The organism is Roseobacter sp. YIN89 (genome assembly GCF_057219365.1).
Genome location: NZ_JBXVVD010000001.1, coordinates 170578 through 226756 on the forward strand (window position 1 = coordinate 170578; position 56179 = coordinate 226756).

At 56.4% G+C, this 56179-nt stretch carries 56 protein-coding genes, 1 tRNA gene and 2 riboswitches (2 of these 59 running past the window's edge); of the genes, 24 read left to right on the plus strand and 33 right to left on the minus strand.

Annotation, left to right across the window (positions count from 1 at the left end; translation table 11 throughout):
* The 6 genes from AC2D8V_RS00805 to AC2D8V_RS00830 form a co-directional block, all read left to right on the plus strand.
* Positions 1–97 carry the final stretch of a glycosyltransferase family 4 protein gene (locus AC2D8V_RS00805; RefSeq protein ID WP_484731610.1) on the plus strand. Its footprint begins 1157 nt before the window's first position, so 97 of the gene's 1254 nt are visible here — the last part of the coding sequence; its start codon lies off the left edge, out of view; its stop codon occupies positions 95–97.
* Positions 94–960, plus strand: a complete 867-nt coding sequence (locus AC2D8V_RS00810) for an NAD-dependent epimerase/dehydratase family protein (RefSeq protein WP_484731611.1) — start codon at positions 94–96, stop codon at positions 958–960. Before AC2D8V_RS00805 ends, AC2D8V_RS00810 begins: the two co-directional genes overlap by 4 nt.
* Entirely contained in the window at positions 957–1607 is a 651-nt protein-coding gene (locus AC2D8V_RS00815; RefSeq protein WP_484731612.1) for a sugar transferase, read from the plus strand. Before AC2D8V_RS00810 ends, AC2D8V_RS00815 begins: the two co-directional genes overlap by 4 nt.
* Positions 1608–1768: 161 nt before the next feature.
* The gene (locus AC2D8V_RS00820) at positions 1769–3664 is read left to right on the plus strand and encodes a polysaccharide biosynthesis protein (RefSeq protein ID WP_484731613.1); all 1896 of its coding nucleotides are present in this window, start codon (positions 1769–1771) and stop codon (positions 3662–3664) included.
* 45 nt (positions 3665–3709) lie between these two features.
* Positions 3710–4570 (plus strand): SDR family oxidoreductase, encoded by an 861-nt coding sequence (locus AC2D8V_RS00825; RefSeq protein ID WP_484731614.1) that lies wholly within the window; start codon positions 3710–3712, stop codon positions 4568–4570.
* A gap of 190 nt (positions 4571–4760) precedes the next feature.
* Entirely contained in the window at positions 4761–5381 is a 621-nt protein-coding gene (locus tag AC2D8V_RS00830; RefSeq protein WP_484731615.1) for a YitT family protein, read from the plus strand.
* Positions 5382–5531: 150 nt separating this feature from the next.
* Here the strand turns inward: AC2D8V_RS00830 and dxs are convergent, their stop codons facing one another.
* The 5 genes from dxs to AC2D8V_RS00855 form a co-directional block, all read right to left on the minus strand.
* Positions 5532–7460 (minus strand): 1-deoxy-D-xylulose-5-phosphate synthase, encoded by a 1929-nt coding sequence (gene dxs, locus AC2D8V_RS00835; protein WP_484731616.1) that lies wholly within the window; start codon positions 7458–7460, stop codon positions 5532–5534.
* Between the two features lie 12 nt (positions 7461–7472).
* A complete protein-coding gene (locus AC2D8V_RS00840) occupies positions 7473–8342 on the minus strand; it encodes a polyprenyl synthetase family protein (protein ID WP_484731617.1) in 870 nt (289 codons plus the stop codon).
* Positions 8343–8348: 6 nt separating this feature from the next.
* Positions 8349–8591, minus strand: a complete 243-nt coding sequence (locus AC2D8V_RS00845) for an exodeoxyribonuclease VII small subunit (RefSeq protein WP_484731618.1) — start codon at positions 8589–8591, stop codon at positions 8349–8351.
* A 148-nt stretch (positions 8592–8739) separates the two neighbouring features.
* Positions 8740–9759, minus strand: a complete 1020-nt coding sequence (locus AC2D8V_RS00850) for an NAD-dependent epimerase/dehydratase family protein (protein ID WP_484731619.1) — start codon at positions 9757–9759, stop codon at positions 8740–8742.
* Between the two features lie 112 nt (positions 9760–9871).
* Positions 9872–10777, minus strand: coding sequence for a LysR family transcriptional regulator (locus tag AC2D8V_RS00855; protein ID WP_484732637.1), 906 nt, complete (start codon positions 10775–10777; stop codon positions 9872–9874).
* A 114-nt stretch (positions 10778–10891) separates the two neighbouring features.
* On the opposite strand from AC2D8V_RS00855, the gene AC2D8V_RS00860 reads away from it, so the two are divergent.
* The 3 genes from AC2D8V_RS00860 to AC2D8V_RS00870 are packed head-to-tail and all read left to right on the plus strand — an operon-like array spanning position 10892 to position 13452.
* On the plus strand, positions 10892–11668 hold the full coding sequence (locus tag AC2D8V_RS00860) for a CmcJ/NvfI family oxidoreductase (RefSeq protein ID WP_484731621.1): 777 nt from the start codon (positions 10892–10894) through the stop codon (positions 11666–11668).
* A 13-nt stretch (positions 11669–11681) separates the two neighbouring features.
* On the plus strand, positions 11682–12650 hold the full coding sequence (locus tag AC2D8V_RS00865; protein WP_484731622.1) for an LLM class oxidoreductase: 969 nt from the start codon (positions 11682–11684) through the stop codon (positions 12648–12650).
* Between the two features lie 13 nt (positions 12651–12663).
* Entirely contained in the window at positions 12664–13452 is a 789-nt protein-coding gene (locus AC2D8V_RS00870) for an SDR family NAD(P)-dependent oxidoreductase (RefSeq protein WP_484731623.1), read from the plus strand.
* 80 nt (positions 13453–13532) lie between these two features.
* On the opposite strand, the gene AC2D8V_RS00875 is transcribed toward AC2D8V_RS00870, so the two are convergent.
* Positions 13533–14234 (minus strand): response regulator, encoded by a 702-nt coding sequence (locus tag AC2D8V_RS00875; protein WP_484731624.1) that lies wholly within the window; start codon positions 14232–14234, stop codon positions 13533–13535.
* A complete protein-coding gene (locus tag AC2D8V_RS00880; protein WP_484731625.1) occupies positions 14231–14743 on the minus strand; it encodes a MarR family winged helix-turn-helix transcriptional regulator in 513 nt (170 codons plus the stop codon). The genes AC2D8V_RS00875 and AC2D8V_RS00880 overlap by 4 nt, the downstream gene beginning before the upstream one ends.
* A gap of 174 nt (positions 14744–14917) precedes the next feature.
* Between AC2D8V_RS00880 and AC2D8V_RS00885 the strand changes: the two genes are divergently transcribed.
* Positions 14918–15787 carry a branched-chain amino acid aminotransferase gene (locus AC2D8V_RS00885; protein WP_484731626.1) on the plus strand — a complete coding sequence of 290 codons (870 nt, stop codon included), beginning with the start codon at positions 14918–14920 and terminating at the stop codon, positions 15785–15787.
* On the opposite strand, the gene AC2D8V_RS00890 is transcribed toward AC2D8V_RS00885, so the two are convergent.
* From AC2D8V_RS00890 to AC2D8V_RS00900, 3 genes are read right to left on the minus strand one after another with little or no spacing between them, the layout of a single operon-like run.
* Positions 15784–16791, minus strand: a complete 1008-nt coding sequence (locus AC2D8V_RS00890) for a phosphatase domain-containing protein (RefSeq protein WP_484731627.1) — start codon at positions 16789–16791, stop codon at positions 15784–15786. The genes AC2D8V_RS00885 and AC2D8V_RS00890 overlap by 4 nt on opposite strands.
* Positions 16792–16842: 51 nt before the next feature.
* Positions 16843–17442, minus strand: a complete 600-nt coding sequence (gene cobO, locus AC2D8V_RS00895) for a cob(I)yrinic acid a,c-diamide adenosyltransferase (protein ID WP_484731628.1) — start codon at positions 17440–17442, stop codon at positions 16843–16845.
* A gap of 16 nt (positions 17443–17458) precedes the next feature.
* The gene (locus AC2D8V_RS00900) at positions 17459–18433 is read right to left on the minus strand and encodes a DMT family transporter (RefSeq protein WP_484731629.1); all 975 of its coding nucleotides are present in this window, start codon (positions 18431–18433) and stop codon (positions 17459–17461) included.
* A 101-nt stretch (positions 18434–18534) separates the two neighbouring features.
* Between AC2D8V_RS00900 and AC2D8V_RS00905 the strand changes: the two genes are divergently transcribed.
* A complete protein-coding gene (locus tag AC2D8V_RS00905) occupies positions 18535–19128 on the plus strand; it encodes a TetR/AcrR family transcriptional regulator (protein WP_484731630.1) in 594 nt (197 codons plus the stop codon).
* Here AC2D8V_RS00905 and aroC read toward each other — a convergent pair whose 3' ends face one another.
* A complete protein-coding gene (gene aroC, locus AC2D8V_RS00910; RefSeq protein ID WP_484731631.1) occupies positions 19129–20229 on the minus strand; it encodes a chorismate synthase in 1101 nt (366 codons plus the stop codon).
* Positions 20230–20324: 95 nt separating this feature from the next.
* Positions 20325–20426, plus strand: a riboswitch (TPP riboswitch).
* Between the two features lie 36 nt (positions 20427–20462).
* Between aroC and AC2D8V_RS00915 the strand changes: the two genes are divergently transcribed.
* From AC2D8V_RS00915 to AC2D8V_RS00925, 3 genes are read left to right on the plus strand one after another with little or no spacing between them, the layout of a single operon-like run.
* Positions 20463–21443, plus strand: coding sequence for a thiamine ABC transporter substrate-binding protein (locus AC2D8V_RS00915; protein ID WP_484731632.1), 981 nt, complete (start codon positions 20463–20465; stop codon positions 21441–21443).
* A complete protein-coding gene (locus AC2D8V_RS00920) occupies positions 21419–22975 on the plus strand; it encodes a thiamine/thiamine pyrophosphate ABC transporter permease ThiP (protein WP_484731633.1) in 1557 nt (518 codons plus the stop codon). The genes AC2D8V_RS00915 and AC2D8V_RS00920 overlap by 25 nt, the downstream gene beginning before the upstream one ends.
* A complete protein-coding gene (locus AC2D8V_RS00925; RefSeq protein ID WP_484731634.1) occupies positions 22962–23654 on the plus strand; it encodes a thiamine ABC transporter ATP-binding protein in 693 nt (230 codons plus the stop codon). The genes AC2D8V_RS00920 and AC2D8V_RS00925 overlap by 14 nt, the downstream gene beginning before the upstream one ends.
* On the opposite strand, the gene AC2D8V_RS00930 is transcribed toward AC2D8V_RS00925, so the two are convergent.
* Positions 23651–24097, minus strand: coding sequence for a 6,7-dimethyl-8-ribityllumazine synthase (locus tag AC2D8V_RS00930; RefSeq protein ID WP_484731635.1), 447 nt, complete (start codon positions 24095–24097; stop codon positions 23651–23653). The genes AC2D8V_RS00925 and AC2D8V_RS00930 overlap by 4 nt on opposite strands.
* Positions 24098–24174: 77 nt before the next feature.
* A riboswitch (FMN riboswitch) is annotated at positions 24175–24320 on the minus strand.
* Between the two features lie 64 nt (positions 24321–24384).
* On the opposite strand from AC2D8V_RS00930, the gene AC2D8V_RS00935 reads away from it, so the two are divergent.
* From AC2D8V_RS00935 to AC2D8V_RS00955, 5 genes are all read left to right on the plus strand, one after another.
* On the plus strand, positions 24385–25014 hold the full coding sequence (locus AC2D8V_RS00935; protein ID WP_484731636.1) for an FMN-binding negative transcriptional regulator: 630 nt from the start codon (positions 24385–24387) through the stop codon (positions 25012–25014).
* A 46-nt stretch (positions 25015–25060) separates the two neighbouring features.
* On the plus strand, positions 25061–25672 hold the full coding sequence (locus tag AC2D8V_RS00940) for a glutathione S-transferase (protein ID WP_484731637.1): 612 nt from the start codon (positions 25061–25063) through the stop codon (positions 25670–25672).
* Positions 25673–25871: 199 nt separating this feature from the next.
* Positions 25872–26432, plus strand: coding sequence for a ubiquinol-cytochrome c reductase iron-sulfur subunit (gene petA / locus AC2D8V_RS00945; protein ID WP_484731638.1), 561 nt, complete (start codon positions 25872–25874; stop codon positions 26430–26432).
* Between the two features lie 11 nt (positions 26433–26443).
* Positions 26444–27787: a cytochrome b gene (petB, locus tag AC2D8V_RS00950; RefSeq protein WP_484731639.1), complete on the plus strand. Its 1344-nt coding sequence runs from the start codon at positions 26444–26446 to the stop codon at positions 27785–27787.
* Between the two features lie 13 nt (positions 27788–27800).
* Positions 27801–28589: a cytochrome c1 gene (locus AC2D8V_RS00955; RefSeq protein WP_484731640.1), complete on the plus strand. Its 789-nt coding sequence runs from the start codon at positions 27801–27803 to the stop codon at positions 28587–28589.
* 397 nt (positions 28590–28986) lie between these two features.
* On the opposite strand, the gene AC2D8V_RS00960 is transcribed toward AC2D8V_RS00955, so the two are convergent.
* The 4 genes from AC2D8V_RS00960 to dapF form a co-directional block, all read right to left on the minus strand.
* A complete protein-coding gene (locus AC2D8V_RS00960; protein WP_484731641.1) occupies positions 28987–29145 on the minus strand; it encodes a hypothetical protein in 159 nt (52 codons plus the stop codon).
* A gap of 121 nt (positions 29146–29266) precedes the next feature.
* Positions 29267–29941, minus strand: a complete 675-nt coding sequence (locus AC2D8V_RS00965; RefSeq protein ID WP_484731642.1) for a Crp/Fnr family transcriptional regulator — start codon at positions 29939–29941, stop codon at positions 29267–29269.
* A gap of 86 nt (positions 29942–30027) precedes the next feature.
* Positions 30028–31290 (minus strand): tRNA (N(6)-L-threonylcarbamoyladenosine(37)-C(2))-methylthiotransferase MtaB, encoded by a 1263-nt coding sequence (gene mtaB, locus AC2D8V_RS00970; RefSeq protein ID WP_484731643.1) that lies wholly within the window; start codon positions 31288–31290, stop codon positions 30028–30030.
* Positions 31287–32120: a diaminopimelate epimerase gene (gene dapF / locus AC2D8V_RS00975; RefSeq protein WP_484731644.1), complete on the minus strand. Its 834-nt coding sequence runs from the start codon at positions 32118–32120 to the stop codon at positions 31287–31289. Before dapF ends, mtaB begins: the two co-directional genes overlap by 4 nt.
* Before the next feature lie 106 nt (positions 32121–32226).
* On the opposite strand from dapF, the gene AC2D8V_RS00980 reads away from it, so the two are divergent.
* Positions 32227–32302 (plus strand) — tRNA-Lys (locus AC2D8V_RS00980).
* 149 nt (positions 32303–32451) lie between these two features.
* On the opposite strand, the gene AC2D8V_RS00985 is transcribed toward AC2D8V_RS00980, so the two are convergent.
* The 3 genes from AC2D8V_RS00985 to AC2D8V_RS00995 all read right to left on the minus strand — a co-directional run bounded on the left by AC2D8V_RS00985 (position 32452) and on the right by AC2D8V_RS00995 (position 34110).
* On the minus strand, positions 32452–32598 hold the full coding sequence (locus AC2D8V_RS00985; RefSeq protein WP_484731645.1) for a hypothetical protein: 147 nt from the start codon (positions 32596–32598) through the stop codon (positions 32452–32454).
* Between the two features lie 109 nt (positions 32599–32707).
* A complete protein-coding gene (locus AC2D8V_RS00990; RefSeq protein ID WP_484731646.1) occupies positions 32708–33250 on the minus strand; it encodes a hypothetical protein in 543 nt (180 codons plus the stop codon).
* A gap of 440 nt (positions 33251–33690) precedes the next feature.
* Positions 33691–34110, minus strand: coding sequence for a YHS domain-containing (seleno)protein (locus AC2D8V_RS00995; protein WP_484731647.1), 420 nt, complete (start codon positions 34108–34110; stop codon positions 33691–33693).
* Positions 34111–34230: 120 nt separating this feature from the next.
* On the opposite strand from AC2D8V_RS00995, the gene AC2D8V_RS01000 reads away from it, so the two are divergent.
* Positions 34231–36105, plus strand: a complete 1875-nt coding sequence (locus AC2D8V_RS01000; RefSeq protein WP_484731648.1) for an adenylate/guanylate cyclase domain-containing protein — start codon at positions 34231–34233, stop codon at positions 36103–36105.
* A 255-nt stretch (positions 36106–36360) separates the two neighbouring features.
* Here the strand turns inward: AC2D8V_RS01000 and AC2D8V_RS01005 are convergent, their stop codons facing one another.
* From AC2D8V_RS01005 to AC2D8V_RS01025, 5 genes are all read right to left on the minus strand, one after another.
* On the minus strand, positions 36361–36756 hold the full coding sequence (locus AC2D8V_RS01005) for a nuclear transport factor 2 family protein (RefSeq protein WP_484731649.1): 396 nt from the start codon (positions 36754–36756) through the stop codon (positions 36361–36363).
* A gap of 289 nt (positions 36757–37045) precedes the next feature.
* On the minus strand, positions 37046–38788 hold the full coding sequence (locus AC2D8V_RS01010; RefSeq protein WP_484731650.1) for an adenylate/guanylate cyclase domain-containing protein: 1743 nt from the start codon (positions 38786–38788) through the stop codon (positions 37046–37048).
* Between the two features lie 460 nt (positions 38789–39248).
* Entirely contained in the window at positions 39249–39980 is a 732-nt protein-coding gene (locus tag AC2D8V_RS01015; protein WP_484731651.1) for a mechanosensitive ion channel family protein, read from the minus strand.
* A 333-nt stretch (positions 39981–40313) separates the two neighbouring features.
* Entirely contained in the window at positions 40314–41585 is a 1272-nt protein-coding gene (locus AC2D8V_RS01020) for an alpha/beta hydrolase (protein ID WP_484731652.1), read from the minus strand.
* Between the two features lie 23 nt (positions 41586–41608).
* Positions 41609–42412, minus strand: coding sequence for a hypothetical protein (locus AC2D8V_RS01025; protein WP_484731653.1), 804 nt, complete (start codon positions 42410–42412; stop codon positions 41609–41611).
* 322 nt (positions 42413–42734) lie between these two features.
* On the opposite strand from AC2D8V_RS01025, the gene AC2D8V_RS01030 reads away from it, so the two are divergent.
* The gene (locus tag AC2D8V_RS01030; protein ID WP_484731654.1) at positions 42735–43307 is read left to right on the plus strand and encodes a TetR/AcrR family transcriptional regulator; all 573 of its coding nucleotides are present in this window, start codon (positions 42735–42737) and stop codon (positions 43305–43307) included.
* Positions 43308–43358: 51 nt separating this feature from the next.
* On the opposite strand, the gene AC2D8V_RS01035 is transcribed toward AC2D8V_RS01030, so the two are convergent.
* The 9 genes from AC2D8V_RS01035 to AC2D8V_RS01075 form a co-directional block, all read right to left on the minus strand.
* On the minus strand, positions 43359–44666 hold the full coding sequence (locus tag AC2D8V_RS01035) for a HupE/UreJ family protein (RefSeq protein WP_484731655.1): 1308 nt from the start codon (positions 44664–44666) through the stop codon (positions 43359–43361).
* Positions 44659–46395, minus strand: coding sequence for a hypothetical protein (locus AC2D8V_RS01040; protein ID WP_484731656.1), 1737 nt, complete (start codon positions 46393–46395; stop codon positions 44659–44661). Before AC2D8V_RS01040 ends, AC2D8V_RS01035 begins: the two co-directional genes overlap by 8 nt.
* 134 nt (positions 46396–46529) lie before the next feature.
* Entirely contained in the window at positions 46530–47813 is a 1284-nt protein-coding gene (gene gntH / locus AC2D8V_RS01045; protein WP_484731657.1) for a guanitoxin biosynthesis MBL fold metallo-hydrolase GntH, read from the minus strand.
* Positions 47814–48413: 600 nt separating this feature from the next.
* Positions 48414–49718: a DUF3631 domain-containing protein gene (locus AC2D8V_RS01050; protein ID WP_484731658.1), complete on the minus strand. Its 1305-nt coding sequence runs from the start codon at positions 49716–49718 to the stop codon at positions 48414–48416.
* Positions 49715–50107, minus strand: coding sequence for a hypothetical protein (locus tag AC2D8V_RS01055; RefSeq protein ID WP_484731659.1), 393 nt, complete (start codon positions 50105–50107; stop codon positions 49715–49717). Before AC2D8V_RS01055 ends, AC2D8V_RS01050 begins: the two co-directional genes overlap by 4 nt.
* Complete coding sequence (locus AC2D8V_RS01060; protein WP_484731660.1) at positions 50107–50310, minus strand: hypothetical protein; 204 nt, start codon at positions 50308–50310, stop codon at positions 50107–50109. Before AC2D8V_RS01060 ends, AC2D8V_RS01055 begins: the two co-directional genes overlap by 1 nt.
* Positions 50311–50485: 175 nt before the next feature.
* Positions 50486–50686, minus strand: coding sequence for a MerR family transcriptional regulator (locus AC2D8V_RS01065; protein WP_484731661.1), 201 nt, complete (start codon positions 50684–50686; stop codon positions 50486–50488).
* 95 nt (positions 50687–50781) lie between these two features.
* A complete protein-coding gene (locus tag AC2D8V_RS01070) occupies positions 50782–51894 on the minus strand; it encodes a hypothetical protein (RefSeq protein ID WP_484731662.1) in 1113 nt (370 codons plus the stop codon).
* Positions 51895–52107: 213 nt separating this feature from the next.
* Positions 52108–53280, minus strand: a complete 1173-nt coding sequence (locus AC2D8V_RS01075) for a tyrosine-type recombinase/integrase (RefSeq protein ID WP_484731663.1) — start codon at positions 53278–53280, stop codon at positions 52108–52110.
* 645 nt (positions 53281–53925) lie between these two features.
* Here AC2D8V_RS01075 and AC2D8V_RS01080 point away from each other — a divergent pair.
* Complete coding sequence (locus tag AC2D8V_RS01080) at positions 53926–55764, plus strand: DUF3604 domain-containing protein (RefSeq protein ID WP_484731664.1); 1839 nt, start codon at positions 53926–53928, stop codon at positions 55762–55764.
* A 398-nt stretch (positions 55765–56162) separates the two neighbouring features.
* On the plus strand, positions 56163–56179 hold the 5' end (the start) of the coding sequence (locus AC2D8V_RS01085; RefSeq protein ID WP_484731665.1) for an adenylate/guanylate cyclase domain-containing protein. Its footprint extends 1210 nt past the window's final position; 17 of the gene's 1227 nt are visible here — the first part of the coding sequence; the start codon lies at positions 56163–56165; the stop codon falls past the right edge of the window.

Consider the following 56179-nt stretch of genomic DNA (forward strand, 5'->3'; position numbering starts at 1 on the left):
CGAAAAGCATGACTTCCTGACAAAGTGTCTGCCGGAGCACATGCGGCGTATCAACTCGCTGGTGCCTGCTTCGCGTCAGATGGAAATACCTGGATGACGACCGCGCACCGCCCCGTGCTCGTATTGGGCGCATCGGGGCGTCTGGGGCATTTACTGCGTGCTGTTTGGCCGTCTGAAAGACCTGTCCGATGGCATGCGCGTCGCGGGACACCTGATAAGGTCAGCACCTGCGATATACTCAGTGACAGTGACGCGCTGCAGGCCTTGATGAACGGGGTGGGGGCCGTCGTTTGTCTGGCCGGGGTCACTGAGACCGCGGCCAAACGAACCGGCGCCTCCTATCAGGATAATTCGCGGCTTGCGGTTGCCTGTGTTCAGGCGGCTCAGAACACCGGATGCCCGCGTGTCCTGCTGATGTCATCTGCCGCTGTCTATGGGCGCGCTGCTGGCATAGTTGATGAAAAAAGCCCCACCAACGCCGTCTCGCCTTATGGCCAGTCAAAACTGGATATGGAGGCTGCGGCGTACCGCGCTGCCAAGGGCGGGGGCACGGAAGTAAGCTGTCTGCGGCTGGGCAACGTGGCCGGTGCGGATGCCGCCCTCGGCGGCTGGTCGCCCGGCGCAGAAATGGACAGTTTCCATTTCGGTCTGACACCACAGCGCAGCTACATCGGTATTGAAAGCCTTGCGCGTATCCTTATTGCGCTGGCCGATGCTGAAAGCGTGCCACAAGTCTTAAACGTCGCCGCCCCTGACATGGTAGCAATGGGTGAACTGCTGGATGCGGCCGGCTTGGCGTGGGCGTCGCGCCCCGCACCGTCCACCGCAATCGCGCAAGTCCATCTTGACGTTGCCATGCTGGAAAAGCTCTACCGGTTCGCGCCAACGGAAACGACACCTGATGCGATGGTCGCGCAATGGCGCAAGGCTGTGGCCGGATGCACTGCGGTGTCGTTATGACGTGGCGCAAGCGCATCTTCGATCTGTTTTTTACCAGCTTGCTGGTGGTGATCCTCGGGCCGGTGATTATCTGGCTGTTGTTTTATGTTTGGCGCAAGCAGGGCAGACCGATCTTTTACGCGGCTGAACGTATGAAGACCCCGCAAAAGTCGTTCCGGTTGTGGAAGTTGCGAACGATGACGGTTGTTGATGGTGACAGTGGCGTGACCGGCGGGCACAAAAACAGCCGCGTCACAGAGACAGGAGCATGGCTGCGCGCGCGCAGGCTGGATGAATTTCCGCAGCTTTGGAATCTGCTCAAAGGCGATCTGTCATTTGTGGGCCCGCGCCCGCCGTTGCGGGAATATGTGGAAAGGTACCCCGAACTTTATGCCGAGGTGCTCAAGTCGAGGCCGGGTGTCACCGGCCTTGCCACAATACGCTTCCACCAACATGAAGACAGGCTGCTTGCGCGTTGTTCAACAGCCGAGGAGGCCGATGCGATTTACACACAGGTTTGTATTCCCCGGAAAGCCAAACTTGATTTGATCTATCAGCGCCATCAAAGTACGTGCTACGATTTCGAACTTGTATTTGAGACTATTGGCAATCTGTTTCAGGGCAGAACGCGCCCAAAAAGGCGTCATAAGTCAAAGGACATGCCGTGATCGGCGAAACTTGGTGCGTTAGCACGCATAACGTGTAGACAGATAATTCATTGTTATGGCACCCTCCACGTCATAACGGGTCATTTAGCAGACCGGCCTGTGGGACGACAGCGACCAACACATGCCGCAACAAAAAGGAATAAGTTCGGACACATGAACCTATGCTGAACATCATCCAGACCATGTCGCGGTGGCAAAAGCGTGCGGTGCTTCTAGCGTTGCACGCTGGGCTTGTGCCACTGGCGCTGCTTGCTTCGGTGATCGTTTTCGATATCTCTGCGCTGCAAAGCGGCATGGTGGCGCTGATTGCGTTGATGACGCCCGCATTGATGATGTTAAGCGCTGTCCTGTCCTATCTGATGGGGCTCACCAGTGTGCCGCTGGCTGAGTCAGAGCATACGGACGTTGCACCAACAGCGCTGGTCGCGGTTGGGCTTACAGGTGCCTCGGCTGTCTTGTCCTCTCTGGTTGCCGCATCCGCACCGACCGGCCTGCACGTAGTCTTCGGTCTGACCTATTTTCTGCTATCCTTGCTGGCCCGATTGGCACTTTTGCGGATGGTCACATACCTTTATCAGCACTCGGCAGACCGTATCCGTGTTTTGATCTACGGCGCGGGCTCCACCGGAGCACAACTTGCCATCGCCCTGCGCAGCCACAAAGCAATCGAACCTGTTGCCTTTATTGACGACAACGTCACACTGCAGGGACTGCGTGTCAGCCGCCTGCCGGTCTACTCGCCACTGAAAATCGCAGAGATCGTGGCTGACCGACAGATCGACCGTGTGCTGCTTGCAGCGCCTTCCATGGGCCAGCCCAAACAGGCGCAACTTTTGCGCAAGCTCGAGACCATGGGTCTTGAGGTACAGGTGCTGCCCTCGTTCGCTCAGCTAATCGGGGAAGCGCCGCTGGTGGACAAGCTTACGCCCGCGTCCAAGCGTTTGTACCTTGGCCGAGACGAAATCGATGGTGTTTGGCAGACAGAACGCACTTGCTATGCCGACCGGGTCATCATGGTTACGGGCGCCGGAGGATCGATTGGCGCGGAGCTTTGTCGCCAGTTACTGGATTTGCATCCCTCAAAAATCGTTTTGCTGGAACTGAGCGAATTCGCTCTTTACACCGTCGATCTGGAGGTCCGCGCGCTCGCCGAAGGCCGCCCCATCGAAATCGTATCCGTGCTTGGGTCGGTGACGGAGTCTCGGCAAGTCCGGCAAGTCATGAAGGACCATGGCGTTCAGGTGGTTATCCACGCCGCAGCCTACAAACACGTGCCTCTGGTTGAAGACAATCCGATGGCGGGGCTGGTTAACAACGTGCTGGGCACGCAAACCCTTGTGCAACAGTCTTTGCTTGCGGGTATCGAACGCTTTATCCTAATTTCTTCTGACAAGGCCGTGCGTCCGGCGAATGTAATGGGGGCATCCAAGCGTCTGGCTGAAGGTGTGGTGCAGAATGCTGCCCGTCAGGTCGCGCACGACAGCGGACCGATCTTTTCTATTGTGCGCTTTGGCAATGTTTTAGGGTCTTCGGGGTCTGTCGTGCCGCTCTTTCAGGACCAGATCAACAGGGGTGGACCGGTTACCGTGACGGATCCTAATGTGATGCGTTATTTCATGACTGTGCAAGAAGCCGTCAAGCTGGTTCTGGAAAGTGGGTCGATGGCACGCGGGGATGACGTCTTTGTTCTGGATATGGGCGCACCGGTTTCCATCCTGCACCTTGCGCGTCAGGTGATCGAAAAGGCCGGCTATGCCGTTAAGGACGAAGCCACACCGCAAGGCGATATTGAGATTGTCATGACGGGGCTGCGCCGTGGCGAAAAGCTGGTGGAAGAACTGACCCTTTCCGACGACCTTCGCGCAACGGAGCACGCCAAGATTTTCTGCGCTCAGGAAGACAGTATTTCCGAGCAGGACATTACGCTCGCGCTGCGTCGGCTGCGCGAAGCGTTTGTTGCCAGTGATGATGCAATGGCCCGCAAAGTTGCCATGACCTTTGTCGAGACCGACGGGCTGATCCCCGACGGGCAGGCGATAAAGAGCATCCGCGCGTGATTTCAAGACCTTGAACCGCGTTGCAAGGCGCGTCACTCTGCTTGCATGAAACACTTGCTCTCTTTTGGTCACGGCTTTAGCGCGCAGGCCCTTTCCCGTCTGATTGCCGGTAACGGCTGGCGTGTCACCGGCACAACGCGCAGCGCAGAGCGTGCGGATGTTGTTAAAGCCAGCGGTGCCGCTGCTTTAATCTGGCCGGGTGCGTCGATTTCCGACGCTTTGGCCAGTGCAGACGCGCTGCTGATTTCTGCCGCGCCAGGTCGTGATGGCGATCCTGTGCTGGCCGAATTGAAAGAAGAGATTGCCGAGCGCGCTGACCAGTTCGACTGGGTTGGCTATTTGTCAACGACGGGCGTCTATGGCGATCATAAAGGCGGCTGGGTCGATGAGGGCACAGCGCTTTCACCGGCGACGCAACGCGGTCAGGCTCGGGTTGAGGCAGAAGCGGCGTGGCAGGAGATACCGGGTTTGCCGCTGCATATTTTCCGGTTAGCTGGCATATACGGGCCCGGGCGCGGACCTTTTGCCAAAGTCCGTTCGGGAAAAGCGCGGCGTATCATCAAAAAGGGCCAAGTCTTTAGTCGTATCCACGTCGAGGACATCGCGGCAGTACTTTTGGCCTCGCTGCATGCGCCGAACCCGGGGGCGATCTACAACCTCTGTGACGACGATCCTGCGCCGCCGCAGGATGTCATCTCCTATGCAGCCCACCTGCTTGGACTTCCGGAACCACCTGCCGAGGACTTTGAAACAGCCGAGATGACCCCCATGGCACGCAGTTTTTATGCCGAGAGCAAAAAGGTTCGAAATGACCGGATCAAGAATGAGCTGGGCGTGGTCTTGAAATATCCAGACTATAAAACAGGATTGCAGGCGTTGCTGCGGCAGGCAGATAACAACCGATAACCGGCGTGTTCGAGCGTGTTGGCTCACAGGGGTATGCAGGCAACTGCGTGACCGGTAATGCACTCAAAAGTTGTTGGGAATGTCTGATCTGCGAGCAATTTGCCTAAGCTTTGTGCGGATGTGAGCGTTGCAGTGAGGATACGCTGGGGCAGGTATTGATCTTTGACAAATAGGTCATAAATGCTGTCATATGTTGCTTTTGGATCAACCGCCCGCTGACCGGCATAGTGCGTTCGAAGATATTCAGGGAATTTTGATTGGTGCCGCCCTCGTGGCGCTGTCAATTCAATTCCTACGCGCCTCCGATCTTTTTACCGGGCAAATTGCAGGGCTGGCGCTGATCCTCAGTTATCCTACTGAATACAGTTTCGGTTTCCTGTTTTTCATGATGAACCTGCCCTTCTACGCGCTTGCGCTTTGGCAGATTGGATGGCGCTTTACGCTCAAAAGCCTTGTTGCGGTAACCGTGATGTCCGTTCTGGCAGACAGTCTGCCGCTGGTGCTGACGATCAACGATCTGCCGGACTGGTTGGGGGCCGCGATGTTCGGGCTGCTGGCAGGTGTGGGGTTGCTGTCTTTGTTCCGCCATGGGGCGACGTTGGGTGGCGTCGGGATCGTTGCGCTCCGGCTGCAAGACACGCGCGGGATCAAGGCGGGCAATACACAGCTGACGTTTGACATCTGTGTTTTTGCCGGAGCTTTGTGGCTGTTTCCATGGCAATCAGTGGCGTGGTCGCTGTTGGGAGCCGTAATCCTGAACGGGATCATGACCATCAACCACCGCAGGGACCGGTATATCACCCGATCCTGATGTGTGGCTTTCGTAACCGCACGTTCTGCACGCGAGGGGGCAGAGTATGGGCGCGGTGCCATATCTGCGCCTCCGGCGGGAGTTTATTTAGCAAAGTGAAAGAGCTTGCGAGCACAGGCTGCTCATGCAACGCCGGTTTTTGGCAGTTCGTCAGGCGCGCGCCTCACCGATCCGGGCAATACCCAGCGTAGATAGAACCTTGGTTTCGATATCGCCTGCAGAAAGTTCGGCGACCCTGTACATGTCTGCGGGGCTGGCCTGATCGATGAAGGTGTCCGGCAGGACCATGCTGCGGAACTTGAGCCCGTGATCAAAGACGCCCTCATCGGACAGGAGTTGGGCGACGTGGCTGCCAAAGCCGCCCACCGCACCTTCTTCAATCGTGATCAGCGCCTCGTGATCGGCGGCCAGTTGCAAAATCAAATCGCGGTCCAACGGCTTGGCAAAGCGCGCGTCGGCGATGGTCGGCGTGATGCCGCGTGCAGCGAGCGCTTCGGCAGCCTTCTCAACTTCGGCCAACCGTGCCCCGAACGACAGGATCGCCACGCGACTGCCTTCTTGGACGATGCGGCCTTTGCCAATCTCAAGCGGCGTGCCGCGTTCGGGCATATCGACGCCGTTTCCCTCGCCGCGCGGAAAGCGGAACGCGATCGGGCCGTCGTCATGCGCGGCAGCGGTTGCCACCATGTGTTTTAACTCTGCTTCATCTGCTGCTGCCATAACGACGAAGCCGGGCAAATTGGCAAGATAGGCAATATCGAACGAGCCCGCATGGGTTGCGCCATCAGCCCCGACGAGACCGGCGCGGTCTATGGCAAAGCGCACAGGCAGCCGTTGTATCGCGACATCATGCACTACCTGATCATAGCCGCGTTGTAGGAAGGTCGAATACATGGCGCAAAAAGGTTTCATACCGCCCGCCGCAAGCGCTGCCGAGAAAGTCACGCCATGTTGTTCAGCGATGCCGACGTCAAAGCAACGGCTTGGGTAGCGCTCTGCAAAGAGGTTAAGGCCGGTACCATCGGGCATGGCGGCGGTTACCGCGCAGATCTTGTCATCCTGCGCGGCTTCTTGCAGCAGGCTATCGGCAAAAACACGGGTGTAGCTGGGTGCATTTGACGGCGCTTTTTTCTGCTCGCCTGTCAGCACATCGAACCGGGCCGTGGCATGGCCGCGGTCGCGGGCGGTTTCTGCAGGCGCATAGCCCTTTCCCTTGCGGGTTTGCACATGAATAAGAATTGGTCCGGTCGCCCGGGCTTTCACCGTGCGCAACACTGGCAAAAGCTGGTCCATATCGTGCCCGTTGATCGGGCCGACGTAGGAAAATCCGAGCTCTTCGAACAGTGTCCCACCGACTGCCATGCCCTTGAGCATCTCTTTGGCGCGTTTGGCGCCTTCTCGGAAGGGCTCTGGCAACAGGCTGACCGCGCCCTTGGCGGCCGCTTTGAAATCCTGAAACGGTGCTTCTGCATAGAGGCGGCTGAGATACGAGGACATTGCGCCCACCGGCGGGGCAATGGACATCTCGTTGTCGTTCAGAATGACGATCAGGCGTTTTTTCAGGTGACCGGCATTGTTGAGAGCCTCATACGCCATGCCGGCAGACATGGACCCGTCGCCGATCACGGCAATCGCGTCACCCAGACCTTCGGGAATCACACCACCCAGATCGCGCGCCACGGCAAAGCCCAGCGCTGCAGAAATTGATGTCGAACTATGGGCCGCGCCAAACGGATCGTAGGCGCTTTCGCTGCGTTTGGTAAATCCGCTCAGGCCATCCCTCATGCGCAGGGTGCGAATACGGTCGCGGCGCTCGGTCAGGATTTTGTGGGGGTAGCATTGATGACCCACGTCCCAAATGATCTTGTCGCGCGGGGTATCAAAGACAGCATGCAGCGCCACGGTCAGTTCCACCACTCCGAGGCCCGCGCCGAGGTGTCCGCCTGTCACGGAAACCGCAGAGATGGTTTCAGCGCGTACCTCGTCGGCCAACTGAGTCAGTTGCGCGTCGTTGAACTGCTTGAGGTCCGCAGGCCGCGTTACCTGATCCAGCAGCGGCGTGTTGGGCGTTTCGGTCATATGGTTACTTTCTCAGTGCGTACGCGTCACCACGAAACGCGCTGTCTCTTTTAGGGCATCAGCCTCTGCCCCGTAAACCGTCAGGCTGTCGCAGGCTTCTGACACCAGATCGTCGGCGCGTTTACGCGCTTCTTCCAACCCGAGAAGCGATACAAAGGTCGCCTTGCCCGCGTCGGCATCTTTGCCGACTGCCTTGCCAACAGTAGCGCTGTCGCCAGTAACGTCCAGAATATCGTCAGCCACCTGAAAGGCGAGGCCGAGGGCACGGGCATAGTGTGCAAGCGGACCGGTATCTGCCTCGGCAAGCAGCGCCCCTGCTGTTGCAGCCCATTCGATCAACGCCCCTGTCTTGCCACGCTGCAGGTCGGTGATCTGGGCGAGCGTCAGCGGTGTATCCGCGGTCTCTGCGGCTATGTCGAGCGCCTGACCCAGTACCATGCCCTGTGCACCGGATGCCCGCGCAAGGCTGAGAGCCAGATCGGCACGCACCTGGGTGCGCGGGCTTGCACCGGGGTTGCACACCAATTCAAAAGCGAGGGTCTGCAGTGCGTCGCCGGCCAGCACCGCCGTCGCCTCGTCCCATTTCACATGCACGGTGGGCTGACCGCGGCGCACATCGTCGTCGTCCATGCAGGGCAGGTCGTCATGTACGAGACTGTACGCATGCAACGCCTCGATTGCGGTGGCGGGCCAGATCGCCTGCGTTGGCGCGATGCCATGGAGTCTGGCGCTTTCGAGCACCAGAAATCCACGCAGCCGTTTGCCGCCATTTGTCGCGTGTGCCATCGCCTGTACGACGGGCAGATCGTCGAACTGCCGTAAAACATGGTCAAAATGGGTCTGTATGGCCGAGGCCGCCGTGCCCAGCCGATCTTTGAACATCGTGCTTTATAGTCCTTCGACGGGCTTTGTGCCTGTGGGAGCACCGTCGCCATCCAATGTGATGGCTGCCACTTTTTCTTCGGCTTCCTTGAGCTTTTGCTCGCAGCGCTTTTTCAGGGCAGCCCCACGTTCGTACAGCGCGATAGAACGGTCAAGCTCTACGTCGCCGCGTTCCAACTGGCCCAGCACCTTTTCCAATTCGGCCATAGCCTGTTCGAAACTCATTTCATCCACGGAGGTGTCGGTCATAGGTTGGGATCCCTGCTAGTGTTCGCGTCCGGACATTAATGGATTGCGCGTCGGGGTGCCAGAGCACGATGGTCGAATGGTGAACCAGCGCGCGGACCAGCCCGCTTTTGGTGGTGCCTCGCGCGCAGCTTGCAAAAGAGTGGGATTCTCAAGCCCTAAGCTCTGCCATCGTGTCGCGCAGGCACTCTTTCAGGCTGTATTTTTCTGACCAGCCCAGTTCGCGCCGGATTTTGGATGAATCACCTGCGATCTGATCCGTCCCGATGGAGTTGACGAAGGTGCGGGTCACAAGCCGTGGTGCGCCAAGCATCTTGTTGTTCAGCCAGTCGGTTATGGGCAGCATCCAATAGGTCGCTTTTGGCAAGATCATCAAGGCTTTGGGGACTTTCGGGTCAATCTCACGCATCGTGCGGATGATGTCGGGAAAGGTGATGTGGTCTTGCGTGCCAACGACAAAGCGCCCGGTTGCCCCCTGCTCGGCAGCAAGGATATGGGCCTGTGCGACATCGCGCACATCGGTCACACCAAAAGTCGTGTCGATGGTGCCCATGCGCATGCAGCCCTTCATGATTCCTTCGATGTAATCGGTTGATTGTGTACCTTTGCCAAAGTTCGGCCCCAGAATGGGACCGGGCAAAATCGTCGCAAGCTTAAGTTTGTGCTCTTCGGCCATGGTCCAGGCAAGCTTTTCTGCTTCCACCTTGGAGCGCATGTAGGGCACCGAAAGATCACTTCGCCAGTCCGTCTCATCGGGCAGTTTGCCGTCGGTCGTCGCATAGGGCAGCGTCACCATAGAGGACGTCTGGACAACATGCCCAACCCCGTTTTTCGCGGCTGCCAGCATAGCCGAGCGCACACCCTGTACACTGTCTTGCACCATGCTGTCGTCTGCATCATCGCTACCTGTGTAATACCGATATGTGGCTGCAACATGAAACAACACATCGACGCCTGAGCAGGCCGCTTCAAACGCATCGGCATCACGAATATCAAGCGATACAATGTCGTGGACACCCAGCTTGTACAGCTTTTTGGTTTTTGCGGGATCTTGGGCGTCGCGGACCGATGCGCGCAGGTTGGTGTATCCGGCATCCATCAGCATTTTTACCAGATTAAACCCAACATGCCCGCTGGCACCGGTCACGAGAACTTTCGAATCGTGCTGCACGTAAATTTCCTTGAACCAATTTGAATTCACACGACCAAATTAAGCGCCGTTTGTCGAACTATAGCCGTATTGCGCGACTTGAGAAGCGTCACGGCATGTCAATCCGGCGGTTCTACCGCTCCCAGACAGGTTTGGGCCCGAAACTCCCTGTAAGAAAGTCTATAAAGACGCGCACTTTTGGCGACAGCACGTTCGACTTCGGATAAATCAGCCAAAGTGCGTTTTCGGCGTTTTCAACATATTCCGGCAAGACCCGTATCAGTCGCCCATCTACCAATTCTTCGTGCACGCTCCATAACGCGTTGATTGAGATACCAGCGCCGGCCATCGTTATCTGCTTTTGATTGATCCCGTCGTCGACGATCAGCCTGCTTCTGGCGCGGCCAGCGTCAAAGACACCGGGCCTCCCATCCTGCGTGATCAGTGAGCGCGCCTGCGGGTCGCGAAAGGCGATCAGCCTGTGGTCGGACAGGTCATCGGGGTTTTCAGGGGTCCCGTTTGCGGCCAGATAGGCAGGTGACGCACAAAGCACACGCGTATCGTTTGCCAGTTTGCGACCCTTAAGGCTCGAATCTTCTAAAGGCGCATTTCGCAGGGCGAGATCATAGCTGCCTTCAATCAGGTCGAATTGAACGTCCGATAGCCTCAAATCAAGTGTGACATCGGGATACAATTCCAGAAACTTAGGCAACAAGGGGGCGATATGTAACTGCGCGAAACTGCTCGGCGCGGCAAAGCGCAGGGTGCCACTGACATGGGCGGTGCCTTTGCCCAAGGCCGCCAGGGCTGCGTCCTCCTGGGCAATGATCTCGCGGGCAAACGGCATCAGTTCAGCGCCTTCGACCGAGAGAGAGACTTTGCGCGTCGTACGGTGAAGCAGATCTGCCCCCACGCTTAGTTCAAGCTTGGCCAGTTTGGCACTGGATACAGCAGGGCCCATACCCAGACGGCGACCCGCGGCGCTGATGTTCCGCAACTCTGCGGCCAGCACAAAAAGGCGCAATCCGTCCGTATCGATTGTCATTATATCGAATTCCCGAATTATCTTTTCAAAAATATCAGATTTATTTGCGCATCGGCAATAGTTACTTGGGTCTCATCGAGGAAACAGACCATTGTGGAGGTTAGGCGGATGGCACGCACGGCGACGGTTAATTACCATGTACACAAGATCGAACAGCAGGCATTCGAACTCGATGCAGGCGGTATCGAGGGCAATCTGATCTCGCCGGAGCTTGTGGCAACGCAGGTGGCGCTGACGGATGTGCGTGACGGGTCAATTCCTCCACGTTTTGCTCGGGATGCCGTCGAATTCGTTGAATTACCTACCGAAGTCAGAGACTTTGCAGCCAATACGTGGCGCGAGACATATGACGCGGAATTGACAGGGCTTTTGACGGAAAGGCTTGGAACGCGAGAGGTCGTCATCTTTGACCACACGGTGCGTGTCGACGACCCGCATGAGACGCGCAAGCCGGCCCGCAATGTCCATAGCGACTATAGCGAGGTGGGTGCGCAAAGGCGGCTGGTTGATCTTCTTGGGCGCGAACGCGCGGCAGAGTGGCGTAAGGGACACTTCGCTTTCATCAATGTCTGGCGCCCGGTGGATGCGCCGATCAACAGCGCACCGCTTGGCTTTGTGCAGCCCGCGAGCGTAGATGACGCTGATTGGGTGCTGCTGGATCTGATTTACCCCGATCGCAAAGGGCAAATCATGGGCCTTGTGGGCAGCGAGCGCCACGTCTGGCTTTACCAGTCAAAGATGACACCGGATGAAGTTGTCTTTTTCAATATCTACGACAATCGCGGATTGCCCTCCATTGCGCATAGTGCGTTGGATATGGTCGAAGACCCTACCGTGACGACGATGCGCAAAAGCATCGAGAGCCGGGCGCTTGTGCGCTACTGACAGGAGACCGCTCATGCTGGACAGAGCAAGAAATACCAAGACCTTTGCGCCCATAAATACTGCTTTCAACCGCACCTTCAGGCCTGATCGCCTCAGCCTCGGGCTGGTGCTGCCGCTGGAGACTTATGCGATCGGTTCAGCCCCAAGCATGGAGGGCCATATCAGGGCGGCACAGATGGCTGATGCGTTGGGCTTTGCCGCGCTGTGGTTGCGCGATGTGCCATTTGACGTGCCGAGTTTCGGTGACGTGGGCCAAGTGTATGACCCTTTCGTTTATCTTGGGGCGCTGGCGAGCGTGACACAAAAAATATCCCTTGGTACAGCCAGCATTATCCTGCCATTGCGGCACCCCGCGCATGTTGCCAAAGCGGCGGCCAGCGCCGACGTGATGTCCGGCGGGCGCCTGCTGCTGGGTGTTGCATCGGGTGACCGGCCTGAAGAATATCCGGCGATGGCTCAGAGTTATTCTGATCGCGGGGCGCGGTTTCGTGACAGCGTCAGCTACATACGCCACATGAGCAGCCCGTACCCGCATCACACCAACAGTTTTGGAACACTGGGCGGAGGGGTGGATTTGCTGCCAAAGCCGACCGGTCCGCGCCTGCCTCTGTTGATCACAGGTGGCAGCCAGCAAACACCCGAGTGGGTGGCGCAAAACGGTGATGGGTGGATGACCTATCCGCGCGATGCCGCGTCACAACGCCGGGTGATTGATGCCTATCGCACGCGGATCAAATCGGCGGGATTGCCGGACAAGCCTGTGATGCAGTCTCTATACATTGATCTTCTTGACGACCCCGAGGCGCCGCCACGACCGCTTCACCTTGGTTTTCAATCCGGCACTACATTTTTGCGCAACTATTTGCGCGAGATCGAATCCCTCGGCGTAAACCACGTCGCTCTCAACCTGCGCTTCAACAGCAAGCCGATCGACCAAACCCTCGAACGACTGGCAAGCCAATTGCTTTGCGATTTTGCATGAAAGGACTGAACCGATGACAAAAACGATCCTGATTACGGGTGCAACCGATGGCATTGGGCAACTGACCGCCAAAAAGCTGGCAGCCGCTGGTCACTGTGTCTTGCTGCATGGTCGCAGTCCCGAAAAGCTCGAGGCGACAGCCCGCGATATCGGCGGGACTACGGAAACCTACATCGCTGATCTGTCCGATATCTCTGCGGTCAAGGCTCTGGCGGCAGAGATTCTGTCAAAACATGACCGGCTGGATGTGCTGATCAATAACGCAGGCGTTCTGAAAGCGCCGCATCCTGTTTTGGATAACGGGCTGGACATTCGCTTTGTGGTCAACACGTTCGCACCCTACTTGCTGACCGAATTGCTTTTGCCCATCATTCCCGCGGCAGGCCGGGTGGTGAACCTTTCTTCTGCCGCACAGGCCCGCGTCAACATTGACGCTATGGCAGGTAATGACCGTCTGGCAGACATGGACGCCTATGCGCAAAGCAAACTGGCGATCACGATCTGGACGCAGGAAATGGCAGGGCGCCTGCCGGATGGCCCGGTTGTCGTCTCGGTCAATCCCGGGTCGCTACTGGCATCGAAAATGGTCAAAGAAGGCTTTGGCATCGCGGGCAGCGACCTCAATCAGGGCGCTGATATTTTGATTGATGCCGCGCTTGGCGATCGTTTCGCGGCACGATCGGGTGCCTATTTCGACAATGACAGTGGGGCTTTTGCCGAACCCCATGCCGCCGCGCAGGAAGCCGGACATGTCGCAGCAGTTATGGCAGGGATCAACGACTTCATCCGTGATCATGGCTGACGCCGTCGGTCACACGCTTACGATCAAACAGGTCTCGAATCTAAGTCGGCACCGCCTCGTGAATGGCGGTGTCGCGCGTTCTATTCGGGGGCCAGCATGTACCCCGCGCCCCGCACCGTCTGAAGGTATCGTGGCTGCTTGGGGTCGCTTTCGATCTTTCGGCGCAACCGGGTAATCTGAACGTCTACCGCGCGTTCCTGCGCCTGACCTCGATCGCGCCCCAACTCTTCGACAAGCTTGGCGCGACTGATGGGTTCGTTGCAGGTCGCGGAGAAGATTTTCATCAGTTGCATCTCGGTGGCAGTCAGACGTACGAGTTCTTCGCCCTGCCACATTTCGCCCCGTTCCGTGTCATAGCGGATCGGACCGAGTGAAAGAACTTTTGGTGCCGCTTCGTCGGCTGGCGCTTCTGGCATACGCCGCAGAATGGCATTGATGCGTAGCAGCAGCTCTTTTGGCTCGAATGGTTTGGGCAGATAGTCATCCGCTCCGGCTTCAAGTCCTTCGATGCGGTTATCGGTTTCCCCTTTGGCCGTCAGCAACAGGATCGGCACCGCATTGTCTTCGCGCAACGAGCGGCAAAAGCTGATCCCGTCCTCTCCGGGCATCATCACGTCCAGCACGATCAGGTCAAAATCGAGGCCGCTGAGAATGCGCCTCGCATGTGCTGCATCCCTTGCCGAGGTGACCAGAAAGCCGTTCCGCATCAGAAACTTCTGCAAAAGCGTCCGGATACGCTCATCGTCGTCAACGATCAGCAGGTGTGCGTCGAAATCAGTCATGACGCGGCATCTCTCAGACGCGTGTAGGCATAACGCATTTCCCTGTCCATCATCGCCTCAAGTACGGTTCGAAACCCGGCGACGGCTTCCGGACCTGCGTCGCGAAATGCCATGCGCATTCGGGCGCGTTGAGCATCGGACAGTTGTTGTTCCAAAGACTTTCCCTTCTCGGTCAGAAACAAATGGCGTTCCCGCTTGTCGGCTTTTCCGACCCTGCTTTCCACAAGACCATCGTCAATCAGTGTGCGCAAGACACGGTTCAGCGATTGCTTTGTGACACCGAGAATGGAGAGAAGATTGTTCACGGTCGTTCCCGGCGCGCGATTGATAAAATGCACCGCCCGGTGATGCGCACGACCATAGGCCATGTCTGAAAGGATGCGATCAGGGTCGGCGGTAAAGCCACGATAGGCAAAAAACATCGCCTCGATCGCCTGTCGGAGTTGCTCATCGGTCAGAAACAGCAGCGTTTCGCCTCTGTGTGCGGAATTGCTACGCCCGTCTTCCATGCCCCTGGGCCTCTCGCCTTTTGTTACAATTCCGGTCAGCATATGTCAGTGTTGTTGACATTCCAAGAGTGAACAGATATCGAATCGCAGGTTTTGCGCAACTTTATGTCCGAAGCGGCCATATTTCGCGCAATTTTTGAAAAGATGCTACCGCAAGCAAGGGAAGGAAATACCATGGCAGGCGCTTATGATGATCGGGACGGATTGATCTGGATGGACGGCCAGATGGTCGATTGGCGCGCGGCAAATGTGCATGTTCTGACCCACGCCATGCACTACGCGTCTTCGGTGTTTGAAGGAGAACGCGCGTACAACGGCAAGATTTTCAAGAGCCGCCAGCACTCCGAACGGTTGCACTTTTCTGCCGGAGAACTCGATTTTCAAATCCCTTACACGGTCGATGAGATCGAGGCGGCAAAACAAGAAGTCCTGACAGTCAACGGTCTTTCGGATGCTTATGTCCGTGCGGTGGCATGGCGCGGCGCAGGCGAAGACATGGGTGTCGCGTCGGCGCGCAACCCAGTACATCTGGCAATCGCTGCGTGGGAATGGGGCAGCTATTATGGTGATGCCAAGTTCAAGGGCGCAAAACTCGATATTGCCAAGTGGAAGCGTCCCAGCCCCGAAACGATACCGGTACATGCGAAGGCCGCAGGTCTTTACATGATTTGCACGACGTCAAAGCACGCCGCAGAAGCCAAAGGATGTTCCGACGCCTTGTTCATGGATTATCGCGGCTATGTGGCCGAAGCGACGGGTGCCAATATCTTCTTTGTCAAAGATGGCGAAGTGCACACACCTGACCCCGACTGTTTCCTAAATGGCCTGACCCGCCAGACCGTCATCGGCATGTTGCAGGATCGGCAGATCAAGGTGCACGAACGGCACATCATGCCCGAAGAGCTTGAAGGATTTGAACAGTGCTGGCTGACCGGCACAGCCGCCGAAGTTACCCCTGTGGGTCAGATTGGCACGTTCAATTTCGAGGTCGGCAGCCTCACGCGCGATATCGCCGAAGGCTATGAAAAGCTGGTACGCAGCTAAATCGTTGGTGCGGTAACTGCGCTGAAGTCGCGGCCGGTCTGGACATCCAGGCCGGCCCTTTTCATTTCGGCAATGGCTGTCTCGCTTGCTGCATCCGGACCTGGGCCCGGCTCGCGCAGCACCACCATGACGATGCGACCGGGATGACGGCGAAAGGCATTAAGATAAACGTGGGCATCTTCCTGCCCTGTATCGCCGATCAGCACAAATGGCAGATCAGGATTTGCCGCTAGGATCGTGTCGATGGCGGCGCCTTTGTGCCCGCCGTGGGTTCCGGTGATGAACTGTGTCTCTGACAGGCCGAGATCGCGCAGGAACATCGGCGCGCGAAGCACACCATGACGGTCAAATACGGCGCGTAGAAAGTCAAAAATGTTCCAAGGGGACGAGCTGACGAAGAAAACCGGGTTGCGCCCGTCGTGCAATCGATCAAGCAGCGCTTTGGCATCCGGGAAAATGTGCCGCGTCAGTGCGTTTCCGGTCATCGATGTCCACAGATTCTTGAGAAGAGTGTAGGCTCCGGTCTCCAGCACGGTATCGTCGATATCCGACACAACTCCGAAACGCGCGTCCGGTGCAGGCACCTGCGCGCAAAGCGTGGCGCAGACGTCTGGTGACCCGTCGAGGACGACATCTGTCTCAAACCAGCCGGATTGGTCCACGCGTGGCAATACCAAGGAGAAATATCCTTCCTCGTCGGTCTGCGCCACCTGTTCGCCCGCGCGTACGGTGACATCTGCCACTTCATCGGTGGCAAAAAGGCGGAGCATGGCAAGGAAGTTCGTCCACTTGCTATCGTTTTCATCCGGATTGCGGCGGACAACCGCGCTTAGCACACGGCCGCGCAAAACAATGGTTTCAGGTGTTGCGTAACCGAGGTAGCCCGCGATGACCGGATCCTTGGGCGCGCGGGTTTTGACGCGGTCAATCAACCGCTCAAGCGGATGCAATACCCGCGCCAGCGTGCGTTTCAACGTCAGTTTGAAAGAGCCTGCTTGTGCCATAAGGCCCTAACACCCAATCAATGCGGTGCGTTCCGACTAGATGCGAAGACCTCAGTAATCCACGCCGCGTTGCGCTTTGATCCCCGCGTGAAACGGGTGCTTCACTTCTGTCATTTCTGTCACGAGATCGGCATATTCTATCAATTCGGGTTTGGCGTCGCGACCGGTAAGGATCACACTCGTACGTGCATCGCGTTTGGCCAAACCGTCGATCACCGCCTGAATGTCGAGATATTCGTACCGCAGGGCGATATTGATCTCGTCCAGCACGACGAGGTCGAAATCGCCCGATTCCATCATGGCCGCCGCTTGCGCAAAAGCAGTCACAGCAGCGGTAATGTCGCGTTCCTTGTCCTGAGTGTCCCATGTGAAACCTTCGCCCATCGTGTACCAGGTCACCTCTCCGAGGTTTTCAAAGAACCGCTTTTCGCCAGTGACCCAATTGCCTTTGATGAATTGGACAACTCCGACCTTCTGGCCCCATCCGAGTGCACGCACGATGACCCCGAAGGCGCTGGAGGACTTGCCCTTTCCTTTTCCGGTATGCACCAGCACGAGACCTTTTTCCGGGTCCTTGGCCTCCTTCTGGCGCTGACGTTTCTTGGCCTGAAGGGTTTGCATCTCTGCCTTGTGTTTTTCGGCGTCGCTCATGGTGTTGATCCCTGTTTCATGTTGTGCCGGAAGGCGGCACGTTGGGTTTTGTCTTGCTGCGGTCAAGGCCAAGCTGACGTTCTCGCCAGATGATAATCACGCCGCCTGCGATCACAAGGGTGGCCCCCAGAACAATTGGGCCGGTGGGTACTTCGCCAAAGGCAACATAGCCGATGATCCCGGCAAATATCATCGAGGCGTAGTCGAAAGGTGCAAGCATTGCCGCGCCGCCGAACCGGTAAGACGATGTCACAAGGATTTGTGCGACGCCGCCGATCAGACCCGCGCCAATGAGTGTCCAGATGACCCATGCAGCGGGCGTAGTCCATACCAGCGCCGGCAGGCCTGTCGCCCAGCCCAAGGGCAGGGTGATAAGGCTGAGACAGCTTGCGGTGACAGAAAAGTAAAACACGATTGCAGCGGTTGTGTCAGTTTGAACCAGTCGCCGGACGTGGATTTGCACAAGCGCGCGCAGCACAGAAGCGATCAGAACCATGATCGCGCCGAAAAACGCCGCGCGCGACAGTTCATCGGCGTTCACGCTCAGCCGTGGTGCGATCACGATCATGACACCGACAAGCCCCAGCGCGACCGCAGACAGGCGGAAAATGCGCACACGCTCGCCAAGAAAGAGCGCGGCAAACAAAACGGCAAACATGGGCGTGGCATAGCCGATTGCGGTGACTTCCGGCAGCGGCAACAGGCCAAGGCCTGCAAAAGTCAGGCCCATGGCTGAAGTGCCGAAAAAGCCGCGCCAGACGTGACCCATGAGGTTGGATGGTATCAGTCCTTCGCGCAGTTGCCCGCGCTGCCACAGCCAGATCATGATCACTGGCAAAGCAAAAAAGGACCGAAAGAACACCGCCTGCCCGGGCGGAACATGATCAGAGATCACCTTGATCAGGGCTGCCATAACCATGAACAGGAACACGGCTGCCAGTTTCAACGATATGGCCAAGCCGGGGCGGTGCTGTGTGAGGTTCTGCGCCATGCCGCGTCCTTGCGCTCTTACGGCACAAAGATCAAGCAGGCTCCATTGTGGCGCGTGTGGTTCCTAACTATGCTGCGCCGTGGGTAGAGCAGGGGTCCGCAGTGGCACGTCCAAGAGAGTTTGATGAAGCACAAGTAATCCGCCGTGCGGCGGATGTGTTTTGGGAGAAAGGCTATCAGGATGCGTCGCTGCCGGATTTGCTTAGCGGCATGGGGTTGACGCGGGGCAGCCTCTACAAGGCCTTTCATGATAAAAAGTCGCTCTATCTGCGGGTTCTGGACCTTTACGAGGTGTCCGTGGTCGAGCCTCTGGTGGCGCGTCTGACCGACCCTTATGTGGCAGATGGGCGTTTGCGTATCATCGGTTTATTCAAATCGGTCGTGCAGCAGGTTGATGCAGGCGACAGGCGCGGATGCATGTTGTGTACGGCGTCGTCTGGCGTTGAAATGTCTGACCCGCAGATTGCAGCGGCAGTTCAGACAGGTTTGCGGCGTTTGCGTGACGGGATTGATCACGCGCTGGCGGCTTCAACGCTGCACGCTGGACTGAGTGCGCCCAAGCGGCAGGTTCTCGCAAACCTGCTGCTGACCCAATATGTTGGCCTGCAGGTGCTCGCCAGATCCTGTCTGCCCTTGGGAATTGTCGAGCAAAGCGTGCAGGGCATTGACGCGCTGCTACGCGCTCAGGATGGCTGATCAGCCGATATGCCCCTGATTTCCACCGATCTGGCCGCGGTGGAGCAGCAGGTGATCGAGGATCACACAGGCCATCATCGCCTCGCCAACCGGCACGGCGCGGATGCCGACGCAGGGGTCATGCCGGCCTTTGGTGATGATCTCTGTGTCTTCACCTGTCTTGGTGATGGTCTTGCGGGTCGTCAGGATAGACGACGTTGGTTTGACCGCAAAGCGCACCACGATGTCCTGACCGGTGCTGATGCCGCCCAGAATGCCGCCTGCGTGGTTTGAAGAGAATACCGGGCCATCAGGGCCCATACTGATCTCGTCTGCATTCAGTTCGCCGGTCAGCATCGCTGCCGACATTCCTTCGCCAATTTCGACACCCTTGACCGCATTGATGCTCATCATCGCGGCGGCCAGATCTGTGTCGAGTTTGCCGTAGATCGGCGCGCCAAGGCCTGCAGGGACACCGCGGGCCACAACTTCGATAACAGCGCCAACCGAGGAGCCGGACTTGCGCAGCCCGTCCAGATAATCGGCCCAAGAACGGGCCGCTTCCGCGTCAGGGGTCCAGAACGGGTTTTGATCGATCTGGTCCCAGTCGAACCGGTCGCGATCTATTTCATGAGCACCCATGCGCGTCATGTAACCTTTGATCTGCACACCTGGCGCGAGTGCTGCGATCGCCGCGCGTGCCAAGCCACCCGCCGCGACACGTGCTGCCGTCTCGCGTGCAGAGGAGCGACCGCCACCGCGATAATCACGGATACCGTACTTTTGGTAGTAGGTTATGTCTGCGTGGCCGGGGCGGAACTTGTTTTTGATGTCCCCGTAGTCTTTCGAACGTTGATCGGTGTTTTCGATCATCAGCTGCACCGGCGTTCCGGTGGTGACGCCCTCAAAGGTGCCGGAGAGGATTTTAACCTCGTCCGCTTCGCGACGCTGGGTGGTGTACTTGTTCTGACCGGGTTTGCGCTTGTCGAGCCATTGCTGGATCGCCGCCGGGTCAATCGGCACGCCGGGTGGGCAACCGTCGACAGTCGCACCCAGTGCGGGTCCGTGGCTCTCTCCCCAAGTGGTGACCCGGAACAGGTGACCGAAACTGTTGATCGACATCTTGCAATCTCCCTTGTCGCATCGGTGCTTAACGGGGCCAGCGCCGCGCCTCAAGTGCTTATCGCTTGCCTTTCGTCAGAGCGACCACTACGTCTGAGCGTACCTCGGGGGGCCGCAAGGCTGAGATGTGCATCCTGCACGGACCCGTAGAACCTGAACCGGTTAGAACCGGCGGAGGGAAGGTGAGCATCTCATCCTCTTTCGCCGTTCGACGCATATGAAAAGGATTGATCATGCGAAGAACTTTGATTGCAGCTAGTCTGTTGGCAGCGACGCAGGTCGCGGCAGATACGCCCGTGCTGACAGTTTACGCGGGCGACTACTTTACTTCTGAATGGGGCCCCGGCCCGATCATCGAGGCCGAATTCGAGAAATTCTGCGGTTGTGACCTGCAGTGGTCGACGGGCGACCTGATGCCGCGCCTGTTGCTGGAGGGTGAACGCACAAAGGCAGATGTGGTGATAGGGCTGACATCAGATGTGACCGCCAAAGCGCGCGCAACCGGGCTGTTTGCCCCGCACGGGCAGGACAACGCGGCACTAACGCTGCCAATCGACTGGACGGATGATACGTTTCTGCCGTTCAACTACGGTCATACCGCCTTCATCTACAACGAAACCACAATGGACGCCCCGCCGGCCAGCTTCGATGCGCTGCTCGACCTGCCTGATGATGTAAAAATCGTCATTCAGGATCCACGCACTTCGATCTCGGGGCTCGCGCTCGTGCTTTGGGTTCAGGCCGTTTACGGCGAGAATGCCGGTGAGGCATGGAACAAGCTCGCGCCCAAGATCCTCACGGTGACCAAGGACTGGTCGACGAGCTACGGCCTGTTTACAGACGGTGAGGCGGATATGGTGCTCAGCTATACCACGTCGCCTGCCTATCACATGTTCGCCGAAGAGGATTTCACCAAAAAGGCGGCGATCTTCCCCGAAGGTCACTATTTCATGGTTGAAACCGTCGGCAAGATCGCAGGTACCGACCAGCCCGAACTGGCGGATGCTTTCATGGCGTATGTGTTGAGCCGCGACTTTCAGACCATGATCCCGACGGCGAACTGGTCGCTGCCTTCGGCGCTGCCTCAATCTGACTGGCCGGAAGGGTGGGCAGAACTCAACCTGCCGCAGAATGTGCTGTTCTACTCCGAGACCGAAGCGGCAGAGATACAGGCGGCAGCGATCGAAACATGGCGCGCAAGCTTGAGCCAATAAGCAGAACTGGCGGGATCGTCGCGGCGGGTTTCATCGTCGCGGCGGTTCTTTTGGCGTTTGTGGGCATCGGCTTGCGCGCCGAACCCGGTGCAGGGCTGGATGCTGCCGCTTGGCAGGCCATCCGATTTACCGTTGTTCAGGCATTGTGGTCGGCAGTTTTGTCAGCACTTTTTGCAGTGCCGCTCGCGCGTGCTCTGGCGCGTCGCAGGATGCCAGGCCGACAAATACTTATTACGCTGCTCGGTGCCCCTTTTATCCTGCCGGTGATCGTCGCCATTTTGGGGCTGCTGGCAGTGTTTGGTCGCTCTGGTTGGGTAAATGTCATCTTGGAGGCAGTCGGCCTGCCCACGATCTCTATCTACGGGGTACACGGGGTTGTCCTTGCCCATGTCTTTTTTAATCTGCCGCTGGCCACGCGCCTCTTGCTGCAGGGGTGGCAAATGATCCCGACAGAGCGGTTCAGGCTGGCGGCACAGTTAGATCTGCCGCCGCACGTCGTCTTTCGCACGCTCGAATGGCCGATGCTGCTGCGCATCCTGCCCGGCGCGGCGGCCCTGATTTTTGTCATTTGCCTGACAAGTTTTGCGGTGGCTCTGACCTTGGGGGGCGGTCCGCGCGCGACGACAATTGAACTGGCAATCTATCAGGCCTTTCGATTTGATTTTGACTTGTCAAAGGCGGCCATGCTGTCTGTTGTCCAACTGGTATTGGCAGGGGGAACGGCAGCGTTGGCGCTGTGGATCGTGCCGAAAATTCCACTTGCAGGGGGCATCGACAGGCAGGTGGCCCGGTGGGACGCGCGCGGCGGTGTGCAACGTCTGGTCGACGGTACTGCCATTGCGCTGGGCGCCGGCTTCCTTCTGATCCCTCTGTTGTCCGTCGTGCTTGCCGGTGCTGCGGGTGTGATGCACATGCCCGGGTCTGTCTGGGCGTCCGCTGGCGTATCCTTATGGGTGGCCGGGTTGAGCGTGGCGGTCCTATTGGCGCTCGCCTTGCCGTTGTCGGCGTGGATCGCAACAAATGCGCGCGGCAGCGTCGAAGCGATAGGGCTGTTGGGCCTGTCAGCTTCACCTTTGATGATCGGCACAGGTTGGTTCATTTTGCTGAACCCGGTGGCCGATCCGGTGCGCCTGTCCCTGCCGGTGACGGCTTTGGTAAATGCACTCATGGCCCTTCCGTTTGCCTTGCGCATTCTGGTTCCGGCGGTTCGCGATGCGATCGACGGCCACTGGCGCCTATGCGCGGCACTGAATTTGCAAGGGTGGACGGCATGGCGGCTGGTCATTCTGCCACGGACAAGGCCGCAGATCGGCTTTGCGGCCGGGTTGACGGGTGCCTTGTCTATTGGTGATCTGGGGGTCATCGCGTTGTTTGCTGATCCCGATCGCACAACACTTCCGCTGCAGATGTATCGATTGATGGGCGCCTATCGTCTGGATGCGGCGGCGGGTGCTGCTCTGCTCTTGCTCGTTATGGCGCTGGGCGTGTTCTGGATCTGCGACAAGGGGGGGCGCTGGCATGCTGAAGTTTGACACGGTGGGTATCACGCAAGGAACGTTCCGCCTCGCGGCCAACTGGGAAGTAGCGGCAGGCAGAAAGGTTGCGCTGATCGGGCCGTCAGGGGCGGGCAAGTCCACACTGCTTGGTGCGCTTGGCGGCTTTATCCCGCTGGAAAGGGGCCGTATTCTCTGGTCCGGCACAGAAATTTCTGATGAACGCCCCGGCGCACGACCAGTGGCAATGCTGTTTCAGGACAATAACCTGTTTCCGCATCTGACGGTCGCGCAAAACGTTGGTCTGGGTCTGCGTCCGGGCCTGCGCCTGACACCGCAAGAGCATGACAAGGTGGCCGCTGCGATAGCACGTGTCGGGTTGGGTGGCTTTGCTACCCGCAAACCCGGCGCCCTCTCGGGTGGTCAGCAAAGCCGTGCCGCGCTCGCACGCGTATTGCTCCAGCAAAAGCCGATCCTCGCACTTGATGAACCCTTTGCGGCCCTTGGTCCTGCTCTGCGCAACGAGATGCTTGATCTTGTCGCGTCATTGGCGACCGAGACCGGTGCGACGCTTCTGATGGTCACCCACGCACCCGAAGACGTCACCCGCATCGCTGATGACGTCATCTTTGTTGAAGGAGGGCAGGCGCATCCGCCGGTTGCGGCAGATGCCTTGCTGAAAAACCCGCCCCCGGCGCTGCGCGCGTACCTTGGCTAAGCGGCTTTTGGTGCAGGAAGGCTGCACCGCGCCTTCAAAATGCCCAAAGCGGCATCCGCGGCTTCGCGCCCCTTGATGACAAAATGGTCCCTGTAGAGTCCAACGTGGTGTGGCGTCTCCTGAAAGTGATGGGGTGTCAGGGACACTGACAGGACCGGCACACCGGTATCAAGACTTGCCCGCATCAGCCCATCCACGACGGATTGCGCCACAAAATCATGACGATATATCCCGCCGTCCACCACAAGCGCTGCGCAAATGACGGCGCCATACTGCGCCGAGGCAGCAAGATCGCGCGCCATTAGCGGCAGTTCAAAGGCGCCCGGTACGTCAAAGCAGTCGACCTGCTGTGCCGGAATTCTCTCAACGAAACCGTCATAGGCCCGATCCACGATTTCCGCGTGCCAGCGGGCTTTGACAAAGGCAAAACGGGTGTGTGTCATTTCTGATCTCCTTGGTTGCAAAGACACGTCCACCCAAGGCGATCACGCCTGCGCTCGGTAACGGATACCGCGTTCAGTCGCATTCTCTTTCATCCGGACTATCACCGTCGGCTCTGGCCTCTCACCAGATCTGCTGACACCCCGTCGCCGAGGCCGCTCGCGGGCTCGTGGGTCTGGCCCACATACCGCCGGTGGGGAATTTCACCCCGCCCTGAGAATACCGGGACCTTGCCAAGCAGTGCGCCAGCCTGCAAGAGGAAAGAGTCGCGGGATCAAGAGGCAACAAGATGCACCCCAACCCAGTTTTTCACACTGAAACCGATGCACGTAATCTGGCCTACGCGCGCGACCGGGCATTCGGCATACTCGGCGTAAGCGTCGATGGCGCCGCGCCGCATTTCGCGCACGTGCCGTTTCTGCTGGATGAGGACGGCTCGCATCTTTGGCTCCACCTCGTGCGATCCAACCCCATTGCGCGCGCGCTCAAAGAACCGCGCCCGGCAAAAATCGCGGTCAGCGGGCCGGACAGCTACATCTCACCGGATTGGTATGTTGTCGAGGATCAGGTGCCCACGTGGAATTACATAGCGGTGCATGTCACAGGCACGCTGGAACTGCGGCCGGATAACGAACTAAACGGCATCCTCGACAGACAGTCGGAATTGTTCGAGCAAAGGCTGCTGCCCAAACCGCCATGGACATCCGCCAAGATGAGCGACGGCGTGATGGCGCGGATGATGCGTGCGATCGTTCCCTGCCGCATGACAGTCGAAGCCACGGACGGCACGTGGAAGCTGAACCAGAACAAGCCGGATGCTGTGCGCCTGCAGGCCGCCGACCACGTCGAAGCACATGGCATCGGCACGGGTTTGAACGATCTTGCAAACCGCATGCGCGCTGCGGATGGACAGGGCTGACAACTCTGGTACCGTCTCATCCAACCGATCCAGAGGAGCACAGCTTATGAAACTTTTCCACTCCGCCGCGTCGCCATACGTTCGCAAAACGGTTGTCCTGCTCCACGAACTGGGCAAATCCGATGCCGTTCAACTTGAACCGGTCGTGACAACGGCATTTGCCTCTGATGAAGCGCTCAAGGCGGCCAATCCTCTTGGTAAGCTGCCATCGCTCCAGCGTGACGATGGCGTGACACTCTATGACAGTCGGGTCATCACAAACTATCTGAATGACCATTTCGGCGGGAATTTCTATCCGCAGGGCATTGGAAAGTGGGAAAACCTGACGCTGGAGGCAACCGGCGACGGGATTATGGATTCGGCGGTATCCATGGCCTACGAGCGCCGCCTGCGCCCAGAGAACGAGCAATCCGACGGTTGGGTCGAGGCTCAGTGGGAAAAGGTGTCTCGCGCGCTGGACGTGCTAAATGCACGGTGGATGAGCCACCTTTCGGGTCCGGTCACCATGGCGAATATCTCTGTCGCCTGTGCGCTGTCGTACCTTAATTTCCGCCACGATGCCCGAAATTGGAAGCAGGGGCGCGAAGCACTGGCCGCGTGGCATGAAGATTTCGAATCGCGGCCGTCGATGCAGGCGACGATGCCTCCGGACGCGTGATCGTGGCAATTTTGGATAACCCCGCATCGCTGTTGGGGGTTTTTTAGCGAAAACATGGTCAACCTGCGACGGTTTGCGCAGCCAAGATCACTGGACTGGGGCGAAGCACAACGCTAAATACCCGCTGGAGCACAGTTGCGTCTTGACGCGACAACGATGTCTATGGGCCGGCACCCGGCCATTGAAATGGAGAATACCTGTGTCGCAAGCAGAAGAACACGAAGGCACCCGTAGAGATTTTCTCTACTACGCGACCGGCGGCGCCGGTGCTGTAGTGGCCGGAGCTGCCGTATGGCCTCTGGTCCACCAGATGAATCCATCCGCCGATGTGCGCGCTCTGGCATCGATCCGAGTTGATGTAAGCGCGGTTGAGCCCGGCACCCAATTGACGGTGAAGTGGCTCGGCAAGCCCGTGTTTATCCGCCGCCGCACCGAAGAAGAGATCGCAGCAGCGCGTGACGTTGACGTGTCCGACCTGCCGGATGGTTCCGCCGAGAACGCCAATCTGGCCTCGGGCACCGATGCTGCGGACGAAAACCGCTCGCTGGACGAGGCGGGCGAGTGGCTGGTGATGATCGGCGTTTGTACGCACCTTGGGTGTGTTCCTTTGGGCGATGCCGGTGATTTTGGAGGCTGGTTCTGCCCGTGCCACGGTTCGCACTACGACCTGTCCGGGCGCATCCGTAAAGGCCCCGCACCAAGCAACCTGCCGGTGCCTGTCGCCGAATTCGTGGACGAAACCACGATCAAACTGGGTTAAGGGAGATAACCATGGCTGGAATTCCTCACGACCATTACGAACCAAAAGCAGACTGGGAGAAAGGGCTCGCCAAGCGCCTGCCCATCGTCGGCCTGCTGTACGACACGCTAATGATCCCAACCCCCAAGAACCTTAACTGGATGTGGATCTGGGGTATCGTGCTGACCTTTGTACTGGTACTTCAAATCGTCACCGGCATCGTGCTGGTCATGCACTACACGCCACACGTTGATTACGCGTTCTCGTCGATCGAGCACATTATGCGCAACGTAAACGGCGGGCACATGCTGCGGTACCTGCACATGAATGGCGCGTCGCTGTTCTTTGTGGCGGTATATGCGCATATTTTCCGCGGTCTTTACTACGGATCGTACAAATCCCCGCGTGAGATCACGTGGATTATCGGCATGCTGATCTACCTGCTGATGATGGGTACAGCCTTTATGGGCTACGTATTGCCATGGGGGCAAATGTCCTTCTGGGGTGCGACCGTTATCACCGGCCTGTTTGGCGCGATCCCCTTCATCGGCGAAGCGTTGCAGACATGGCTGCTGGGCGGGCCAGCCGTGGATAACGCCACGCTGAACCGGTTCTTCTCGCTTCACTACTTGTTGCCCTTCGTGATTGCTGGCCTCGTTGTCGTGCACATCTGGGCCTTCCACACAACCGGCAACAACAACCCGACTGGTGTTGAAGTGCGCCGTACGTCCAAGGAAGAAGCGGAAAAAGACACGCTGCCATTCTGGCCATATTTCGTGATCAAGGACCTATTTGCACTGGCTGTGATCCTCGCGGTGTTCTTTGCAATTGTCGGGTTTATGCCAAACTACCTCGGCCACCCCGATAACTACATCGAGGCGAATGCGCTTGCCACGCCAGCACACATCGTGCCGGAATGGTACTTCCTGCCGTTCTACGCCATCCTGCGTGCCTTCACCGACGAGGTCTGGGTTGTTCAGATTGCGTCCTTTGTGACGGGCGGGATTATCGACGCAAAGTTCTTCGGTGTGTTGGCAATGTTCGGCGCGATTGCGGTTATGGCGCTGGCACCTTGGCTTGACACATCTTCGGTGCGTTCCGCGCGTTACCGTCCGATGCTCAAGTGGTGGTTTGCGCTGCTCGTCGTGGATTTCTTCGTCCTGATGTGGGTCGGTGCGATGCCGGCAGAAGAGCCTTTCAACACCATCTCGCTGATCGCGTCGGCTTACTGGTTCGCCTACTTCCTGGTGATCCTGCCATTGCTCGGCGTCATCGAGAAACCGTTGCCACGACCAGCGACAATCGAAGAAGATTTCGCTGCGCATAAGGCCGATAAGGTCGGCGGGACAAAAACGCTGGTCAACCCGGCTGAGTAAAGGAACAGAAGTGATGTTCAGAACACTTGCATTGAGTGCTGTGGCGGCCCTTGGGTTTGCCACGGCGGCACCGGCAGCGGGCGCGTATGACACCCACATCGAGAACTACGATTTCTCGTTTGAGGGCGCGTTTGGCACGTTTGACCAAAACCAGCTGCAGCGGGGCCTTCAGATCTACACTGAGGTTTGTGCAGCATGTCACGGATTGCAGTACGTTCCCCTGCGGACGCTGGCTGATGAGGGCGGGCCACACCTGCCCGAAGATCAGGTGCGTGCCTATGCGGAAAACTACGAGGTCTACGATGCGGAGATCGACGATTTCCGTTCCGCGCTTCCGTCAGACCACTTTCCCGGTTCCAACCTCGAGAACGCGCCCGACCTCAGCCTTATGGCCAAGGCCCGCGCAGGTTTCCACGGCCCCTACGGTCTGGGGATCAACCAGTTCTTCAAAGGGATGGGCGGCCCGGAATATATTGCGTCGCTGCTGAGCGGCTACACTGGCGAGGAAAAAGAAGAGGCAGGCGTGGTTCTCTACGAGAACAAGGCCTTCCCGGGTGGGTGGATTGCCATGGCACCACCGCTTGAGGACGAATTGGTCGAGTTTGCAGACGGTCATGAGAATGACCTCGAGAACCTGTCTCAGGATGTCGCAGCATTCCTGATGTGGACATCAGAGCCCAAGATGATGGCCCGCAAGCAGGCAGGTTTTGTCGGCGTGCTGTTCCTGACCGTTTTGTCAGTGCTGCTGTATCTGACCAACAAGCGCATTTGGGCGCCTGTTAAAGGCAAGAAGCAAAGCTGATACGCGCCAAATACCGGCGAAAGAAAAAAACCCCCCGTGCAGTGATGCGCGGGGGGTTTCTCGTCTGCACCTCGTAAAAGAGGCTAATGACAGACCCTGGGGAGAGTCGAAATAAGAAGGAAAACGATCGCCTGAGACATGGCAGCATAAGCTTTCAAGTTCGGTTTTCGCCGTCGCTTCACATTTATCAAATTTACCTAGTTACCAGATGAGTGCGTTCCGTACCGGTTGCTCACACTGATTACAGATGGCTTCAATACGTTAACTTATACCAGCAGGCAGAATCGGTGTATGTGATCTATTTCACATTTGCCGCTCATTTGATCGTTTCAGAAATAAAAACGCCGGCCGGGCCAACGGCGCCCAGCCGGCGTGATGCCTTGCTGAAAGGCTGTTTTCAGAGTCTGTCGTGGGTATCATTCACCATGGATTGCGCGACGCGAAATTCGCGATCGGCTTCGACGAGCCATGTGATCAATGCGCGTACCGGGGAAGGTTGTTCCAGTGGCGTTTTTGCCCGCGCCGAGCTAGGTTGACTTGTCTTTTGGCTTTCCATCTTTCCATTCCTTTTACAGCCGGTCCCCAATACGGGGAATAAAGGTGAGTCTTTCTCCTTGATTGAGCTCACCATGCCGTAAAAGCGAATCGCGGTCTGTGACGCGCTTCACAAAACGAAATTAAATTTGATGAAGATCTGCCATGACCTGCAGAGCGTCGCGGTCAAGCACCTTGACGCCACCACGCGAGGCATCAATCACGCCGGCGCGTTTCCACAGCGACAGCGTCTTGGAAACAGCTTCGCGCGTGGCACCCACAAACTCGGCAAGTTCTGCCTGTGACAGTGTCAGCATGGCAAGCTGCTCCGAGCCATCAACTGTCAGATATAAAATCTTGCGTGCCAACCGCGCGGGCATTGGAAGGAATACCTGCTCGTTGAGTTGGCTGCCCATCCAGCGCATGCGCTTGCCTGCCAATTGGATCATGTCAATACCCAGATCCGGAGTTTCGCGAATCTTCCGCAATACGTCCGCGTTCTTGACGCCGCGCACACGCGACGGCTCCAGTGCTGTGACGGTGGCCGTCCGCATACCCGGATCGAAAAGAGAAATCTCACCAAATAGCGCGCCGGGTCGCATCACATCGAGCGAGAGCTTGCGCCCCTCGCGTGACAAAATGCTGAATTCGAGCGAACCCTTGATGATTGCATAGAGCGCGTCACCGGGAGCGCCCTGTTCAAACAGCACTTCGCCCTCGGCCAGTTCCACTTCTGTTGCTACCGAATTCAGCAGGTTTGTTAGCTCCTGCGAGGCATTCGCCAAAAAGCCTGTTTTCGGCAGATCAGTGCTATCCATTCCGCCACCTCCGTTAACGGTTCACGCGCGCCGTCAAAGGCTAACCGCTGCGCGTATTGCGGGCAATGGGTTTTATGAGAGGGGTTTTAAACCCGAACGGCAATCAAACCGGCGTCGCTTGTGTCAGTGATCCGTCCATTCACAATAGATCCTTCAGGCTGGGGATCGTGAAAGGTGACTTCGGTGAATTGCTCTGTTCTTCCCATATGCGGGTTTTCCATAAGCACCTGATGATGCCGCCCAATCTGAGCCTGCAAATGGCGCTTGACCTGCGCCTCGCCAGCGGCGCGCAGTCGGGCGGCCCGCTCCTTGATTACAGGGCCGGGTACGGCAGGCATACGCGCAGCGGGCGTGCCGGCCCGCGCCGAGTAGGGGAACACATGCAGCCACGTCAGATCGCAGTCTTTTACCAAGGCGAGGCTGTTTTCAAACATGGCCTCGGTTTCGGTCGGAAAGCCTGCGATAATATCGGCCCCGAACGTCATCTCGGGCCGGAGCGCACGTGCCTGCTCGGCAAAGGCGATTGCATCATCTCTCAGGTGACGCCGTTTCATCCGCTTGAGAATCATGTTGTCCCCATGCTGCAGCGACAAATGCAAATGCGGCATCAGGCGCGGCTCTGTTGCAATTGCCTGCATCAGTGCGTCGTCGACCTCGATGCTGTCAATCGAGCTGATCCGAAGGCGCGGCAAATCGGGAACAAGCTTCAAAATCCGCAGCACCAGATCACCAAGGCGCGGTGTGGCGGGCAGATCGGCCCCCCAACTGGTCAGGTCAACACCGGTCAGAACGACTTCGTTATAGCCACGATCCACCAGCCGTTTGATTTGGTCGACCACCACGCCCGCCGGGACAGACCGCGAATTACCGCGACCAAAAGGAATGATGCAGAACGTGCAGCGGTGATCGCAGCCGTTCTGGACCTGCACATACGCCCTGCTTCGCGTTCCGAACCCGTCGATCAGATGCCCTGCCGTCTCGGTTACTGACATGATGTCGTCAACCTGTACGGCTTGGGTTTCGCCGATGAAATCGGCTGCCAGCCCCTGCCATGTGTCTGGCTGCATCTTTTCGGTGTTCCCGATGACCGCATCCACCTCGGCCATTGCGGCAAAGGTCTCTGGCTCTGTCTGTGCGGCACAACCCGTCACGATCAGCCGCGCCTCTGGATGTTCACGGCGCATCTTGCGAATGGTGCTTCGGGCCTTGCGCACCGCTTCGGCGGTCACCGCGCAGGTATTCACGACCACCGCGTTCTCGATGCCGGCCTCCGCTGCCAGTTCTTTCATGGCTTCGGTTTCATAGGTGTTCAGGCGGCATCCAAGGGTGGAAAAGACAGGTGCGTTCATGTGGCACCATCCAGAAACTCAGGCGTCAGCACGCCAGAAAATACATGGGCCGTGGGGCCGGTCATCCAGACGCCGTCTTCGCGCCAGTCAATAAAGAGTGTACCGCCGTCCAGATCAATTCGCAGCTTTCGACCGGTAATTTCACGTCGCACCGCGCCAACCCCTACCGCGCAGGTCGAAGAGCCGGAGGCCAGCGTCATGCCCACGCCACGTTCCCAGACGCGCATGCGCAGATGATCCGGCCCCACCCGCGCGGCAATCTGGACGTTGGTACGCTCGGGAAAAAGCGGGTGGTGCTCGATCCGCGGACCGAGCTCTGTCATGTCCACGTCATCGACATCTGCAACGAAAAAGCTGCAATGCGGGTTGCCCATCCCCGTGGCGACCGGGTCTCCGTCAATGGGCAGATGCAGGGTGTCGCAGTCTTGCGCCAGTGGGATTTCGTGCCACTCTGTCATGGGATGGCCCATGTTGACGGATGTTTGCCCGTTTCCCGCGTCGACAGCGCGCAATAACCCGCGATCGGTTGTGAGGTTCAGCGCGGTCTGTCCGGTTTCGCGCATGATAAACCGTGCAATACACCGCGTCGCGTTTCCGCAAGCCGCAGAGAGAGACCCGTCCGCATTGTAGAAAGTCAGGTGGACGTCTTGCTGGCCGTTTGAAATGACCGCCAGCTGGTCAAACCCCACCCCGCGATGTCTGTCGGCCAAGGCAACTGCCAACGCCGGAGTGACCTCGATCTCACCCGCGCGCGCATCCAGCACGACAAAGTCGTTGCCAAGCCCGTGCATCTTCATAAAGGGCAGTTCAGAGTGGCGATCATTACGCATGGCGGCGATATAGACCCGTGCGCTGAAACTATCCAGTATGTCTGTGAAAATAAGCCGATAAAGGGCTTGACCCTCCCTGAGACTCTTTCTAGTTAAGCCACCTAGTGGGCCGTTAGCTCAGTTGGTAGAGCAACTGACTTTTAATCAGTGGGTCGCAGGTTCGAATCCTGCACGGCTCACCACTGTTTTCAAAGACTTAGCGGAAAACGCGATGGTTTTCTGGTTGTCCGTGTCACCACTGTGTCGCCAGTGAGCCAAGTTTTTGATGCAACAACAGGAATCCTGACACAGGCGTGTTTACGGGTTTTATTCTTTCGAAGGAAAGCAGACGTCACTCTATCAAGGTCTCGATCGCTTTCTCTTCCCGCACCAGATCATTGATCGCCTTGCGCATTTCGACATATTCGCGCGAGCGTATGCCGTGTTTGTAAGCGGGGTTGGCTTTGCCAGAGCCGTGCCCGCCACCAGCGCCGTGCATCCTGCAGACTCTCCAACCCGTGACAGCCGGAGCCTTGCATCGTTGCCCACTGCGCTTCGAGGTCGCAGTGCATCGTGGTGACGCGTGTGCCCTGTGCATGGGGTTGGCGTTACTTTTCATTTGTGCCCCTCCCCCCGGTCTCAACATTGCCAACAATGGCCTGACCTCCGTCTTCTACATTGACATGCTGCACTGTGACGGTCTGCTTGCCGCCGTTTCTGTGCTTGCGCAAAGCCTCAACCTGGGCTGCGTAGGCGCGCGCCAGTTTGTTGTACGCCCTCTCATGCACTTCGAACTGAGGGAGTTGATCGGCATTGGCCATCCGACCACCCTGCCGCATCAGCGCAATGTGCGTCGTCGCCATTTGTACTGCCAACATACGCTCTACACCGTCCCGCGGGCCTATGTCTCTAACGATCGCAGGGAGAAAACCGCGCATGTCTTTTGAGCCGTCTTCAACCTCTGAAGAATTTAGGGTGAGATATCCATGGCAGAATAAAGCCTCGTTTACCGCCGGGCTGTCGCTACCATAAATCTTTTCCAGGGCATCTTCGCCGTGTTGCCGAACATGCAACGCACCACCTTCGTCCCGGTCGAAGGTGAATAAATCATATTTCGGCGTTTTGTCTTTGATCTCTTCAAGTTTTGTCATGCAGTTAGCCTTCTCAAAACGCGTGGTCTGTTGGGCCGGTGTCTTTTATTGAAGTCTTCACGCACGGCCACTACATATGTAATATTATAACACTATATGCGAACGCTGCACAGTTGCTTTGTAAGTTGATTTGTCTGATATCTAACTTGGCGAACGTCTGTTTAACGCAGTAAAGCCGTCATCTGAGTAAATTAGTCGGATGTCTGCTCGGAGCCCAAAGGGGTCATCTTTTGTCTCGACACGAGAGTTAGAGACGAGGTGCAATCAATTCGATGCCAGCACGGTATCTAGCAGACCATTAAGCATTGCTTGGAAGCAATCATTTAAGTTGCCGAGCTTCGATTTCTGAGCCGGCTCAAGACTATTGTCTGAAGCTTAGCTATGCGGAAACGACCTGCTTTTGGTACCAGAAATTTCGACAGACGCGCAGGAACAAATTGTCAAGGCTTGTTCATTTGCTCCCAGTTAGCATCCGCCTTCGCAATACTCTCTTCAGGGGTGGCGCGAAACTCTTCCGCCGTTGGTTTGTCGAAGTTCAAATAGAGTTTGCCGTCCACGATCACAAAGGCTTCCGGATCGATTGGAGCGCGGCGGCCCAATGCCATCCCGCCCGCACAGTATCCGCCATAGCGTGGCGTATACTTTGTCGGATCGGATTCAAACGCGACTTTGTGTTCCATAGACGAAAACCGCCAACGCACGTCGCGCCAGACGTACTCGAAGTCTTCTGACCCGGGCGTAGGCGCTCCAATGGTGAAATATGCGACGACATCGTAACCTTTTACCGCCAATTGATTTTTCTTAGCATTAATCAGCTCTTCCGCGTAGGCAGATGGCAGGCTGGCAAGCATCAGGGTCATCGCAGCGGCAAAAAGGGTTTTGAGGCGAAACGACTTCATCGTTACTGTCTCCCTATGGATGCGCGAATAGTAGCACAGATCTGGACCGAACTGGTATAATTCAGGGGATTATACGCAATCGTGAAATCACACGAGCAGGAAGCAAACAGAAGGCTTGCCGCCATTGTTTACGCCGACATTGTCGGTTTCAGTGCAATGATGGGTACCAACGAAAACGCCACCCACAGCATCGTGAAAGAAGTTATGGCGACCTGCAGCAATACCGTAGGACGTTATCAGGGACGAATAGTAAGTACCGCTGGTGATGCTTTTCTGGCGGAGTTCTCCAGCATAGTGCAAGCGGTGTCAGCTGCTTTAGAGATACAGCGCACCATGTTTGAAACTCCGACAGAACCAAACTCGCAACGCGTTCAGTTTCGAATTGGAGTGAATATCGGCGATGTGATAACTGACGGAGAAGACATTTTTGGTGACGGCGTGAATGTAGCCGCTCGCGTTCAATCCAAGTCTCCGCCCGGAGGCATCGCCATCACCGGCGCCGCCCTTGAACAACTTGGACAAAGGGCCGACGTTGTATTTCGCGACACTGGGGAACACACGCTCAAGAACATTAACGTTCCGTTACGCATATATGTTGCTCAGCCTCCTTTTGAGCAACCGTCGGCAGGCGTGCACACCTTGGTCGCGCACGCCGGAGGACGCAGGCAGATGCGTGCAGGTCTGTGCGCACTCATCCTTCTGACAGCATTCGCAGTTTTTTTTCTAGGCGGGCAGCCCGCTTTCTGGTCAGAGCGCCAAACCGAAACCGCAGCGTCACAAGAACGTCCGGTGCTTGCTGTGCTCCCTTTCACGGAACTCGGAGCCCCTCCGGAAGCTGCTTATTTTGCAGAAGGTTTCACTCAGGAAATCATCGTTCATCTTGGCCAGTTTTCAGAGATCGTTGTTTTGTCATGGAATGCGGTAGCGCCCTATCAAGGGCGCACTGCTGACCTCTCCGACATCCGTCAGAACCTCAAGGCGCGTTATGTGATCGGCGGCACGATCCGGCGCAATAATGAATTGATACGGCTTTCTGTACAGTTGACTGATGCAACGAATGGCAACCTGCTTTGGTCACAGCAAATCGAAGGCGCTGACGAAGATATTTTTGCTCTTCAAGACGAAATTACAGGGAAAGCTGCGGGCGCTCTGGCCTTAGGCATCGAAACTGTAGAGCAAAAGTTGACACTCGACCGGCCCACGAGCGCAATGTCAGCCTATGATTTTGTTCTGCGTGGTCGATATGCAATGCACCGCGTGGACCGCGAAGCCAATCTCGAGGCACGGGATCTGTTGCAACAGGCCATTGGCCTAGATCCACAATATGCGGATGCACTTGCCGAACTGGCTTGGACCTACGTAAACGAAGTCTGGTGGGGGTGGAACGAGTGGCCCGGACAGGCCATAGACTCAGGTGAGAAGTTCGCGAAACGCGCGCTCAATTTCGCGCCAGACAATGTTCCCGCTCTCAGTGCACTGGCCGAGCTACACTGGATGAAAAACGATCTTCAGTCGGCTCAGGAGTATTGCGAGGCAGCAATCGCGCAAAACCCGAATGCCGCCAGAGCCCACGCATCGTGCGCTGGCGTTCTTACATTCTCCGGCGCAATCGAAAAGGGCATTGCGCATGGCGAGCTGACATTGCAGCTAGACCCAGAGCCTTCAAGCTGGCTGTTCACAAATCTCGCAATTGGCTACTACTTTCAGGGCCGCTATTCCGAAGCAGTGAGTGTTTTGAAACGGTCCGCCAACTTCATAGATGAGGACCCCGCACCTCACGCGGTCATGGCCGCCGCGTACGCAAAACTCGGCCGCGACGATCTCGCGCACGAACAATTCGAAGCGACCTTGGAGCTTTATCCGTTCTTCGAGGCAGAGATTTTCGCAGGCAACCTCGCCGCTAGCGGTCACTCTCAGGAGTTGTTGAATGGCCTTCGCGCAGCGGGTTTCGATTGAAGTTGCTTATCGTCTTAAAGCTCATATCGGACGCGAACTAATTTACTAGATTGACGATCCGATCCTGCACAGCAGTAAACGACTGTTTTGTCCGCGTCATGGCCGTTTAAGTTTTTCTAGTGAACGTCCGGTTTGGGCTGATAGCGGTCATCGCAGCATCTCCAAAGGGGCGCTGGAAACCGAAAAACCAGTGCTGCACCGCCGCAAGTCGGCTTCGAGCCCAGTTTGTCGTTGCCTGGTCGTGCATTTGAAACGTCACGCCCCTGCAACTTGTCGGTCATAGTCAGCGCCGTCGTACCAACCTAACGATTTGCTCACATTTAGGTTTTCATCCAGGTCCCATTCTTCCCATCCAGAAAAGCGAACGTGGTTTCCTGTATCTTTTTGTATGCCTTCGAACGTCCACGCATAAATCATGTGATGATCCGCAACGAGAACGGTATTGAGACTAAGGACAAGGTCGGGGAAGTCAGCCATGAAACCTTCAGCCATATCAGATATTTGAGCGCGACTGGTCATAGGCTCGCCGCCGTTCATGGCCATAGAGGTCTTCTCAGCATACCTACTGGCAACACGGTCCGGTGCTCCGTCTGTCCAGGCGGCACAATGATCCTCGGCCAGTTTTCGAGCCGTATTGATGTCAGGTGTCATTAGCGTGTCCATGCCTTCCGGAAAGGTTTGATCCCTAAACGGTAACAGGACCTTCAAACCCGAACAAGTCTACCTTCGGAAAGACCAAAATTTTGGACGCCTTCTTTGTCCCCGAGCCGCGAGTTCGCAGTCGGGTCGTTTTTCTGCACTGCGGCGCATTGGCCTGCTTCGGAAGGCTGCTTTGGGCCGTTCTTTCTAGTGGCTGCGGCATCTGATGGGTAAGATGCTGCGACCGATCTAACGGCGGGAGAGAGTCCAAATCTATCGGATGACGACTGATGACTTGCCGCTAATTAGACAGTCCGGCCTTGCGCAAGCCAACGGCCAGTAGTTCGAAATCGTCTGATTGCCGCCACATGCTTTTGAAACCATGCGCAAGAATGGAAAAGTTTTCTTCGGTCACCTCAATGCCTCGGCTGCCAAACTCATCGCGACGTTCCGAAATAAAGTCCTGCAAGGCTGCCGCCGCCTCAGTTTGCCGGCCAAGATGCGCATAAGAAGCGGCCATGAAAGCCGCGGCCAAAGAATTTAGCCGCGCCTCTCCAATCAGCAATCCGAGCGCGGCCTCAAAGTTTCCGCAAAAAAATTCGACCTGCCCCATTATCCAGTCGATCGCAGGAGGATGTAATGGGTCCAACCGCATCGCCTCTAAGACCACTTCCCGCGCCTTGTCATGACGTCCCAGCAACAAAATACCATAGCCACACCAAGCCATAGATTCAGCCTCGTTCTCGATCAGCGATATCGTCTTTTCGAACTGTACGTCGGCTTCATCCCAGAGCCTTGCGCACAAATAGGCAAACCCCAGTTGATCTTGAATGTAGGGGTCTCGGTTGTCCAGAGCCGCGCCCTTACGGGCGATGTGCAACGCGTGATCAGGAGCGTCTGGGTCCGCCAGTCCAAGCCAAAGGTCGATAACATAGGTGTCAGAGAGGTACATATAAGATCGGGCCATGGACGGATCGAGTGCGATGGCCCGTTCCAGCAATGCGCGCGCTTTGGCAGTGTCCCGGGCATTCAGTCCGTCACGGAGAGCCTTGCTTCTCAGCATCAATTCATAGGCCTTCATTTCATCTGCCGGTTTCTGTGCTGAGCGGTCGACAAAATCATGCTGCACACGGCCTGGTAGTACAGCCACTATGCTGCGGGTCACTTCGTCCTGTACGGATAGGATGTCTTCCAATTCGCGGTCATAGCGTTCCGACCACAACTGCGTGCCAGTTACTGCATCGGCGAGCTGCACAGAAATCCTGACCCGACTTCCAGCCTTTCGAACACTGCCCTCAACAAGATAATCGGCGCCCAACGCCGCAGCAATTTCCGCGGGATCGATGTCTTGTGCTCTGAATCTGAAAGACGCGTTTCGGGAAATAACCTGAAGCGTACGAAAGCGCGACAAGCCCATGATAATATCTTCCACAATGCCGTCGCTGAAAAATGCCTGCTCAGGGTCGTCGCTCATGTTGTGTAGGGGCAGAACCGCGATGGCAGCTTTCTTGACAGCCGCCGGTTTCGGCGGTTCAGCGTCCGCTTTTTCCTCTCCCGCAACGCGCCAAGCGCGCACCGGCTCGATAACATTCTTGATGGAGTGCGTGCCCGCATCCTCCCATGGAACTGGAATGCGGTTGCCGACCACACGATATACCGCGTCAGAGACAAGCACGCCTCCGGGAGGCGCCAATTGCTCCAAACGCGCTGCAAGGTTGACGCCCGACCCGAAGACATCACCATCTTGCATGATGATGTCACCGAGGTTGATACCGATGCGGAAACGGATCGGGTCGGACCCTTCCGAGGTCGCCCGTTGCCATTCGATGGCGCAAGAAACCGCATCAGCGGCACTATTGAAACTGGCCAGAAGGCCATCACCCATAAGCTTGATAATGCGTCCACGATGACGGTTTACGAGAGGCGTGACTATTTGATCCATGCAAGCAGAAAAAGCAGTAAGAGTGCCAGACTCGTCCTGTTCCATCCGACTTGTGTAACCGACCATATCGGCGACCAGAATTGCTGCGAGTTGACGCTCCACAGATGTCCTCCCTTCCTGTGCATACCGGTCGTTTGACAACAAGACCATGTGAAACTGAATGGAGGGTTTGTCGAAGGAGACTTTGTCCGCATGGCGGTCATAGACGAGTTTTTGACCAGCGTCTGCTATCGCCCGAACCGGTCATTAAGAACAGAAAGTTCGGTTTTGTGTGACCGAACGACCGCTCAGCGGCGCTTAGCTGTCACCTGACCAGAAGCCTCAGATGACCGCATCGAGCCCATAGTGAACATCAGATTCAACCCCATCAGCGGTTGCTTAGGACAGAAAACAGACGTTTGGTTCGTTTGCTCGGATCGTAGCTTATCGAACTGAGTTTCAAAACAATTGACGGTCATAGATATCGATCCGAAGAATTCGTCCCGAACGCGGCTTTCATAACCAGGACACCGTACAAGGACCCTCGTTTCAGAAGCACCAATAGAGTTGGATTTGGGCATGACTAATGGAGTTCTTGTTTTGAGGTAACAAATTTGTTCAGCGGGTTGGTCAATTCTGCTCCAGACTTTTCGACGGTTTCCAAAATGGACTGATTCAAACGCTCGCAGACTGCCGCAAAAAGAGGATAATCGTTCGTGTGCGTGAACGCGTAAATCGCAATGTCGATGGTCCCGTGCGAGATGTCGTCAACGTTTGCGAGCCTCAGATACTCGCTTCCGTCGCAAAAATCGCCGCTTTCCGAGAGATAGCGCCTGATACCTGCAACAATCTGTTCAAGTTGGGCAGAACTGGTTTTTGGAGACAGGTGAATGGTACGCATCAACCTGCGATGATCGCGTCGTGTCTTATTCCTCACCACCGCATTCGCAAGTTCGGCGTTTGGGATGTAATAGGGTATGCGGTCCAACCCCAATACAGTCGTCGATCTGATGTCCACCTTGGCCACTGTTCCCTCCACAATGCCCGTGACTTCTATCCAGTCTCCTTGTTGAAAGCGTTTTTCGCCCATGTTGGACATGCCAGCTACGATGTTGCGCAGTAAGTCCTGTGAGGCAATTGCCGCAGCGGCGCCTAGGACGCCTACGCCTGTGATGGCCGTTCCGATTTCAATGTTCCATCTTTGCAATATGGCTGTAAAACACAGCGTCACTATGATCAGTCGTGCAATTTGAAGGAGCCAACTTGTTTCAAGCGATAGTCCAGTCACGCGCTTTGGCTGAATGGCAATGACCATTGTCTCCGCCAGTTGAAACCAGATCCCGAAAACGCCCAAAATGAATATCGAAGATATCACACGCTGAACAAGTTCACTTGTCTCGCCGGGGGGTAGCAACTGCCTTGAGGCGATCAGAATTGCGATGGCCACAACCGCAAGCTGGATAGGTTGTTCTAGTTTGTTACGAACTGCGTCGGACATGGGCATAGACGCCGCCGAGGTGAGCAAGGATGCGCACTTTACCAAAACCGACGCGATTGGTCTGCGTGCCAGAAATACCAATAAAACGAACAGTGAAATTCCGACGATGGCTCTGTGTTCAAGTATCGGATGCCAGTCAATCGGCATCGGTCAATTAAGCCCGACAACTTCGACAACACTGCCAAGTTTTTGGATCGCAACACCTGCCGTGCTTTGATCGGTCGACAGGTCGTCCCCCGCAGCCAGCCGTTTTCCAAGCAGCTGCACGATTTCCGGCGATGCTGCGAACTTCAAATGGTTGATGCTGGACTTGTCCTCGATGTCTGTCAGATCAATCACCGTCAGGCCGAGATCACTCAGCTCCGCGGCGTCAGCGGCTCCGACGCGAGGCTGATCACCCGCAATCTTCTGCGACAGACGCAGCGCCTTGTCGTCGCGTGATATCAAAACAACGAACATAGACCGGACTTCTTCGGGCAGACTGGCAATTTGTGTGCCAAATAAATCCAAATCGATGTCCGGCGCGGCAAGCACAACTGTTTGCATGCGGCTCGCCTTCTGGAAATTGCCTGAGAGCGCAAGGGTCCGTGCGGCCTCCATGGTGAGAAAGTTGCCCATGGAGTGCGCTATGAAATCGAAGTCGCTAAGGCGCGACCGGTTGAGCGTCATCATCGTTGAGGCGAGGGCATCACGCGAAAACGCAGCACTGTTGATGTCAGCGACATAATCGACCGTGTTACTGGTTGAGGGCCACGAGAACAGGATGGGGACGCCTTGATATCCGGTATCCTCGACGACCTGCGCCAGCCGCGCGACGGCTTCGGTCATGTTGGTATTGTAACCATGCACAAACACAAGACCGGAACGCGCATCGACCGTTTTGATCGATGCTTCCTTGTTGATCTGCTGAAGAAAACTGTTCGCGTTTTCAATCCGCTTTGGGTTGCCCAATACGAAATGCTGTCGCGGGTCAGGCGTGGTCCGTCGCGGCAATTCGACGTTGCCGATAACATGCGTCGGCGGGATCGAGACGTCGACACTTGCAAAGTGTACTGTGTTGGACCGATCACCCGAAAAGAAAACGCCCGTATCATCGGAGGGCCGACGGGACGTGACGATAAATATCCGGTGCACATTGTCCAGCTTTGTTGGCATCGGAGCCGCGCCCGGGTCTGAAACGCCAATAAGGTTCGGGGCCGGGGTGCATCCAATGAACAGTAACGCGACGAGAATGCAGAAGAAAGCCCGCGCCAATGCCTGCAGCCTTGCAAGCGTCGTCGTTTCGGTTGCCACATCCCGCAAGCCGATGACTTGCGCGGGCGGATAAGTCACAGCATTAGCGACACACAGAGGAGAATAAAGCTCACTCCTCTTGAGCGAATAGTACTGTGGCAGTCCTTGTGCGGTGATGCGCTGCGCCACGGCACCGTATTCGCGTTGCAGGGTCAGAAGAAGTGCCTGTAACCGATTTCAAGCGTAAATTCCCGATCGCTGCCGCTCGTGTTGTTGATGCCCCAGCCCGGCTTTAAATACGCGGCACCATTGGGGAGCATTTTCCCAATCTCGGGCGCAAACCATAGGGAAAATTCGTCGGTTTCGAAGTCATAGACCGGCTGCAATTCCGGCAGCAGGTAAATTCCGTCAAACAGGCCCGGCCCCGGACGTGACAACGGCTGCATCAAGAACCACCGCCCACGGTACTGGAGTGTGTCATCGACACCATCTTCCTTGTCGATGTCAAAATCGAGAAAGTTCATAAAGGCGGCGAACCCCGGGCTGAGCAGTTTGACATCGCGCACATAGACGTACATCGGTGAAAGAATCCAAGCATCGCCACCGAGCACGGGTTCGGTGGCGGTCGGCAGCGTCAGTTCAAATCCGACCATGTGCGAACTTTTCTCGTATTGAAACTGACTCGGCTTGTAAAAGAACCGAAGACCAAGATCGCCAATACCCGATTGTGACGCGCCCGACGGGACGCCGCCGCTGCCACCAGGTGGATTTGGCCCAAGCGGTGGCAAAGGTCCTGACAAGCCACCAACATCAACTTCCTTCCAGACTGGCAGGTCATACGTCATCGCGATATCAGGCGAGAAGGCATACATCCCGAAGAGGTTGACCTGATCCACCTCTACGCCGTTTTCAAGTTCGGTGTGGAGAGCATAGGGCATGAACTTGCTGGTGAACGCCCTTGGGTCAGTCCCGGTTGCATCTTCTTCCTGCGCTACGGCACCCGTTACAGTACCCATTGCTGTCAGAAAAACTGCTGCCTTCAATCTAAGCCTCGACATAGCCAATCTCCACAATTTCTTTATAGACGGTTCCGTTTATAAAAATGTACGGAGCCGTACATCTATTGTCAAGGCGTTTCGAAGGAGAAGTGGCGGCAGTATCAATCAAGTTGATCACACCAGAAACGGTCGTTGCGCGGTTTTCGGATATGCCGCCAAGTACTCGGGTCAGGAACGCTTCTGCTTGCACCGCTTGAGCAGGAACGTTGTCATCAACGAAGGGAGAGGCGGACTGTCGCATATCATTGATGTGCAACCGTCGGTCTGTTACGTGGGATTTATGTCCAAGACCGAAAGAACAACGACGCCGAAAACGCGCAAGAGCAAGCAGGACTGGCTGCACGCGTCATTGGAAACTTTGGAAAAGGCTGGGATAGAAGCTGTGCGGGTGGAACGGATCGCCGCGCAGCTTGGGATCGCCAAGAGTGGGTTTTACTACCATTTCTCTGATCGTAATGATTTGCACAATGCGATGCTGGACTACTGGCTGACACTGGATGGCACACCGTATTTTCGCGAACGCTTACATGCGGACGCTTCACCCACTGAGCGATTGTCTGTTGTATCGGAAGTTGTCGATCAGGCGAATCTGAGCAGATTTGATTCGGCCATCAGGCAGTGGGCACAACACGACCCCAAAGTCGCACGGGTCTGGCGCAAAGAGATGAAGAAGCGCACGGCGCATATCCGGGGGCTGTTCGAGACCCTTGGGTTTGACGGGGACGAACTGGAAGCGCGGACGCGGATCTTCGTGGCCTACACGACCAGTGAACGCGAACTTTTCCCCGATCTGTCCGTTGAAGAGCGACGCAAATTCCGTGACATCCGGCTCAGGCTTCTGACCACCCCCTGATAGCCTTGAGCCAATCTGTTGAGCGCGCAGCAATTGCGCCGGCCCGGTACCTTAACCCAGTGACGCCAGCACGGCGTGACCGCGCTCAACGGTCCAAATGCTCGCGACAATCGCACAGGCAACACCGGCCGTCACGCGGGACAGAAACGTGGCCTTCTCGCTGATATGGCCGAGAAACAAAAGCACTGGCCAGACCGCAAGTACAATGGCCAGTTGGCCGATTTCCACCCCGACATTGAAAGCCAGCAGGCTTTGCCAGATCTGAGGAGAGTCAATCTGAAGAATGTTCTGAAGAACGAACGAAAAGCCAAGCCCGTGCAACAGACCGATGGCGCAGGTCACGAAAAACATCTGAAGGCCCGTCTCGACACGGCTGAAACGCGGCCACACCGCAATGATCGCCGCATAAATAATCGACAAGGCGATGCCTGTTTCCACCGTGGGCACAAACCAAGCCGCTTGCGGCACAAAACCGAAAAACCCGATTGCCAGTGTCACGCTGTGTCCGATTGTGAACCCGGTGACCCGCCACAACAGCCCGCTGAGCGTGGTCGCGCCGATCACAAGGCAGATCACGAACAACACGTGATCAATGCCCTGCAGAATGTGCACGACACCCTCTTTGACAAATGTGCCGACGGCCAGCCACGGGGATCGGGATACTTCGACAGGTTCGCTTAACAGCCCCCGGGCTCGAAATATCTTTGGAGCGCCTGACCCGTAGTCGAGAAGGAGATTGGCTGTCTGCTCTTGCCCGGGCAGCCCCGGATCAAGTGTGCTTGACCAGCGATACCGCGTCACGGCCTCGGGCGGCGCATAACGGATGAGCATATCGATAACCGTGTCGCCAACATACTGCTGATCATTGATGGGCGCAGGCGGCGCGATTTTTCCGAACACAGCGCGCGCTTCCGCGAGCGTTGCAAAACCCGGCTCTGATCCAACACGATGCAGCCGGATGTCCTCCACCTCACCTCGAATACGCTGTCCAGAGCTTTCGAAAACGAATCCGGATTCCGCAATCCCTCCAAGGACTAACGGGTTTTGCGTGACCTCTTGAAAGTCGACAAAGTGCACAAGTTTTCCGTCCTCCATAGCATTGGTCGTGAATGGCGCGGGTGCAGGTAGCCCATCCATTTGCGGTTCCGTACCAAGCTTGTCCGCAATCAAATACGGCAATGGCATGCGAAGGTAGGTCCGCACGTCCTCGCCATCGTGCACGATGTGAAAGATGCGAACGTTCAGGTTCAACAAGAAATGTGCGCCTGCAGCGGATCCCGTCAGGACTAGGAGCGTTACGGCCAGCGGCGCGATGAATGTTTTGACTCTTTCAAGCAAAGCTGTGATTTGTTCAGACATCGGGGTCTTTCATTTCAAGCACTGTAATTGCGTCCAAGACCCAAGTCCCATTTTGCTCGATCACTTCAACGAGGGACCGATATTCGATGTTGCGCAGATGATCGTGTCCCCAGTGGCTGGCGCGTATTTCAGCCGACCAGTTGGCCAACGTCTGGAAGCCGGTCTTTGTCGGGTGTGCTTCAAGGGTTTCAAGCCCCACGTTGCGAATGTTGCTGATCCGGCCAATTCCACCTTCTGCAATTTGCACCGCCAGTGCGCGGTCAAGTTCGGCTACAACGTCTGCAAATGACTGATTGGCCACGGTACCGCGCAATGCGTTTGCCCGGTCGTCTTTGTGCACGGCAAGATGGGCAACCGCCACGTTGTTCAGGAGTTTCTCAAGAACACGCGCCGCGTTCGCTCTCTCCGGCATTGTTTCAAACAACAGCTGGATTTTTGACGATCCGCTGGGCGTGGCGATCCAGCACAGAGCCACGCAGCACAGTGCGAATCCACCGGCCGCCGTCAAGTGCCGCCGGGGTGGCCGACTCACGGCGAGGAAGATCGCCGTCGCACCAAAAAGCACTGCGGAGAACAAAGACAGCCCTGAGATGGGGTATATGGCGATAGCCGCCACAACGGGTTTCGCCTCAGGTCTTTCAAATCCAAGCAGATGGTTTGTCCAGACGATCTGAGGGTCTTCAACCGTCGCGCCACTCCGAAACGGGCCAGCAGGATCTGTCAGTATTGCAGGGACTTGAGTGATATTGTCATCAAACATCTGCCAATCGACAGAGACCTCCGCTGGGATTTCGTCCACCGCAAAAGAAAAGATTACCCCCAGAAAAGCATTGTCCGCCGCAAGCGCGGGGGCGTCGTCAACAAGTTTCAATCCAGACGCATTCAGCGTCAAAAAATGCGCTCGGTCTGCCGTTGGGGCGGATGCCTTGCCGTCCAGGTTCACCGTATTCCGTTCGGCCAACAAGCCGGTGGCGCGCTCTTTGATCAAGCCTTGATCGTCTTGTGACAGCAGCGTTCCCGGCCCAATCTCCATGTCGAGCCAAGGCGCCAGATCGCGCACGCGGATCAAAACCTCATGCCGGACTTCTCGGGGTTCGACATAAAGATATGTTGTTGTCCCCGATGTATGATGCCTACGCAAATTCGGATTGTCGAAACGCGAATACCAAGGGTCATGCCAGTCCAAAGTCAAACGCGCAGGCCGCGACAAAAAGCGGAAATTCGTCACCGGGACGCCCCGGTCAAAGACGATCATGCCAATCGTAACCAGCGGCACACCATCCGGTCCGGCCGGGGGGCTGAGCTCGATCACTTCTGGCTTCTCGGTACCAAAAGTATAGCGAAGTTCCGCGTAAACGACACGCGGGTCCGCAGGCGGAGTTGGAAAGGCCTCGCCGCTCAGAGGGTTGATTTTGCCGCTCAGTGCATTTGAACGATCCACGCGGTATCTGCGCTCGATTTTGACCAACTCAGGCGTTAACAACGTGCCCGACCCTGTCCGCACGGAAAGCCCCTCTTTGGAAAAGAGCAAAAGGCGGTTTTCGAGCGACGGTCTGTCTGGCTGGGGTGTTTTGAACCACTGATCCGGGATCAAATCCTCGAAGTGTTTTGCATCCTCAACGAATATCTCGAGCGCAATTCGAACACCATCATTGTCGATCTGAATTTCGGCAATGTTGTTCGCGACCTCAGAGCCGTTCATCGGCATGTAGTCTGCAAACGCAGGCATTGATAACAGGCTGCAGGTCAGCAGACTCCAGCTCAGAAAAACGGGGCGAAACCAATGCTGGCACGCCATGTCTCGATAGGCACGGCCGCCAGCTTTCTTGCTCGTTTTAGAATGGGCGTCATTCTTCAACACAATTACTCGTTCGGTACGTACCAGGGTTTACTGGGGCGCCAGTCCTGCTCTGCCAGACCTTGGGCGTCGCGGAATTCGTCTAGCATCTCGTTCTGTGCGTTGAAGCCGGGGCCCCATTCTCCGTTCCGAACGAAATCGCTGGTCGGATCAGCCCAATTGGGGTCTGGTGGAGGCTGGCGCGTTGGCCCAGGAACGGCGCTGCCCCGATCTGGTGAAACGGCCATACGTTCGGTGACGCCGTCTGACGTGATGTTCCACGTCATCATGTCCATCGCGATCGACAAGGGACCATCATAGGTCGTCCGAATGGACACAAGCAATTCCTGATGCGCCTCTTCCATGGTGTGATAGGCCACTGCGTGCCCGGGCTGGATTTCACTCATTACTTTGCCAAAGGCCGGGCCAGAGGAATGAAACTCGCAGCATGCCCGCCATGCCAACTGGGCAGGCTGGCCGTAGTCCTTCATGAAAAAATCTGGGCTTGCAAAGGCTTCATGGATCACGAAGTCCGCATCTTTTGCATATTCAACGAACCATTTGTTGGGCGACGTATCTCCGCCGAACACAAGTTTCAGATCAGCATACTCGATAATATAGCTGACGGGGCCGTCACCGGCATGTATCGCGGGGATGGACCGGATAATGATTTCACCGTCATCGTAGACCACGGCGTTTTCGCCACGGTAGTCAAATTCGTTTACCGTGATCGTGCCAGGAATGGGCGAGATCTTAAATGCGCGGGTCTGAAAATCCCAGTTGAACGCGCGCTTGAAGCCATCGATCGCATAGGCTGTTCCCATCTCGTGTGTTTGACCACTTGGTCCCCATACCTCCAGCGGGACCGGGCGCCCGGCGGTCCAACCACCAGCCCAAAGCGCATCAAGATCTCCCCAATGATCAGTATGCAGGTGGCTGATGAAGATCTTGGTCAAAAACTCCGACGGGATCATCAAGGAATTGATGTTGCGCATTGAGCCGGTGCCGATATCGAAGATGATTTTCTCGCCGTTCCCAAACTCAAAGAGAAAACATGCAGAAGCCTGACCGCGGCGTTGATCTGGCATACCGGTACCGCAGGCGATGACGCGTACTTCACCCGGTGCCAGTGTCTCGGTGCCCGGGTAGTAGACGTAACGATCCGGAGCAACGCCGGTTCGCTCTGCCACAACCCCGCCGGCTGCGTAGGCGTCGCCACTGCAAATGCTGAACAAGGCGCAAAACAGGCCGACCGACAATTGCCTCATCGCCGACGGTACTCTGAAAAAAAGAAGGACAAGGTCTGGCATGGTAATTCTCCGTGCGAGGGTAAAGTTTAATGCGCAATCTAACAATAGTGTACGGTTCCGTCTATAACTGTTTTATGCCAGGATCACTCTGACGGATTTCGGTGCAGAAATTGCCCGCTGATGCAGGGTTTTTTGCGGTTATGGACGTGCAAACGTAAAAGTCTGACCTGCTGAATGCCTGCTTCATGCTGGAGGCCGTGCCAGTGCTAGGCTACCAGAAGGATAGCTTTGTCCGCGATGCCGCAATCCTGGCTAAGAAGATGCTGCGCCATGAATGATTATCCGGTCGGGGGAAGCCTGGTCGTCGGATTTTGGTCGGATCGAATGTCGGCAGTGGGTCGGAAGCGGTAACTGAGCCGATCCGAACAAATGGCCGCTTCGTCCGCAACTGAGACATTCGTTGTGACTGCAGCGAACGTCCGCTCTTGATGAAAGCGGACTTTAAAGCCGGCGACCTGTTGAAACATCGACAGGCCTGCTCCTACCGCATCCTCTTCCGTCACAAGCGTCACAAGTGTCACGGGCGCGTTAAAACTATGATTAATATATTCTTTTCGTGACGCTTGTGGCAACCTGTGACGCTTGTGACGCTTGTGACGCTTATTTTGGGGTCACCTCCAGATACCTATCACAGGCCTCCTGGAGCTCCATGACGCGGTAAAAGCGGCCCTTTCGGTCTCTGGTCGGACGAATCCCAAACTCCTTCAGCAGCCTTGCGATCCCCCGAGGCGTAATCGGGTCACCCCTGCGCCATTCCGCCCACGGTCCTTCCTCATCAGATGTCAATTCCGAAAGTAAATCCTTGGAACTGATCGAAGCGCCGGTCCAGCGCCCGAGGATTTCAACGATGTCGGAGAGCAACAGTACACCTGGTGATGCGGGATCATCTTCAACCTCCTGACGCGCAATGCCGACGAACGCTCCTCTTACCCTCGTGGGCCAGGCGCCGCCGGCGGCATCAGCGATTGCACACAGCGGGCGCGCGTTGTCCTGTGCCCTGTCGTTTAAATCATTAGGCATCACTGGATCAGCACCGGTGAGGCCAATCCTGTTGTCTGCAACCCACCGCGCAGCTTTTCGAGCCAACGGGATAAGCGCGTCGCCGGAGCGTGCAGAGAAGCGCTCGACGCAGTCTTCTGGCCGTTTGCGGCGTAACCGGACGGAAATCGAGCGATCCACGATCGTATCGGGCGGGCGCCCAATCATGGCAATGACCTTCGGACCCCAGACATTGAAGCGCCTCGGCTCGTGATCATCGCCAACCGAGCGCCAGACATAGGCGGTTCGGCGATTGTGCCCTCCGTTGATTAGTCCCCGCATGTCTTCGTTGTCTTTGAGGAAGGTGTCGCCTTCATCAATGATCAGGGTTGGTTTGTGGGCCTCGATCACCCGGAAAACGACCGCTGGCGATACATTGATGACATGCATGGGCTTGGGCACCAGGGTTGCTATGACGGAGGCCGTAGTAGATTTCCCACAACGTTTCTCCGGTGAAGTAAGGCAGAGAAGCGGCGAGATGTCCGAGCAGTCGTGCGCATGTGCATGAAGAATCCATGTCGCGATCAGTACATCCGAGTGATCCGGAAGAACGCAAAAACGCTTGATCGTTGCCAGCAGCTCGTCGAGCAAGTCGGCGCTATCAACAGGGTCAGACCAAGGTTCCATGTCTTTGAAGACATCTTTACGCGGGTCGTCAGAAACTGAACGCAGCTTCCGCACCTCCTCGTCCAGAACACTGACGCGCAGGCGGAGCGCACCAGCCTCTTCCTGCCGGCAGCATTCGTAATCGAGTGGATCTAGGCTTGCGAGATGCTGGATGCTAGCGCGAATATCATCTGGTGCCGTGATCTCTGACAGCAGGTCGTCTCCGCTTTCAGCACGGTCAAAATGTGCGTCCCATTTCATGCTGCGACCCTCCGTTTTGCGGCGGTCAGAAACTCCGCCCTGTCCCGCTCAGAGAGCTGAAGAAAGCAGGCAGTCAGCCACGCTTTAATCTCAGACCCCGTTGCAATCCCCGCCCACCAGCGCGCGTCAGCCCCGACATCGAGAAAGACGGGCAAAGGAGCCCCGGCCAATCTGGCCGGGACAACCGTTTCAAGAAATTCGATAAGAAGGTCGGTATCATTGGCTGCAGCAATGGACGTCAGCAGACAGGCCCGCTCGAAAGGCGTCAGACGCGCCCTCAGAACGATCTCTAAACCTTGCCATGCCTCAGGCTGATCTTGCAGAACCAACGCATACTGTATCGACGACAAGGCGCGCTTATGACGCTTGTTGTGCTGTCGTATATCCATCACTTGCCCTCCCCGAAGCAGAGGGTTGCCAGCAAACGCGCGCGGCGCTCACCGAGTCCGAAACGATGCCTCAGACGCTGGGTTTGCAGATCGCTGCAATTGGCGTATATCTCGTGGGTGAAAGTTGCGTCGTAGCTACTTTTCATTGGGGCCTCGGAGTTGCGTTGCAGCGCATCTCTGGGGCCTTTCCATTTGGCGTTCATGAAAAGACTCCTATATTATTGCGAGAAGTGTGAAGATTGGGGTATGCGGCAAGCTCATCGCGTTGACGCATTCCGGTACAGGCACAGGCAATGAAGCCCACTCTGCATTCGGATGGTTGAAGGGAGTGGATCGTAACTAAACGGTCGAAGTGCGGCTGATCACTGTTTCGCATCTCTAGCCCTCCGCACGCGTATCGATGCGATTGGCGTTCAGCCAGGCTATAAGATCGGCGCCTTTGTAAAGAACGCGAGATCCGCTCAAAATGTAAGACGGGCCAATCTTCTTGTGGCGCCATGCCGCCAGCGTCTGAACTGCCGCGATTTGGCGGAGTTCGTCGGCAGACGGCCGATAGTACTGCTCGGGGTTGATTTTCATACACTGCTCCATGACTTCTGCGGGCGAGATTGCTCCGCTTGGATCAGTTTATTTTTAAATGTCTGCTTACGTCCTCGGTAATGGCCGGAATCTAATTACCGGCCTTTACCGGCCTTTGAATTTTTTATTTCAAGCCAACGACTTACCCGTTCCCTAATAGTGCTTTCAGCGGGGTGGTCGTCTATCTTGTCGATAAACCAGTCCTTCGTAGCTTGCTCGACATCGGCTTTGCGTCCCCACTCCGGATCCGTTTCGTCCAAAGGGCCATGATGAATCCAAAGTTCATCGAGGTGGCTGTACAGTCCCTCCCAGTCATATGCGGCCCGACGGCCACGCGGAGCGTTGGACTTCTTACCGTCAAAGTCAGTTGCTGTCGGTCCTGCTTTGTCAATTGGCGAAGTTGCCTCGCCCCAAATGCCAACCAAGTCGTTCCGTTTGTAACGAACGTATGTCCAATCAGCCTCGTTGCTTGCTTGCTGGTCTTCAGTTCTGTCGTCCGTCGCTCCCGCGACAAGGCAATCGGTGAATTTCCCGTTTGATGAAAACTCACGCTGAATCAGAAATGCCGTTTTAGGTATTTTTGAAAATTCATTGTGTGCCGTGTTGCTGTTCCGATAATCCGGAACGCCATAGCCTGCGAGCCGACCTTCACCCATAAACCGGATAATTTCGTTGGCGGCATGTGATCGCACATGTCGTTCAGCCAGTAGCGCAACTATATCGCGCGCCGCTGAAGAACGTTCGGCCTCAGAAACGGCATCGGCTGGTGTGTTTAGAGTCTGTAGTGCTTCTCTGATCTGACCGCCCGTTTCAATCAGCTCATACCAATCGCGAATCTTCTGACCCGCTATCCAGCATATTGCGGCTGAAGCGGGAATCGGACCAGATGGCAGTAGCTTGCCATCGCGTTCTACGGCTGCAGGGAGCATTGCAACAGGCTCCAAACGTTCGAGCCAAGCTTCGACGTCGTCCACTTCGAAGAAAAATTGCTTTTCCCAAGCCCATTCGGGAAATGCCGACAACGGCCCATGTGCGCCGCCCAGTAAAAATTCGGTTCCGATGTCAAAAGCAGTCAGGCTGTCAAATATACTTGCGGGTACTCGGTGCCGAGTACCCCACTTTTCGTTGGTTGTAAGTTCACTTGCATAAAGTGTCAGCGTACCGTTTTTCAGTTCATCTAGAATCTTTTCGACTGAGATTTGTCTCATTCCTGTTGCTAAAACACGTGTGAGCTCTTCATTGCCATCGACCGAGTAAGGGGGGGCAGCAGGCTTTGGCGTGGGAATCTAATTCCAAACAAATGTGGTAATAAGAATTCATGTAATTCATCGCTGCCAACATGACCTTCAAGCCCAGGCTGGTCTCTCAGGCCTAACTGTTCCCGTGGCCTTTGAAAGAGCTTTGTCGTTTGGGGCTTTCCGTCAATCATTCTTGGCTGCTTTACCCAGTAATTTGTCGGCCATCGAATCCCCCATGCGTTGACGTAACTCTACCAATGGCGCACCTGCGCGTCTCGCGTAACGGTCGGCCATTGCTGTAGTTTTGTGTCCGATCATATCGCGCAAAAGGTGGGAGCCGACGCCGAGCGCTGCTGCCTCTGTCATGATCGTACGGCGAAGGTCATGCAGCCTCGCGCCCTCGATGCCAGCGGCCTGGCACGCTTTGGCCCAGTGCCGACGCACTGCGCTGTAATCCATAGGACGGTCGACACGCCTGCCAAACACCACGTAGCTACCGGCTTTTGGTGCGGCAGCTAGAAGCGCTTGTGCTGCTGTCGGTAGGGTATGGATGCGGCGACCAGTTTTGGATTTTGGCAGCACTAGAAATCCACTTTCGAGGTCCACTTCGTCCCAACGCATATCGAGAATTTCGCCGATCCGCAGGCCCGTGACGGCGGCAAGCCGAATGGCGAGTACAGCAGAAGGATTTAGGTTGCCCGTTGTTTCAAAAGCCTGTCCGAGTGCCGAAAGTTCCGAAGCCGACAGCGTGCGGACACGCTCTTCTTCGCGGGCCTTTTCGATGCCGCGCGCCGGATTCGTGTGCTGAGGTCGATACTCCCAATGCTCGACCTGATTGAAAAAAGCGGAGAGCAGCGCACAAACCCGATTGGCCATGACCGGCGGGAGAGGATCTAGAATTTTAGCAACATCGTCCCTTGTTATATCTGCGACGCGCCTTGGCCCAATTTTTGGCAGAACATACTTTTTTGTCTGCCGTGTGTATTCCTTGAGCGTGCGTTCAGTAAGGCGGCCATTAGAAAGCCGGCGTATCAAATGGTCGCCAAGATACTGTTCCATGGCTTCAGCTACGGTTGGAAGTGATCGGCGTTGTTTCCGTTCTTCGATCGGGTCGTGGCCTTGTCGGACTTTGACCAATGCTTCTCCGGCCAAAAGCCGCGCCGACTCCAAAGTTATTTCTGACGCTCGGGCGAGGGTCATCAGACGTTTGCGGCCGTCAGCCCGGTAGCTCAGCACAAACGACTTGGCGCCTGCCTTTGTAATTCGCAGGCCTAACCCCTTCACCTCCGCATCCCAGATGATCCGGGTTCGACTGTCTGGCTTAGCGTCGCGGATTTTCTTGTTAGTGAGGCTCAATTCATTCCCTACTCTGGTGATATGGCACGACCTGTGTCACCAATATGTCACCAGATGAACGGAAAAACTAGATATAAGTAGGAAGCTCGAAGAATGAATTCTTACATAAATACCTATATTTGGAAGATCGTAAGATAGTCAGCAGTATGAGAATAAACAGCTTGCTCTATGACTTTTAATCAGTGGGTCGCAGGTTCGAATCCTGCACGGCTCACCACTGTTTTCAAAGACTTAGCCGAAACGGCTCGGATTCGTTCAACAAGCGGGAAAACCGCAGGTTTTACATTGCAGCTGCGTCTTCGTGCTTTTGCGCCACGGATGCTGGCGGGTGGCCATATTAGGTGCGTGCAACGCGTATCCTTGGAACGTAACGGCGCAACAGACCGCTTCATGCTTGCAGGCAGGCTGCTGCCAAAGCCGCTTTGACGCCCCCGAACACATAGCGGACCCACGGTGTTCGCGGTGCGAGAGCCCCCTGATGCGCCTGCTTTCTCGATTTCGCTCCATAGCGCGCGCGGGCCTGTGCTTGCTATTCCGGTTTCCGTAAGACGGATTGGGGCGCAATAATTCTGCCTATTATTTAACATTGCTCCGAACAGGTTTCCTGCATCATATTCGACGGGAATTGATTTGAAGGATTTTGATATGAAGATGAAATTGGCACCATCGTTATTTCTGTCCGTTCTGGCGGTAGCCTTTCCTGCCATGGCACAAGAAGACTGGACTGCGCGTGAAGCAGTTGTTCCTGAGAATCCGCTGAAAAACGCTTATTTTGGCGAAACACATGTGCACACATCGTTTTCGCTGGATGCTTATATCGGCGGAGCACGCCTCACTCCCTTTGACGCTTATCGCTTTGCAAAGGGCGAAGCTGTTTCGGTGAACAACGTGCAACGCAGTATCGGGCGCCCGCTGGATTTTGCAGCGGTCTCCGACCATGCTGAATTCCTCGGCGAGATGCTGTCGACCCAAGTCCCAACAGCCACTGGCCACAACCAGGACGCCCTTGCAGAGCTGCGCGGCCTGTCGGACGTCGAGACGCAGCGCGCATGGTTCGTGAAATATGTTGTCAGCAATATGCGGTCCGGCGCGCCTGAGCACCCCCCCTTCTTTGCCGGGCCAGAAACCACCAAAACCGCTTGGGAAGACTATGTTATTGCGTCTGCCGAGGCGAATTACGATCCCGGTACCTTCACCAGCCTCATCGCCTTTGAATGGACGTCGGCGCCTGATGCCGGCAACATGCACCGCAATGTGATCTTCCGCGACAACACAGTGCCAGACGTCCCGATCAGCGCGCTTGATACCACGGACGAGGAAGAACTCTGGACTTGGATGGAAGAACAGGAGGCCGCAGGCTCCACTTTGCTCGCCATTCCACATAACTCCAATGGCAGCAAAGGTTTGATGTTCGAGCCGATTGATAATTCCGGCAACCCGCTCACGCGTGAGTATGCCGAACGGCGCGCCAAGTGGGAGCCGTTGATCGAGATGATGCAAATCAAGGGCAACTCGGAAACCCATCCCGGCGTGTCGCCGGACGACGAATTTGCGAACTTCGAAAATGCAGAAAGCGTTGCGACCTTCAGCGAACGCTACTTCCGAAATGATGGTTTTGTCCGTTGGGCCTCCGCAAAAGGTCTCGACTATGAGCAAAAACTAGGCGCGAACCCTTGGAAGCTTGGCTTTATCGGTGGGACCGACAATCACAACGGCCTCCCCGGTGATGTTGACGAGGCAACTTATAATGGCAGCCACGGTGTTGCTGATGGCACGGTCGAGCAACGCCGCGAAGGCGAGATAGACGGTTGGGTACTAGGCCCTGATGCCAATCCGGGGTCGATTGCCGGCGTCTGGGCGCCCAAGAACACCCGTGGCGAGATTTTTGATGCGATGCAAAACCGCGAGACTTTTGTCACCTCTGGCCCCCGCATACAGCCGCGGTTTTTTGGCGGGGCAATGCTTCAAGTTAATGACGACCCGGTCAAACTCGTGATGGACGGCTATGCCAACGGCGTGCCGATGGGCGGCAACCTGACAGCTTTGAACGGTTCACCCACCTTTACTGTGCATGCTTTGAAGGACCCAGAGGGCGCAAATCTTGACCGCATCCAGATCATCAAGGGTTGGGTCGATGAGCAAGGCGAACCTCAAGAGCGCGTCGTAAATGTCGCGTGGTCAGGTGAACGCGCGCTGGATGAAAATGGCAAACTCCCCGCCGTCGGCAATACAGTCGACCCTGAGACGGCAACATATACCAACGACATAGGGGTCCCTGAATTGCATGGTCATTGGACAGACGATGATTTTGATCCGGACCAAAACGCGCTGTACTACATGCGCGTCATCGAGATACCCACGCCGCGCTGGACGACATACGATGCAGTACGCCATGGGCTGCCGCTCCTCGAAGACGTTGCAGTTTGGATACAAGAGCGCGCCTGGACATCGCCGATTTGGTACTCGCCCGAAAACTCGCTGTGACGGTAATGCCCAAGCCGGAGTTTGAAAGCTGTTTGATCAGGACGTTGCGTATCTTCACAACTTTCGTCTTTTGAAAACGAATACCATTTCTTTCGCCACTCTGTCCTTCGTTAGTCTTTGACGAACCTCTGATGCAGGAGATCGCCGTTCGGACCAGTAGGCCAAGACTTTTAATCTGCTCGGGCAGCTTGCCCAGACACCGGAACCGGTTGGTCAGGAAGGCATCCAAAGCGCAAGGATTGAACGGGTTCCAACGGCGCTATAGCGTGTCTCTCGCAGACACCATTTTGTCACACGAATAGTCTTAATGAGCATTTGGATTTTTCACAAAGAATTGCCCCCCATCGGGAGATCAGAGCATTTGTCGCACAACGCCAATAACATGTTGAAAGTTTCCGATGTCTGATCTCATCCA

Excerpts from the sequence above, each read along its gene's own strand:
- AC2D8V_RS00900 (WP_484731629.1), bottom strand. The coding sequence starts at position 18,433 with ATGGCGCAGAACCTCACACAGCACCGCCCCGGCTTGGCCATATCGTTG.
- AC2D8V_RS00930 (WP_484731635.1), bottom strand. The coding sequence starts at position 24,097 with ATGACACACACCCGTTTTGCCTTTGTCAAAGCCCGCTGGCACGCGGAA.
- AC2D8V_RS01015 (WP_484731651.1), bottom strand. The coding sequence starts at position 39,980 with ATGGTCATTGCCATTCAGCCAAAGCGCGTGACTGGACTATCGCTTGAA.
- AC2D8V_RS00915 (WP_484731632.1), top strand. The coding sequence starts at position 20,463 with ATGCGAAGAACTTTGATTGCAGCTAGTCTGTTGGCAGCGACGCAGGTC.
- dapF (WP_484731644.1), bottom strand. The coding sequence starts at position 32,120 with ATGCGTAATGATCGCCACTCTGAACTGCCCTTTATGAAGATGCACGGG.
- AC2D8V_RS01060 (WP_484731660.1), bottom strand. The coding sequence starts at position 50,310 with ATGAACGCCAAATGGAAAGGCCCCAGAGATGCGCTGCAACGCAACTCC.
- AC2D8V_RS01065 (WP_484731661.1), bottom strand. The coding sequence starts at position 50,686 with ATGAAAATCAACCCCGAGCAGTACTATCGGCCGTCTGCCGACGAACTC.
- AC2D8V_RS00845 (WP_484731618.1), bottom strand. The coding sequence starts at position 8,591 with ATGACCGACACCTCCGTGGATGAAATGAGTTTCGAACAGGCTATGGCC.
- AC2D8V_RS00860 (WP_484731621.1), top strand. The coding sequence starts at position 10,892 with ATGGCACGCACGGCGACGGTTAATTACCATGTACACAAGATCGAACAG.
- AC2D8V_RS00985 (WP_484731645.1), bottom strand. The coding sequence starts at position 32,598 with ATGCACGGCGCTGGTGGCGGGCACGGCTCTGGCAAAGCCAACCCCGCT.
- AC2D8V_RS01070 (WP_484731662.1), bottom strand. The coding sequence starts at position 51,894 with ATGAGACAAATCTCAGTCGAAAAGATTCTAGATGAACTGAAAAACGGT.
- AC2D8V_RS01080 (WP_484731664.1), top strand. The coding sequence starts at position 53,926 with ATGAAGATGAAATTGGCACCATCGTTATTTCTGTCCGTTCTGGCGGTA.
- cobO (WP_484731628.1), bottom strand. The coding sequence starts at position 17,442 with ATGAGCGACGCCGAAAAACACAAGGCAGAGATGCAAACCCTTCAGGCC.
- AC2D8V_RS00815 (WP_484731612.1), top strand. The coding sequence starts at position 957 with ATGACGTGGCGCAAGCGCATCTTCGATCTGTTTTTTACCAGCTTGCTG.
- AC2D8V_RS00935 (WP_484731636.1), top strand. The coding sequence starts at position 24,385 with ATGCACCCCAACCCAGTTTTTCACACTGAAACCGATGCACGTAATCTG.
- AC2D8V_RS00865 (WP_484731622.1), top strand. The coding sequence starts at position 11,682 with ATGCTGGACAGAGCAAGAAATACCAAGACCTTTGCGCCCATAAATACT.
- AC2D8V_RS01025 (WP_484731653.1), bottom strand. The coding sequence starts at position 42,412 with ATGGGTACTGTAACGGGTGCCGTAGCGCAGGAAGAAGATGCAACCGGG.
- AC2D8V_RS00995 (WP_484731647.1), bottom strand. The coding sequence starts at position 34,110 with ATGACCCTGATGCTTGCCAGCCTGCCATCTGCCTACGCGGAAGAGCTG.
- AC2D8V_RS00990 (WP_484731646.1), bottom strand. The coding sequence starts at position 33,250 with ATGACAAAACTTGAAGAGATCAAAGACAAAACGCCGAAATATGATTTA.
- AC2D8V_RS00940 (WP_484731637.1), top strand. The coding sequence starts at position 25,061 with ATGAAACTTTTCCACTCCGCCGCGTCGCCATACGTTCGCAAAACGGTT.
- aroC (WP_484731631.1), bottom strand. The coding sequence starts at position 20,229 with ATGTCGATCAACAGTTTCGGTCACCTGTTCCGGGTCACCACTTGGGGA.
- AC2D8V_RS01050 (WP_484731658.1), bottom strand. The coding sequence starts at position 49,718 with ATGAAATGGGACGCACATTTTGACCGTGCTGAAAGCGGAGACGACCTG.
- petB (WP_484731639.1), top strand. The coding sequence starts at position 26,444 with ATGGCTGGAATTCCTCACGACCATTACGAACCAAAAGCAGACTGGGAG.
- AC2D8V_RS00820 (WP_484731613.1), top strand. The coding sequence starts at position 1,769 with ATGCTGAACATCATCCAGACCATGTCGCGGTGGCAAAAGCGTGCGGTG.
- AC2D8V_RS00885 (WP_484731626.1), top strand. The coding sequence starts at position 14,918 with ATGGCAGGCGCTTATGATGATCGGGACGGATTGATCTGGATGGACGGC.
- AC2D8V_RS00830 (WP_484731615.1), top strand. The coding sequence starts at position 4,761 with ATGTTGCTTTTGGATCAACCGCCCGCTGACCGGCATAGTGCGTTCGAA.
- AC2D8V_RS00870 (WP_484731623.1), top strand. The coding sequence starts at position 12,664 with ATGACAAAAACGATCCTGATTACGGGTGCAACCGATGGCATTGGGCAA.
- AC2D8V_RS00925 (WP_484731634.1), top strand. The coding sequence starts at position 22,962 with ATGCTGAAGTTTGACACGGTGGGTATCACGCAAGGAACGTTCCGCCTC.
- AC2D8V_RS00920 (WP_484731633.1), top strand. The coding sequence starts at position 21,419 with ATGGCGCGCAAGCTTGAGCCAATAAGCAGAACTGGCGGGATCGTCGCG.
- AC2D8V_RS01035 (WP_484731655.1), bottom strand. The coding sequence starts at position 44,666 with ATGTCTGAACAAATCACAGCTTTGCTTGAAAGAGTCAAAACATTCATC.
- gntH (WP_484731657.1), bottom strand. The coding sequence starts at position 47,813 with ATGCCAGACCTTGTCCTTCTTTTTTTCAGAGTACCGTCGGCGATGAGG.
- AC2D8V_RS01005 (WP_484731649.1), bottom strand. The coding sequence starts at position 36,756 with ATGACACCTGACATCAATACGGCTCGAAAACTGGCCGAGGATCATTGT.
- AC2D8V_RS01030 (WP_484731654.1), top strand. The coding sequence starts at position 42,735 with ATGTCCAAGACCGAAAGAACAACGACGCCGAAAACGCGCAAGAGCAAG.
- AC2D8V_RS00875 (WP_484731624.1), bottom strand. The coding sequence starts at position 14,234 with ATGACTGATTTCGACGCACACCTGCTGATCGTTGACGACGATGAGCGT.
- dxs (WP_484731616.1), bottom strand. The coding sequence starts at position 7,460 with ATGACCGAAACGCCCAACACGCCGCTGCTGGATCAGGTAACGCGGCCT.
- AC2D8V_RS00965 (WP_484731642.1), bottom strand. The coding sequence starts at position 29,941 with ATGGATAGCACTGATCTGCCGAAAACAGGCTTTTTGGCGAATGCCTCG.
- AC2D8V_RS01040 (WP_484731656.1), bottom strand. The coding sequence starts at position 46,395 with ATGCCTGCGTTTGCAGACTACATGCCGATGAACGGCTCTGAGGTCGCG.
- mtaB (WP_484731643.1), bottom strand. The coding sequence starts at position 31,290 with ATGAACGCACCTGTCTTTTCCACCCTTGGATGCCGCCTGAACACCTAT.
- AC2D8V_RS00840 (WP_484731617.1), bottom strand. The coding sequence starts at position 8,342 with ATGTTCAAAGATCGGCTGGGCACGGCGGCCTCGGCCATACAGACCCAT.
- AC2D8V_RS00955 (WP_484731640.1), top strand. The coding sequence starts at position 27,801 with ATGTTCAGAACACTTGCATTGAGTGCTGTGGCGGCCCTTGGGTTTGCC.
- AC2D8V_RS01055 (WP_484731659.1), bottom strand. The coding sequence starts at position 50,107 with ATGGATATACGACAGCACAACAAGCGTCATAAGCGCGCCTTGTCGTCG.
- AC2D8V_RS00880 (WP_484731625.1), bottom strand. The coding sequence starts at position 14,743 with ATGGAAGACGGGCGTAGCAATTCCGCACACAGAGGCGAAACGCTGCTG.
- AC2D8V_RS00890 (WP_484731627.1), bottom strand. The coding sequence starts at position 16,791 with ATGGCACAAGCAGGCTCTTTCAAACTGACGTTGAAACGCACGCTGGCG.
- AC2D8V_RS00825 (WP_484731614.1), top strand. The coding sequence starts at position 3,710 with ATGAAACACTTGCTCTCTTTTGGTCACGGCTTTAGCGCGCAGGCCCTT.
- AC2D8V_RS00960 (WP_484731641.1), bottom strand. The coding sequence starts at position 29,145 with ATGGAAAGCCAAAAGACAAGTCAACCTAGCTCGGCGCGGGCAAAAACG.
- AC2D8V_RS00810 (WP_484731611.1), top strand. The coding sequence starts at position 94 with ATGACGACCGCGCACCGCCCCGTGCTCGTATTGGGCGCATCGGGGCGT.